This is a genomic window from Pseudomonas sp. LBUM1660 (genome assembly GCF_059695935.1).
In genome coordinates this window covers 2,409,094-2,464,609 of sequence record NZ_CP166795.1, presented here as the reverse complement: position 1 = coordinate 2,464,609, position 55,516 = coordinate 2,409,094, and the positions used below count along the sequence as shown (strand labels likewise).

The window sequence follows — 55,516 nt, the reverse complement described above, 5'->3', positions numbered from 1 at the left end:
GGCCTTCGCCACGGCGGGCAGTGAGCAAAAGTGCGCGGCGATTCGCAAACTGGGCGCCGAGGCGATCAACTACCGCGACCAGGATTTCGTCCAGGTCATCCAGGAAAAAACCGCCGGCAAAGGCGTCAACGTGATCCTCGACATCATGGGCGGCTCGTACCTGAATCAGAACATCGCGGCCCTGGGCATGGAAGGTCGCCTGGTGATGCTCGGCTTCCTCGGCGGTGCCCGTGCCAACGATGTAGACCTGATGGCGATCATGGGCAAACGCGCGACGATCACCGGCTCGCTGATGCGCTCGCGCACCCGTGAAGAAAAAGCCTCGATCGCCGAACAGCTGCGCGAGTACGTGTGGCCGGTACTGGCTGCCGGGCGTTGCCTGCCGATGATCGACAAGGTTTACCCGTACACCGACGCGGCGCAGGCCCACGCACGAATGGAAGCCGGCGATCACATCGGCAAGATTGTGCTGCGCATGGACTGATCCCCTGTGGGAGCGAGCAAGCTGGCTCCCACAGGTCGAAAAGATTCCTGTCCGCACCACGCGTCTGTTAAAAACCGAGCTTAAGTTTTTTTCGGCGAACGACGCAAATGCCCGCTCCCCTTCTCACTCGCCTGCGCCGTCGCTGGCTGCCGCTGCTGTGCATGGCCGCGCTGGTCGTCGGCTTGCCCGTGGGTTGCGGCGTCCTCAAATACAAAGAGCGCGAATTGTTGTTCCGCATCGAGCCGGGCACCGCCGGCTGGTATCGCGGTTTGCCGCAGGACGTTCAGGAGTTCGATATCAAGCCTGCCAGCTTCAAGGCCGGGCAAAACCTGCATGCCTGGTGGTGGCCGGCCGCCCGTCGCGATGCGCCGTCGATCCTGTATTTGCACGGTGTGCGCTGGAACCTGACCGGCCAGGCGTTCCGCATCGAGCAGTTGCGGGCCATGGGTTATTCGGTGCTGGCCATCGACTACCGTGGCTTCGGCCAGAGCAAGGGTGATCTGCCGTCGGAAGCCAGTGTCTACGAAGACGCCCGCGTCGCCTGGGAGCGCTTCAAGGCGATGCAACCGGACGCCAACAAGCGCCTGATCTATGGCCATTCCCTCGGCGGCGCGGTGGCCATCGACCTCGCCGCAGACCTGGCGGCGCAGGCGAAAAAGGACCACAGCGCGATACCGGTGCGCGGTCTGGTGATCGAGTCCACCTTCACCTCGCTGGGCGATGCCGTGGCGCAAGTGGCCGACAGCAACCTGCCGGTGAAATGGTTACCGGTGCGCTGGCTGCTGTCGCAGAAATTCGACTCCATCGACAAGATCGTCGACATCGACATGCCGCTGCTGGTGGTCCATGGCCTGGCCGATCCGCTCATGCCCTCGCGGTTCAGCCAGCAACTATTCAATGCCGCCAACGAACCCAAGCGCCTGCTGTTGATACCCGGCGGTACGCACAACAACAGCATGAGCTTGGGCCGCAGCCAATATCGCCAGGCCCTCGAAAGCTTGATGAAGGCCAAACCAGCGCAAATCGCCGGGCCTAGCGGTAACCCCGGGCTTGCAGGTTGAACAGCTGCGCATAACGCCCGCCCGCCGCCACCAGACTGTCGTGATCGCCGCGCTCGAGGATCGCTCCCTGATCCAGCACGATGATGTGGTCGGCATTGCGCACGCTGGAAAACCGGTGCGAAATCAGCAACGTCATGCGGCCTTCGGTGTGCTCGCTGAAATGCTCGAACACCGCCGCTTCCGCCGCCGGGTCGAGTGCCGAGGTCGGCTCGTCCAGAATCAGGATGTCGGCGTTACGGCGCATGTAAGCGCGAGACAGGGCGATCTTCTGCCACTGCCCGCCGGACAACTCCTGGCCACCGGCAAACCAGCGCCCCAATTGCGTGGCGTAACCTCGATCCAGCCCCTCGATGAACGGCGCGGCCATGCCTTCGGTGGCCGCTTCCTTCCAGCGTTGTTCATCGTTGAACGCCAGCGTATCGCCGACGCCGATGTTCTCGCCGACGGAGAACTGGTAGCGGATGTAATCCTGAAAGATCACGCCGATGCGCCGGCGCAGCGCGTCTTCTTCCCAGGCCTGCAAATCGCTGCCGTCGAGCAGGATACGACCCTGATCGGGCCGATACAGACGGGTCAGCAACTTGATCAGCGTGGTCTTGCCCGATCCGTTCTCCCCCACCAGCGCCATACTGCGCCCTGGCACCAGGTGCAAGTCGATGCCTTCAAGAGCCGCTCGGCTTGCCCCCGGATAACGGAAGCCAACGTTCTCGAATCGTAAACCGTCACCCGGCACCGCCCCCACCGTGAGATGCCCGGCATCGGCCACCACCGGTTCGGCCAGATATTCGTAAAGGCTCGACAGGTACAACCCATCCTCGTAGAGACCGCTGATGGCGCTCAAACTGCTGCTCACCGCCGTCTGCCCCTGCTTGAACAGCACCAGGTACATGGTCATCTGCCCGAGGCTGATTTGGCCGTGGACGGTATCGACCACCACCCACGCATAGGCCAGGTAAAACGCGGCAGTACCGAGCAACCCAAGGACAAATCCCCAGCCATCGCGGCGCAAGGTCAGGCGCCGGTCCTCGGCATAGAGACGGGCAAACGTCTCGCGATAACGCTTCAACAGCAGCGGCGCGAAGCCGAACAGCTTGACCTCTTTGATGTAGCCCTCGTGGGAGAGCAGCGTCTCGATGTAATTCTGCTGCCGACTCTCCGGCGCCCGCCTCGTGAACAGCCTGAACGCATCCCCGGAAAAATGCGCCTCGGCGAAAAACACCGGCAGCGCCCCCACCACCAGCAGCACTAGGGCCCACGGCGAAAAATGCACCAGCAACACGCCGAAGCTGATTAAAACGATCAGGTTCTGGATCAACCCCAACGACTTCATCACCAACGCCAAAGGCCGCGTCGACGCCTCGCGCCGCACCCGCACCAACTTGTCGTAGAACTCGGAATTCTCGAACTGCACCAGCGACAACGTCTGGGCCTTCTCCAGAATCATCGTGTTGACCTTCTGCCCCAACTGCACCCGCAACAAAGACTGCTGAACCGACAACGCCCGCTGCGTCCCGGACAGCAACGCCAGCACGCCAGCCTCGAACAGCACGTAACGCACCACCGGCCACAACGGCGCACTGCCCTGCTGCGCGTGCAATTGCATGGCCAAAACCACTGCGTCGACGATGCGTTGGCCCAACCACGCGGCCAGGGCCGGGAGGACACCGGCGATCAGGGTGGCCAGGACCAGGCCGAGGAACAGCCCGCGAGACGTGCCCCAGACCAGGAGCAAGGCGCGTCGGGCCTGGTCGAGTAGTGAGGTGAAACGGGATAGTGCCGCAGGCATGGATTGGTGAACTCGGCAAAAGAAGGTCGCTGAACACGACAATGTCGTCATGGTACTTCAGCCAGAAACTCCACAGACGAGAAACAACTGTGGCGAGGGAGCTTGCTCCCGCTGGGTCGCGCAGCGGCCCCAAAAAAGGCACTGCTGCACACCCAACATCGGTTACCCACTCACCCCAGCAATCCGCCCCTACTCGGGCAAATCAATCTTATCCAACACCCGGTTCGCCGTGATCTCCGCCATCATGATGCTGTTGGAAATACCCAACAGCGCATAACGCGACTCACCTTCCAAATGATCCACCAACTGGTGAACCATCACATCGACCGAGGCCAGGGTCTCGACCAGATAAACTGCCAGGGTTTCGGCCGTGGCCTCGGGGTCTACGGAAAACAGCGTGCTGCGTGTTCGCGGAGTGGCTTTGATGTCGGCATTCGACGGAAAGTGGAAGTCGAGCGCGCGCTCGGCGGCTTCGTTGAGCTTCTTTGAATCGAGTTCGTAGGGGGAGACCGGATCGGTGTCCGGTGGGTTGGGCGTTACCTTGAACATTGGCTCTAACCTCATCTATGAGTGAGGCTGCAACCTGTTCGCGACTAAACGAAATGGAGGCAGCTGTGCACAGGTTAGTCGACCGATGAGCCAAGAAATCGGCGCGCCCGAAGGCGCCCTGCGCACAGCCACCATCAGGAGCAGGATGGGATACCCGACTGATAGAGACATCGTGCGACTTGACTACAACGGGCGACTAAACCCGACCACTGATGAGCAGTGGCAGGGAAACGATAGAGTCCGGGGTCAAACCGCACAAGCCGGCGGATTCTGGCGCAGCCGTAGGCAACGGCGCAAGGTTTTGTAGCTTTCAGGACGTAACGTTGATGGGTTTTAAACAAGCACCCTTTCATGGTTAAACAGCCGAGTCAGGTCGCTCACAAAATGCCCGCTCAAAACCCTCACTGAGAATCCTGAAACCGTGCCCGATATCGCCCCGGACTCTCCCCCGTCCACTTCTTGAACGCCCGATGAAACGCACTCGGCTCCTGAAACCCCAGCTGTTCAGCAATGTCACTGATACTCGCCCGACTCTCACGCAGCTGCTCAAACGCCACCCCGCGCCGCACTTCGTCCTTGATCTCCTGATACGAGCACCCTTCCCGCTCCAGTTTGCGGCGAAAGGTGCTGGGGCTCAGGTGTTGTTCCAGGGCGAACGCCTGCAAGGTTGGCCATTGGCTGTAATGGCTGTTGCGCAGGCGCTGATGGACTTGCGACGCCAGGCCGTGCTGGTTGCGAAAGCGGATCACCAGCCATTGTGGTGCCGTGCGCAGGAATACTTTCAGTGAGGCCAGGTCCTGGACCACCGGCAGGCGCAGGTAGTGGCTGGCGAATTCGATTTCAGTGCGTTCGGCGCCGAAGGTCAGGTTGGGGCCCCAGAGCAATCGGTCGTCGCTGAGGGAAACACGCTCATGGCGAAAGTCCGCGCGGTCGATGGGAATGCGCCGCCCGCCGAGCCAGCACAGCAGGCTGATCATCAACACCAGGAACGTCTCTTCACCGAAACGGCTTGCGTCTTCGTTTTGCGCGTGGGTGTCCAGGCTGATGATCGCGCGTTTGCCGCGCACGGTCAGCGTGCCGCGAAAGTCGCGCAGGAACAGGGCGAAGTTGGCCAGGCACTGGCGCATGGCTTTGTGCAGGTCGGGTTCCTGGATCAAGCCGCGACAGATCAGCGCGAAGCTACCGGGCGGCATGCCGTGGGAGTCGAGGCGGAAAAATTCATCGTTCATTTCGCGGATCTGAATCAGCCATAGCGCAGCAAACGCGCTGGCCGGCACGCGTGCGGTCGGCTGCTCGATCAATGCCGGGGCGATGCCCGCTTCTTCCAGCGCAGCTCGCGAACGCTGCGGATTGTGCCCTTGCCCATGGATCATTGCCTGCACGAAGTAGGCCGCCACCGAGTCCTTTTCCCGCATTTGAACGCTTCTCTCCCCATCGCCCGAATGGCAAAAAACACCAGCACCGTTGAACAGTTGCGGCATAGAACAACCGCACTGCCGGTTCTAGACTCGCGGCCAATAGTACGCCTTCGGCCGTTGCGGCGGCCAAGGTATCGCGGGGTTTGATCGGAAGGACGGAACATGAATCTGCAAAACATCGGCGTGATCGGCGCGGGCACCATGGGCAACGGCATTGCGCAAGTCTGCGCCTTGTCCGGCTTCAACGTGACCTTGATCGACATCTCCGAGAGCGCGCTGCAAAAGGCCCTGGCCACCGTTGGCAAAAACCTCGACCGGCAGATTGCCAAGGAAACCCTGACCGAATCGCAAAAGCTCGACGCCCTCGCCAGGATCCGCACCAGCACCGACTACAGCAGCCTGCACAACGTGCAGCTGGTGATCGAAGCCGCCACCGAAAACCTCGACTTGAAACTGCGCGTGCTGCAACAGATTGCCGCGCAGGTCAGCGCCGAGTGTGTGATTGCCTCCAACACTTCGTCGCTGTCGATTACGCAACTGGCCGCCAGCGTCAGCCAGCCTGAGCGTTTCATCGGCCTGCACTTCTTCAACCCGGTGCCGGTGATGGGCCTGATCGAAGTGATTCGCGGCCTGCAAACCAGCGACGCGACCCACGCCCTGGCGCTGGCCATGGCCACCACCCTCGGCAAAACCGCGATCACCGCCGGCAACCGCCCGGGCTTCGTGGTTAACCGGATTCTGGTGCCAATGATCAATGAAGCGATTCTGGTATTCCAGGAAGGCCTGGCCAGCGCCGATGACATCGACGCCGGCATGCGCCTGGGCTGCAACCAGCCGATCGGCCCGCTGGCGTTGGCCGACCTGATCGGTCTGGACACCGTGCTGGCGATTCTCGAAGCCTTCTACGACGGCTTCAACGACAGCAAATACCGCCCCGCTCCGCTGCTCAAGGAGATGGTCGCCGCCGGCTACCTGGGACGCAAGACAGGACGTGGCTTCCATGCCTATGCCTGAGCGTTGCTCGCGCTTCGCCGAGTACCGGGACATCGTGCTGGAGTTGTTTGCCAGCAAGGGGTTCGGGCAGGTCGGCATGCGTGAGCTGGCAACGTGCCTGGGGCTGTCCCCGGGCTCGTTGTATCACCATTACCCGAGCAAGCAGCACTTGCTGCTCGACCTGATCGAGGAGTTCTACGAAGAACTGCTGTCGACCCTGGGGCGCATCGATCAAAAGGCCTCGGCGAAACGCGACAAACTGCCCAACCTGATCCGCGCTCACCTGAATCTGCACCGGGAAATGCCTTGGCATTTTCGCCTGGCGGAGCGCGACAGCGGCTGCCTGAACGACGAGCAACAAGCGCGTGTTCAACAATTGCGCGAGCAATACGAGCGCACGCTGCTGAAGATGCTCGGCGCCCCATCCCGCCTCGGCGAACAGGGTTTGATGGCCGCCGGACACGCCATCGCCAACTTGCTCAACAGCGCACCCGGCTGGCTGGCGCAACATCCACTGGATGAAGCGCAGCGCGATGAGCTGCTGGAAAACCTGGTGACCGGCGCCGTCGAGCGCTTGCTGCGCCCGTCGCCTGCCATGCGTGCGGTGGCCTGAGCTTTCAAGCAATAAGCCCCGCCCCTCCCATAAAAAAAACGTCTAAACAAACCCGGCACGAGCCCACGTCTAACGCTTTGCTACTTGGAGTCCATTCATAGACCAATGTGGGCCTCCAGTCCCACGGTTACCGGGAGCAAAAAATGAAAATCAATCCCTACCTCATCTTCAACGGTGACTGCAAAGCCGCCTTCACTTTCTATGAGCAAGCCCTGCAAGGCCAGATCGAAATGATGATGACCTTCGGCGAAAGCCCGGCGCGCGAGCACTTTCCCTCGGACTACCACAACTTGATCATCCATACCCGTCTGGCCGTGGGCGATCAGGCGATCATGGGCTCGGACACCACACCGGATCGCCCCACGGATGACATGAGCGGTTGTTCGGTCTCGCTGAACGTCGACAGCATTGCCGAAGCCGAGCGCGTCTTCGGCGCGTTATCAGAAGACGGCAACGTGCAAATGCCACTGGAAAAAACCTTCTGGGCGGCGCGTTTCGGAATGCTGGTGGATCGGTTCGGTGTGTCGTGGATGGTGAACTGCGAAAAGGATCAGTGACCTTTCAGGTGTAAAAAGCCCGGCCTGAAAGGGATGGGCTTTGTGGAAACTCCCGGACCGTCTGCTACCGTCAACAAGCAACCCCGCCTAGCAGCGACCCTTTGGAGGAAACCACCATGCCTGCTCATGACGCGCTCTGGTCCACCCGTTTGAAACTGTCACTGCTGGCGGCAGGGCTGACCGCCACCCTGTTGGCGCTGAGCGGTTGCGCCACTGTCGATGCGCAGACCACCGCGTATGTGGGCGTCGAGCATCCTGCGCCGACGCTGGCCAGCGAAGTCGTGGTGTTGCGTACTGAACCGCTGCGTCCGCACATTCGATTGGGGGAAGTGCTTATTGATGCGAGCGTCGACCCCGCCCCGCCAATTACCGACGTAGAGCAAAAACTCCGGGAGGAATCTGCCAAACTCGGTGGCGACGCGGTGGTGGTGGTTTATGACCATATTCAGCCGGTGGCCGCCTATGTCAGCGGACCGTTGTGGAGTCGTGACATAGAAACCATTCAGGGCCGAAAACTCAAAGGAATTGTCATCAAATACCAGTAATAACCGCCTCCCAGATGACAATGGAGACTGAACTTGACTGACTTGGTCGTTGCCCTGATCGTGTTCGCTTGCCTGTTCGGCGCCGCCTTACTTGGCTCTTACGTGCGGGAGCGATTGCCCAGTCAACACCTGAGCGATGACTCCATCGCCGTCGTAAAGCTCGCCACCGGCCTGATCGCAACCATGTCGGCGCTAGTTCTGGGTCTGCTCGTCTCGTCCGCCAAAAGTACTTTCGACACGGCCAACGCCGAACTGGAGGGCGCAGCGGCCGAGGTAGTTCAGTTCGATCGGGTGCTGGCCCGCTATGGACCGGACACTCAAGAGATCCGCACTCGTCTTAAGCACAATTACGCTGAAGTCGTGCAAATGCTTGCCTCGCGCAACCGAACTCAATTGGAAAAACTCGACGCCCCCGAAGCGATAGCCCGCTCTGAGGCGCTGCAACGCCAGGTGGAAGCACTCTCTCCCACGACCGACAGCCAGCGTACACTCAAGGCGTCCGCCTTGCAGATCATGGATACTGTGTTCGCTGCACGCTGGCTGACCCTGCTTCAGTCCAATCAATCGATCCCGCCTGTCATGCTGGTTATTCTGACGTCATGGCTGGCGATAATCTTCGGATCATTCGGGTTGTTCTCTCCGCGCAATGGCACGATTGTCGTGGTGTTGCTGTTATGTGCGCTGTCGACCGCTGCGACGATTCTGCTGGTTGAAGAGCTGAATCGACCATTGGATGGGTTTATCAGTGTGTCGCTTGATCCGATGGGGCATACGCTGAATCGACTTGGACAATAAGCAGGTGCGGCGCTGGAAGAGAACCTTCGCACTCGAATCTCGGCCCATAGCCTTGCGCTTTGTCATCGAGGGTCACCTGACGTTCAGTTCAATCGCTGGCTGTTTCATCTTCATTCTTACGCGCAAAACCTAACCCTTCACGCAAACCACCTGGCGCAAGGTGTGCACCACCTCAACCAGTTCGCGCTGGGCGTACATGACGTGGTCGATGTCTTTGTAGGCCATCGGGATTTCATCGATGACGGACGCATCCTTGCGGCACTCGACGTGGGCGGTAGCGCGGATCTGGTCTTCGACGGTAAACAGGTTTTTCGCTTTGGTGCGGCTCATGACGCGACCGGCGCCGTGGCTGCAGGAGCAGAACGATTGCTCGTTGCCGAGCCCGCGAACGATGAAACTTTTCGCCCCTATCGATCCCGGAATGATCCCCAACTCGCCCTTCTGCGCCGACACCGCGCCCTTGCGGGTGACCAGAATCTCCTGACCGAAATGCCGCTCTTTCTGCACATAGTTGTGGTGACAGTTGACCGCTTCCAGTGCGACGTCGAACGGTTTGCTGATCACTTTGCGTGTCGCCTGAATCACCGCGTGCATCATCAGCGCGCGGTTCTGTCTGGCGAAATCCTGGGCCCAACCGACGGCTTCGACGTAATCATCAAAATGCCGGCTACCTTCCTCGAAGTAGGCCAGGTCGCGGTCCGGCAGATTGGCGATGTGCTGGCGCATGTCGGCCTGAGCCAGTTGGATAAACAGGTTGCCAATGGCATTGCCGACCCCGCGTGAACCGCTGTGCAGCATGAACCAGACCCGGTTGGTTTCATCCAGGCACACCTCAATGAAGTGGTTACCACTGCCCAGCGTACCCAGGTGCCCGCGATTGTTGGTGCTGGCGAGTTTCGGGTATTTGTCGGTGATCGCCTTGAACCGTGGGTCCAGCCCAGCCCAGGCCTGATCGGCCTGCTTGGGGACGCTGTCCCAGGCACCTTTGTCCCGCACTCCACGACCAACGGTGCGGCCATGGGGCACCGCTTTTTCGATTGCGCAGCGCAATCCATGCAGATTGTCCGGCAAATCAGCGGCGGTCAGAGACGTGCGCGTGGCGATCATGCCGCAGCCAATGTCCACGCCGACAGCGGCGGGAATGATCGCGCCCACCGTCGGAATCACACTGCCGATGGTCGAGCCCTTGCCCAGGTGCACGTCGGGCATCACCGCCAGGTGTTTGAAGATGAACGGCATCTTCGCGGTGTTGATCAATTGCTGCCTGGCTTCGTTTTCTACCGGGACGCCTTCGGTCCAGAGTTTGATCGGTTTGCCGTGGGCGACTTCCAGCAGTTGGTAGCTCTGCTTTTGCATGATGTCCGGTCTTTTCTCAACTGCCTGCACCGCCATGTGCTTCCTCAAAAAATTAATCTTTCCAGCTGTCTGCCTTGTTTTTCAGCACGCCCAGTTGCTGGAGTTTCTCGGCGCAGATAAAGGTGCGTTGTGGTACTACGGTAAAGTCGATTTCGGGGTCTGCGACAATTTTCTCTACCCACGGCAAGGATAGTTTCGATTGCTCCACGCGGATATAGGTCTGCGCAGCGGCGGGCTTGTCGGCCTTGATGATTTGCTCGGCCTCGGCCAGCGCCGCGTAAAACGCTTTGTAGGTTTTCGGGTTCTCGTCGTGGAATTTCTCGCTGATGTACAGCACGTTGAACGTGGCCTGACCACCCAATACGTCGTAGGAACTCAGCACCTTGTGTACGTTGGGGCTTTGCAATTCCTGGTACTGAAACGGCGGGCTGGAAAAATGTGAGTTGATCTCCGAGCCGCCGGCAATCAGCGCTGACGTCGCATCCGGGCGGGCGAGGCTGATCGAGATGTCGTCAAACTTTTTGTAGTGTTCAGCGCCGAACTGCTTGGCCGTCTCGATCTGCAACGTGCGTGACTGGAAACCTACCCCCGCCGCCGGCACCGCGATGCGATCTTTTTCAGTGAAGTCTTTGAGGCTCTTCACGTTTGGATTATTGGTCAGCAGGTAATTGGGCATCGACCCGAGCGATGCGATGGCCTTGACGTTCTGCTTGCCCTTGGTCCGGTCCCAGATGGTCAGCATGGGCGGCACGCCGGCCGACACCACATCCAGCGCGCCGGCCAGCAGCGCCTCGTTCAGAAGTCAAAACACAGAACCTGTAGGCGCGAGGCTTGCCCGCGAAGAACGATGACGCGTAACACCTGAAAAACCTCGGTGCATTCTTCGCGGGCAAGCCTCGCTCCTACAGGATTTTCGTCGTTACCGGCATTAGCCGAGGCCACAGATGTTGGATTTCGAACGGGTTCTTCAGAGCTTGGCGATCGACACCTCGGTGGATTTGACGAAGGCAATCACTTCGCTGCCCACTTTCAATTCAAGGTCGCGCACCGAGCGGGTGGTAATCACCGAGGTAACAATGCCGGACGCAGTTTGCACGTCGATTTCGGACACCACTTCGCCCTGTACGATTTCCTTGATGACGCCTTTGAACTGGTTGCGGACGTTGATCGCTTTGATGGTCATGTTGAGGCTTCCTGTCTGGTATCGGACACATCCGCATGGATGCGCAGGCCTTCAAAGTGCACCAGCCAAACAAACTACAAAAGGAATATATAATTATCTATTTATATCCATATGGAATATATAGCGCGTGGCGTCGTGTATTTGCGCGTCTATGTCTGGAGCAACCAATAACTCCGTGACAACCATTCGTCGCCTATGAAATCCGGCGCACAAAAGGCGGCCCTGTCTGGCTTAGCGATTGCACAAGCCGGTCTTGTAGCCCCAGAACGACGTAATTCTGACGCGGCAGCAATCTAATCAACGCTTGGTCAGTCCCCCCGGAGATGTAACGTGTCAACTCTCAATGAAATCGCAGCGAACCACGCGAGAAAAATGGCTATGGCAAAGGCAGAAGAGTCGACTGGACTGAGTGAGCGACACCTTCAAATCGTCGGTAGTGTCGAAATTCGCACCCCTGATGAACAACCACACCTTCCACTGCACTTCATCACCGTGGCGCAGGACAACCACCTCGCCCAAGTGGCCGGCTACTAACACTGCCCCTGACGATAAAAACCCGGCGCAATGCCGGGTTTCCTTTAATTCCTTGTCATCAACCCGAAGTCCTATCGCTAAAGCCTTGCCCGCGATTTGCGCCGACGCGGCCTAAACTCAACTGAACACGAACTCGCCGGCGATTGGCGGATGAGGCACTGCCATGTTCGAAATCTCAGAGGTGACGCGGGTGAAGCACTTCGCCGCAAACACGGTTGGCCGAGATTACGCAGTCGGCGACGTACACGGTCACTTCACTCGGTTGCAGGCTGCTCTGGATGCAGCCAGATTCAACTCCAAGGTCGATCGCCTGTTCAGCGTTGGCGATCTGATTGACCGCGGCCCCGAATGCCGCGCCGCGCTCGATTGGCTGGACAAGCCGTGGTTCCACGCAGTGTGCGGCAACCATGACGACTACGTGGTTCACTTCGATAGCTGTGACGTTGATAGCTGGATCTTCAACGGCGGCTTATGGTTTACGGGCCTGTCGCTGTCTGAGCAGAAACAGTTCGCCACGAAGTTTGCCGAGTTGCCTATCGCAATTGAAGTCGAAACAGCACAAGGCCTTATTGGGATCGTGCATGCCGACTGTCCGTTTCCATCATGGGGGCAGTTGGTCGGTGAATTGAAATCGCCAGAGAGCAGCCCGCGCCTGATGCAGGTGCGGAACCGTTGCATGTGGTCACGAAGCCGGCTCGAGCAGAGGGAGATGCAGGGCGTTGAGGGATTGCGTGCGCTGATTGTCGGGCATACGCCCATTCGTAAGCCCGTCAGGCTTGGCAATGTGATGCATATCGACACGGCTGGCTGGAGGCCGGATACGGGCTATTTCACACTTTTGGATCTCGATACGCTGGAAGCCGCGGCTTGACGTTTTTTTGTCAATTCAAGTGTCCCTCCCTTGTACCGCTCGTCTTGGCATCAGCACCTTCATCCTCCGCGCTCTTCAAATGCATACATCCACTCGCACGGTAGGCGCAAACCATGAATAGCAAAATTGCCGCTCTTACACTCGCAAGCCTCCTGTCGGTCTGCTCGCTTTACACGCTCGCGGCCGAGAAGGTCACGGAGGACGCCACTATTCCACCAAGTGCTCTTCCGGGGCTTAACCAGGGGGGTGAGTCCAACAAGGAAAAGGCCGACAAAAAGGGTGAGGAAGCTGCGGGGTCCAATTCTGGTGCGGAGTCGGAGGAGATCGAAAAAGATGCGGCTAGCTCGAGTGGCTCGGGCGATGAGAAAACAAAGCCGGAGCAGTAAGCGGTGAGCCCCTAGTCCGTATTAGTGGAGCGTCGCAACCCTGCGACTTTCGCCAATCCTGATTCGGTCCAGTGCCCGGTTTAGCGAATCCAAGGCATCGAGGAGGGCTTTCGCCTCAACTTCCCGGCCTTCACCCCAAAGGCGTTCTGCCATTTTGTTCAGGGCCTGGATGGAGCGCTCGATTTCAGCAGCAGTCGCTGCTTTGTTTTCCGGCTGTTTCTTCAACATTGAGTAACCCTTCTGCAGGGCAGTGCTTGCTTCAATTGCCAGCTCAAGCGAATCGGTCACGGGAATACATTGATCTGATCCGTTGAGCCTATAACGCCAGCCACGGTTGTCTTTCCGCTCTGGTGCAGCTTATCGCGATCATACGCTGGTAGAGGGCTATGGCCCGCGAAGGCTCCCGAGACTGGAACAGTGACGAAACCCCCATCGTATCGCCAGAGCCCAGCAACTCGAAAAGATACATGTTGCTGAGGTTCTTGCATTGCTCCAGGCGGTCAGCTTCGGTCGTGGGCATTGGCACCGCATCGACCTGCTTCTCAAATTCAGTCTTTTCCTTTGGGGCACTGCTACAACCAAAGAGAAACGTCGCCAGCAAGAGACTCGCAATGTGAGGTATGCATATCTTCAATTCCATTTGAGTCCGGCGCCGATGCATTAATCTTTATTTGGACCGAATAACGATCGTCGATGCGAGCATGTCACCCAATCGTTTCCGCGAGCCAAAAAAAATGAATATCCAGTCAAAAATACTCAGGAAAGGCGTCGTGATGTTTCGCATGAAAGATTGATAGAGATTACAACTGAGGTAGCTGCGCTCATCAATCACTGACATGCCCAACAACTTTTTGCCAAGGCTTTGGCCGTTCGGCATTGCATCGGAAAACAGGTAATACGCCACGCCCGAGCCGAGAGCGAGCGCGCCGACCACAGTAGACGGCAAGCCAACAAAATCGGCGGATCGCCCTATGACGAAAAAGAGAAATACAGTGATTATCGAGTCAATCATTTGCCCACCCCATCGACGCCCCAGACCGGCGAGGTTTTTCGGCTTCTGATACTCGCCTTGGGTATTGCTTACTTCCATGCGCTGGCACTCCGTGGGTATGTGAATCAGAGAATATCGGCGCCGCCCAAAAATTATTTAGCGCACCCGACCGAAGCACTGAACCCTTGGGCCAAAGTTGGGTATCAGCAACCGATTCGCGTGGACCGGTGCTGACAATTTTGAAGAGGAAGCAGTGTGAGTTAGCAGCGGATTTGGCACCGACCAGGACCTTGCAAGAGATTCCGAGCTGACCGCTAGAAGCCGCGGCCGACGGATCTTTCGAGGGTTCAGCGGCACTCAATCGGTGCCAACTACCTGCAAAATGGTTTGTCACCAAAACAGCAAGAAGTCGGGTGAATTTGCGGTCTGTTTGGCACTGCGGTTTGGGCCCAAAAACGTCGAATTTGGAGGTATAGGTCAGGCTCTCGGACGCGATGGTTTGATTCCAAATCGGCCCCTGGGCCTTGTGATCAAAGGGTCGTCAGAAGGCCCACAGCCCGTCAGCAATCAATTCGAATAGGATGCGCCCTCCCCGCGCTCTGTTCCGTTTCCCTAGCGCACAATCGGAAGTCCGGCTTTCGCTGCTTCCGTTTGTCTTCAAAGGCACGGCCCGCGTGACGTACAGCCGGTTTCGCTGATTTAGGATGGTGACCTTTAAGAACGAAGAATCGGAACTGAGCTTCCAGGGTTTAGCGCCGCGGAGCCCTGAGGAAAAACGGCCTAATCGCCCGGAAACAGTGCGCTTTCCAAGGCTATCTGACATGCGAAAAAGCTGAGAAAGGAAGAGAATTATCAAACAGGATTGGTGCCAAAGGCAGCGCGAAAAAGGGCCAAAAACGGCGTGAACTCACATGAGAGCCAGTCGTTTTGTAGGGGTAAAAACGACAAAAAATAAAAAAGGGTCGCGAGATAAAATCTCGCAACCCTTTGAATTATATGGTCGGGACGGAGTGATTCGAACACTCGACCCCTAGCACCCCATGCTAGTGCGCTACCGGACTGCGCTACGCCCCGACTAGGCGTGAAACTCGTTCCTCATCTCGAAGAACGCTCAAGAATATATCGCAAGCTTTTGAAAACTGGAAGTATTCAAATGCAGGAAATTATTTCTTGAGAACAACCAACACATCTTCCAACTCAGCAATCATCTGCCGAATCATCTGTTTGTATTGAGTGGTGTCGTCTTTGGCTTCATCACCGGACAAACGCAAGCGTGCGCCACCGATGGTGAACCCTTGATCGTAAAGAAGCGCACGGATCTGCCGGATCATCAGCACGTCTTGTCGCTGATAATACCGGCGGTTTCCGCGGCGTTTGACGGGGTTGAGTTGAGGAAACTCCTGCTCCCAATAGCGCAGCACGTGCGGTTTTACGGCACACAGCTCGCTGACTTCACCAATGGTGAAGTAGCGTTTGCCTGGGATGACGGGTAGCTCGTCGTTATGACTTGGTTCCAGCATAAGCCTCAACTCGGGCCTTCAACTTCTGCCCTGGACGAAAGGTGACCACACGGCGAGCAGTGATCGGGATTTCTTCACCCGTTTTCGGATTGCGGCCAGGCCGCTGGCGTTTGTCCCGAAGGTCGAAATTGCCGAAACCGGACAATTTGACTTGTTCGTTGTCTTCAAGAGCGTGCCTGATTTCTTCAAAAAACAGTTCGACCAATTCCTTGGCCTCCCGTTTGTTCAGGCCCAGCTCTTCATACAGACGTTCCGCCATCTCAGCTTTCGTCAGAGCCCCCATACGTCACTTCCTTAACGTGGCGTTCAACCTTTGTTCGAGCGAGGTGAGGATGTTTTGCGTCGTCGTATTCACCTCATCGTCATTAAGAGTGCGCGATGGATGCTGCCAGGTCAAGCCGACTGCAAGGCTTTTTCTATCAGGATCAATACCTTTACCCTGATACACGTCAAATAGCCTGAGGTCTGTGAGCCATTCGCCTGCATTTTCACGGATTACGTCCAGTACGGCACTGGCCGCAACGTCCGTGGCCGCAATCAGTGCCAGGTCACGACGCACTTCAGGAAAGCGCGATAACTCCTGGAATTTAGGCATTTTTCCCAATGCCACTTCGGCCAGAACCAGCTCGAAGACAAAAACCGGGCGGTCGAGACCGAGGGTTTTCGACAATTCAGGGTGGATAGCGCCGACGAAGCCGACCAGGCGACCTTCACGCTCGATGCGCGCGGTTTGACCCGGGTGCAACGCAGGGTGTTTGCCCGGCACGAAATTGAACGAACCCAGTGCACCGGCAAAGCCCAGCACCGCTTCCACGTCGGCTTTGACGTCGAAGAAATCCACGACATCGCGACCCTGAGCCCAGCCTTCCGGCAGACGGCTACCGCAAACAACACCCGCAATCATCGGCTCTTGCTTGAGGCCTTCCAGCTGACCAACGAAACGCAGGCCGCTTTCGAACAGACGGACGCGATCCTGTTGACGGTTCAGGTTGTGCTGAAGCGCCTTGACCAGACCGGGCCACAAGGACGAGCGCATGGCCGCCATGTCGTTCGAGATCGGGTTGGCCAGCAGCAGCGGCTCTACACCCGGATTAAACAACTCGAATTGTTTCGGATCGATGAAGCTGTAGGTGATCGCTTCCTGGTAACCACGCGCCACCAGCAGGCGACGCAGTTCAGGCAGATCGCTACGCGCTTCGGCTTTGGCTTGCGGTGCCAGGCGAGCTTGCGGGTAGCGAACCGGCAGACGGTTGTAGCCGTACAGACGGGCCAGCTCTTCGATCAGATCGACTTCCAGGCTGATGTCGAAGCGGTGGCTTGGCACTTCAACGCGCCACTGCCCTGCCCCATCGGCAGCAATCTTCAGGCCCAGGCCGCTGAGCAGACGCTCGACTTCGGCCGACTCCATTTCCATGCCCAGCATCTGAGTGATGCGCTGCGCACGCAGGGTGACCGGAGCAATCTTCGGCAGGTGCTGTTCGCTGACGGTTTCGATGATCGGGCCAGCTTCGCCGCCAGTGATTTCCAGCAGCAGGCCAGTGGCGCGCTCCATGGCTTCACGGGCCAATTGCCAATCCACGCCACGCTCGTAGCGGTGCGAGGCATCGGTGTGCAGGCCGTAGGAGCGGGCCTTGCCAGCGACGGCAATCTGATCGAAAAACGCGCTTTCGAGGAATACATCGCGAGTGGTCGCGGTGTTGACGCCGCTGTGCTCGCCCCCCATAACGCCGGCGATCGCCAAGGCGCGGGTGTGGTCGGCAATCACCAGCGTATCGCTACGCAGATTGACTTCCTGACCATCAAGCAGCACCAGCTTCTCGCCTTCTTCGGCCATGCGCACACGGATGCCGCCATTGATTTCGGCGAGATCGAACGCGTGCAGCGGTTGACCCAGTTCCAGCATCACGTAGTTGGTAATGTCGACGGCCGCGTCGATGCTGCGCACGTCGCCACGACGCAAGCGTTCGACCATCCACAGTGGCGTAGGCTTGGACAGATCAACGTTACGGATCACACGACCCAGGTAACGCGGGCAAGCGGCTGGCGCCAGCACTTCGATCGAACGCACTTCGTCATGCACGGCTGGCACGACAGCAACCACCGGGCGGGTGACTTCAGCGGCATACAGCGCGCCGACTTCACGAGCCAGACCGGCCAGGGACAGGCAGTCGCCGCGGTTCGGGGTCAGGTCGACCTCGATACTGGCGTCGTCCAGGCTCAGGTACTCACGAATGTCCAGACCGACCGGAGCATCCGCCGGCAACTCCATCAGACCATCGTTGCCTTCGCCGACTTGCAGCTCGGCTTGTGAGCACAACATGCCGTTGGACTCAACGCCACGCAGCTTGGCTTTCTTGATTTTGAAGTCGCCCGGCAGTTCGGCACCGATCATGGCGAACGGGATCTTCAGGCCTGGGCGCACGTTTGGCGCACCGCACACAACCTGGAAAGTCTCCGAGCCATTGCTGACCTGGCAAACGCGCAACTTGTCGGCATCCGGGTGCTGCTCGGTGCTCAGCACCTCGCCCACTACCACGCCGCTGAATTCACCGGCGGCCGGCGTAACGCTATCGACCTCAAGACCGGCCATCGACAGACGAGCAACCAGCTCGTCGCGACTTACCTGCGGGCTTACCCAGCCACGCAGCCATTGTTCACTGAATTTCATCCTGCTCTCCTAAGAATTCGTTACGACTAGCGAAATTGCGCGAGGAACCGCAAGTCGTTGTCGAAGAACAGACGCAAGTCGTTCACGCCGTAACGCAGCATGGCCAGACGCTCAACGCCCATGCCGAAGGCAAAGCCCGAAAACTCTTCCGGGTCGATCCCGGACATGCGCAGCACGTTCGGGTGAACCATCCCGCAGCCCATCACTTCCAGCCAGCCAGTCTGTTTGCAGACGCGGCAGCCTTTACCGCTGCACATCACGCATTCCATGTCGACTTCAGCGGACGGCTCGGTGAACGGGAAGTACGAAGGGCGGAAACGCACCGCCAGTTCTTTTTCGAAGAACACGCGCAGGAACTCTTCGATGGTCCCTTTGAGGTCGGCGAAGTTGATGTCGCGATCGACCAGCAGGCCTTCGACCTGATGGAACATCGGCGAGTGGGTGATATCGGAGTCGCTACGGTACACACGGCCCGGGCAGACAATGCGGATCGGCGGTTGTTTCGATTCCATGGTGCGGACCTGTACCGGCGAGGTATGAGTGCGCAGCAACATGTTGGCATTGAAATAGAAGGTGTCATGCATCGACCGGGCCGGGTGATGGCCTGGGATGTTGAGCGCTTCAAAGTTGTGGTAGTCGTCTTCGACCTCAGGGCCTTCGGCGATGCCGTAGCCAATGTGGGTGAAGAACTGTTCGATACGTTCCAGAGTACGAGTAACCGGATGCAGACCACCCGAGGTCTGGCCGCGGCCAGGCAGGGTCACGTCAATGGACTCGGCAGACAGTTTGGCGGCCAGATCGGCCTCTTCAAACAGTGCCTTGCGGGCATTGAGAACCTCTGTGACACGCTCCTTGGCGACGTTGATCAGGGCGCCGACTTGCGGACGCTCTTCTGCCGGCAAATTCCCCAGGGTCTTCATCACCTGAGTCAATTCACCCTTCTTGCCAAGGTAGTGAACCCGGATTTGCTCCAGGGCATTGATATCTTCAGCGCTTTGCACAGCCTCTAGTGCTTGAGAGACGAGCGCGTCCAGGTTTTCCATGTACAGACTCCAGATACAAAATAGGGGAAGAGCTTGAAGGCTCTTCCCCTATTTATGACGTTTAACACCTGGCCTCACAGAGGTGAGGCCGGGTGACTGTCGGGGGTACTTAAGCCAAGGTGGCTTTAGCTTTCTCGACAATCGCAGCAAACGCCGCTTTTTCGTTCACTGCCAGATCAGCCAGAACCTTACGGTCGATCTCGATGGACGCTTTTTTCAGGCCGGCGATGAAACGGCTGTAGGACAGACCGTTGATACGTGCACCAGCGTTGATACGAGCGATCCACAGAGCGCGGAACTGACGTTTTTTCTGACGACGGTCACGGTAGGCGTATTGGCCTGCCTTGATTACCGCTTGCTTGGCAACACGGAATACGCGCGAGCGAGCGCCGTAGTAGCCTTTAGCAAGTTTCAGAATTTTTTTGTGACGTTTACGGGCAATGACGCCACGCTTTACACGAGCCATGAGTTACTTCCTCTATTCTTGACTAAATTAACGAAGGCGCAGCATGCGCTCGACTTTTGCCACGTCACACGGTGCCAGCAAGCTGCTACCGCGCAGTTGACGCTTACGCTTGGTCGACATTTTAGTCAGGATGTGGCTCTTGAAAGCGTGCTTGTGCTTGATACCGTTAGCAGTTTTCAGAAACCGCTTAGCAGCACCACTTTTAGTTTTCATTTTTGGCATGTTCGGATACTCCGCATTCAGTTGATAAACATAATCAGAAGGCCTGCCGTGCCCTATTGATTACTTCTTCTTTTTCGGGGCGATGACCATGATCAGTTGGCGTCCTTCCATCTTAGGATGCTGTTCGACCGAACCGTACTCGAGCAAGTCACCTTCAACTCGCTTGAGGAGTTCCATCCCCAGCTCCTGGTGGGCCATCTCACGGCCGCGGAATCGCAAGGATACCTTGGCCCTGTCCCCATCACTCAGGAAACGTACCAGGTTGCGCAGTTTTACCTGGTAATCCCCTTCCTCCGTCCCTGGACGAAACTTGATTTCTTTAACCTGAATCTGCTTCTGGTTTTTCTTGGCTGCGGCAACCTGCTTCTTCTTCTCGAAGATCGATTTGCCGTAGTCCATCAGTTTGCAAACAGGGGGTACTGCATCGGCGGAAATTTCCACCAGATCCAGTTTGGCCTCTTCAGCCTTAAGAAGCGCGTCTTCAATTGACACAATCCCAAGCTGTTCACCTTCAGCCCCAATTAACCGAACCTCGCGTGCCGAGATATTCTCGTTGATCGGGGCTTTCGGTGCAGCTCGTTTATCTTGTCTCATTTCACGCTTAATAGTAATTACTCCGAATCTGGGCGACCACGCCGGGAAACCGCTTGCGCGAGAAACTCAGCGAACTGGGCGACGGGCATCGAGCCCAGGTCAGCACCTTCACGAGTACGCACAGCGACAGTCTGCATCTCGACTTCCCGATCTCCGATAACCAAGAGATAAGGAACCTTGAGCAAAGTATGCTCGCGGATTTTAAAGCCGATCTTTTCATTTCTCAAGTCAGACTTGGCACGAAATCCGCTTTCGTTGAGGGTTTTTTCGACCTCGGCGGCAAAATCGGCCTGTTTGTCAGTGATATTCATGATCACTGCCTGGGTCGGAGCCAGCCACGCAGGGAATGCACCCTCGTAGTGCTCGATCAGGATTCCGACGAAACGTTCGAAGGATCCGAGGATCGCCCGGTGCAACATTACCGGGTGCTTGCGACTGTTGTCTTCGGAGACGTATTCGGCTCCCAGACGGACAGGCAGGTTAAAATCGAGCTGAAGGGTACCACACTGCCAGACACGGCCGAGGCAATCTTTCAGCGAGAACTCGATCTTCGGACCGTAGAACGCACCTTCGCCCGGCTGCAAATCATACGGCAAGCCAGCGCTATCAAGGGCTGCAGCCAATGCAGCTTCGGCGCGATCCCACAGTTCGTCGGAACCAACACGTTTTTCCGGACGAGTGGACAGCTTCATTTCGACGTCTTTAAAGCCGAAGTCGGCATAAACGTCCATGGTCAGCTTGATGAAAGCGGCGGATTCGGCCTGCATCTGCTCTTCAGTGCAGAAGATGTGGGCGTCGTCCTGAGTGAATGCACGCACACGCATGATGCCGTGCAGCGCACCCGATGGCTCGTTACGGTGGCAAGCACCGAATTCGGCCAGACGCATCGGCAACTCGCGGTAGCTCTTCAGGCCCTGATTGAACACTTGCACATGGCAAGGGCAGTTCATCGGCTTGATCGCGTAGTCGCGGTTTTCCGACTGCGTGGTGAACATGTTGTCGGCGTAGTTGGCCCAGTGCCCGGATTTCTCCCACAGACTGCGGTCAACGACCTGCGGAGTCTTGATCTCCAGATAGCCGTTGTCGCGCTGAACCTTGCGCATGTACTGCTCGAGCACTTGATACAGAGTCCAGCCGTTCGGGTGCCAGAACACCATGCCCGGCGACTCTTCCTGAGTGTGGAACAAGCCCAGGCGCTTGCCGATCTTGCGGTGATCGCGCTTTTCAGCTTCTTCGATGCGCTGAATGTAAGCCGCCAGCTGCTTCTTGTCCGCCCACGCGGTGCCGTAAACGCGCTGCAACTGCTCGTTCTTGGCATCGCCACGCCAGTAGGCGCCAGACAACTTGGTCAGCTTGAAGGATTTCAGGAAACGCGTATTCGGCACGTGCGGACCGCGGCACATGTCGACGTATTCTTCGTGATAGTACAGGCCCATGGCCTGCTCGTTCGGCATGTCCTCGACCAGGCGCAGCTTGTAGTCTTCGCCACGGGCCTTGAACACTTCGATCACTTCGGCTCGCGGAGTGACTTTCTTGATTACGTCGTAATCTTTTTCGATCAGCTGCTGCATGCGCTGTTCGATGGCGGCCAGGTCGTCCGGGGTGAAAGGACGTTCAAAGGCGATGTCGTAATAGAAGCCTTCGTCGATGACCGGACCGATGACCATCTTGGCTGTCGGGTACAGCTGCTTGACCGCGTGGCCAACCAGGTGGGCGCAAGAGTGGCGAATGATCTCCAGCCCCTCTTCATCCTTTGGCGTAATGATTTGCAGCGTGGAATCGCTGTCGATGATGTCGCTGGCGTCGACCAGCTTGCCATTGACCTTGCCGGCCACGGTGGCCTTGGCCAGACCTGCACCAATGGATGCGGCGACCTCGGCTACGGAAACCGGGTGATCGAATGAACGTTGACTGCCGTCGGGAAGAGTAATAGTTGGCATGGCGCCTCCTCTCCTAGTGGTGACCCCTACCAAAGGTCACGTGGGTTGGGATGAGCCAGTACAAGATCCGATCCAGGCCATTCAATGACGAACGCCTGCCTTACAGCGGCAGGAGCCTTGCGGCCAACCGGAAAACCGAATCAGAGTGACTGGGATTCAAATCAGGGTTATTCGCGCCGTTGCCGCCACCGGGACTGAAGGTCATCCGGAGCCTGCAAAAGCCCGAGCGAGGCATGCTAGCACAGATGAACGGTCGTCGATGCAACGAGGCTTTGTGTCGGGGCAAATCATGCAATTTATGCCAGAGTGCTGAACTTGAACCCTGCTTTCCCTCTCAGATAACAAGACATTGACCCACAAGGAGCATCCCAGCATGCGTCTGAATCGTTTGTTCGCAGTAGTCGCCCCCATCGTTTTGCTGCTGCCACTGGCCGCCCATGCCGATTGGCCCAAGGGCGAACGCGAGAAATACATGGCTCAGTGCACAGAAGCGGCCACTCCGCAGATCGGCGCTGCAGCAGCGAAGTCTCACTGCGCTTGCGGCGCTGATTCGATCAAGTCTTATCCGGCGGGTGACATCCAGGCATTGATGGACAATAAGGCCAGCCCGGAATTGCAGCAGAAAGCTCTGGGGCAGATAGCCAAATGCAAGGCTAATGTACCGGCGAAAAAGTGACAAAAAAGTCCTTTTGACTCGGCTTATCGCTGATAAAAAGCGCTGCATTTGAGCTTTTTCGTACAATTTATGCAGGTTTTACAGGTTTTTTTATCGTCTTTACTTTCGGCTGAAAGCCTTGTAAAACGGGGCCTTCAGCTACATCAAGCAGCAAACGGAACGCGACTGCAGGGCAAACAGCACGTCCGGGGGGCTCCCAAAGCGAACATTTCGACTATGATACCCCGGTGTGCCCAGTTGGCCTGAGCAGCACAGCACTACTGAAAATATATGTTTCTTGGAGATACACCATGTCTAATCGCCAAACCGGCACCGTTAAATGGTTCAACGATGAAAAAGGCTTCGGCTTCATCACTCCTCAAGGTGGCGGTGACGACCTGTTCGTACACTTCAAAGCTATCGAAAGCGACGGTTTCAAAAGCCTGAAAGAAGGCCAAACCGTTTCCTTCGTGGCTGAGAAAGGCCAAAAGGGTATGCAAGCTGCACAAGTCCGCGCTGAGTAATTTTCAGCCGCACTAAAAAAACCCCGTCCATGTGACGGGGTTTTTTATGGGCGAAGCAAAAGCCTGAAGCGATCAGCCGCAGTTGACGCGGGTAACCATCCGGCTGGCATCGGTGTTCAGGTTCAGGCGATCGGAGCGGTATTCCAGCGTCACCATATCGTTAGGCGACAGGAACCGTGCGTTCTGTGCGCCTGCACGGGTACGCGCCTGCTCCAGCAGTGCGGGCGAAGCCGCTTTGCCGATGGCGAATTCGGCTGCCTTAGCCTCACAACGGCTGTGACCTGTGTCAGTCGTCGCTTCAGGGTCTGCTGCCGACTCAGAGGACGTGCTGCTGCAACCAGCCAACAGAGTGACGGCGAACAAAGTACCCAATGATGCGAACTTCCAAGGCATGAAGCCTCCTTTTTTCCAATAGTTAAGCTGAGATCTTGCGACCGCCAATCCGGCATTTGGTTTCAAGGTGAGTGCCATCACCCTGCCCTCGAACCGCACGAGCGGCGAGTTTGCCTGAGCAGCGCCTTGTCGTTCATCACTCAATCGTGACTGAATATGAACGGCCTTCAATAGACATCGATGTAATCGTAGAGCGGGTTCGGCCAGTTCTCTTTCAGCGCATTGAAGATCTGCATGACCCAGACCTCGTCGCTGGCCGCGACCAATCCTACATAACCGGAACCCTTGGCCCACGTCTCCAGACGAAACAGTAGCCCGCTGATATCGGTGCCGCCTACAACGCCAGATGAAATGTAGGCAATTCCGCCCTTGGTCACCCGCAGCTGCGTGTGTTCATCGTCACTGGCAGAGGCCAGCAGCTGGCGCACCGCCTCAAGGGTCAAGCCGTCGGGTGTGTTCAAATCGATCTGCACAGCGCGGTCCTTGAAAATTCATCAAAGACCAAGTGTCGCATAGCGTTCTTCTCATGCCTAAGTCGGAGTGTCAAAAGCCGCGCAAAATGGTTAACTCGATACCCAGACTTTCCCGACTTCACGAGCGCCATCATGTCAACCATAAGCATCGACGCCAACATCACCGTCAAGTGGCCGCAGGGTCACAGCTCTTACAGCCCGGGCAGCCCGGAAGAGTTCGCAATCATCGGCATCGATCTATTGGTCAAGGAACTGGGAACCGAAGCAGCCAGGAAATTTATCGCGCAGATATTCGAGAAATACCCCGCCGACTATATGGGCCTGACAGAGAACGAGCGGGCGTAAAACCCGCAGGCTGGCACCTGCGGGTGTGCAGCTTACTTCAGACGAGCCAGACGCTGGGTCAGCAGATCAAAGAAACCCTGGGCATCGCCGTTTTCAACCCAGAACGCGTTCTTCGGCGCTTTCAGGCCGTCATACCAGTCGACGATGGTTTGACCGAAGGTCGGGCCTTCGCGGCTATCAACGACCACATTGACCGAACGACCGGTGAACAATTCAGGCTTGAGCAGGTAGGCGATGACGGTTGCGTCGTGCACCGGGCCACCCGGAATACCATAGTGCTCCATGTCGCCTTTGACGTATTCATTGAGAATGTCGCCCACCAGTTTGCTGGCATTGTTGTTAAGCGCGGCAATCTGCTTCAGGCGCGCGTCGCTGGTGAGAATCTTGTGGGTCACGTCCAGCGGCAGATAGGTCAGCTTCACGCCGCTTTTGAGCACCACTTCCGCAGCCTGCGGGTCGGCGAACAGGTTGAACTCGGCCACTGGGGTGATGTTGCCGCCGTTGAAATGCGCGCCCCCCATGATCACCACTTCCTTGATGCCCTGAACGATTTCAGGTTCCTGGATCAGCGCCAGGGCCAGGTTGGTCTGTGGACCGAGCATCGCGATGGTGATGCTGTGGGGTTTGGCGGCCTTCAAGGTGTCGATCAGGTAATTGACCGCATTACCTTCGGCCAGGCCTTTCTTCGGCTCGTGCACGGTGACGCCCGACAGGCCCTCCTTGCCATGGATGTTCTCGGCATAGATCGGCGTACGCATCAGCGGCTTCGGCGCGCCCGCGTAGACCGGCACCTCCTCGCGCCCTGCCCACTCACGGGCCAGTCGCGCATTGCGCGAAGTCTTGTCCAGACGCACGTTGCCCGCGACGGTGGTCAGCGCACGGATACTCAATTCTTCCGGCGATGCCAACGCAAACAGCAAGGCGACGACGTCGTCGGCACCGGGATCAGTGTCGATGATCAAATCGATCTTTTCCGCCGCCTGGGCGCTCGTTGCAGTAATCAGGGACAAAAGCAGCAGACTCCGGAGCAGGTGGTGCAGTTTCTGAGCATAGCGGTGCATATCGCACTCCTTGTGCGTGGGGGAACAAATCTGTGTACAGCGGGTTAGAACGTCACCCCCGAGACCAGCACGATGTTGCAGTACGGCGCACATTCGCCGGTACGAACAATCGCTCGCGCCTGTCGGCTGAGGACTTTGAATTGCTCATGGCTGAGCAGCTCACGCTGGCCCAGCGCGCCTTTGGCATTCAGCTCATCCAGCGAGCTCAAGGCGGGGGGTTGTTTGTCCAGAATTTCCTGGGCCAGCACATGGTGCTCAACCTGCATTTCGCTGAGCACGACCTTCAAAGTGCTGACGAAATCCGGAATACCCTGGGTCAAGGCCAGATCGATCAGTTCAACGCCCGGCGGTACGGGCAGGCCGGCATCGCCGATCACAACCATGTCGCCGTGGCCTAGGGAGGCGATCAATCGAGACAGCGCGACGTTGAGCAAAGGTGTCTTTTTCATGGTGCTTTGAACGCCTGTACATCGGACAAGGTGGGAATCGAGGGTTGCGCGCCGGCACGAGTGACTGAAAGCGCCGCAGCGACCTGACCGAAACGGATTGCTTCAGCTTCAGTTTTACCGGATGCCAGCGCAGCGGCGAATCCACCGACGAAGGTGTCGCCAGCCGCAGTGGTATCGACAGCCTTCACCTTCGGTGCCGGGAAATGTTCGAAACCTGTGCCGTTGGCGAACATTGACCCTTGAGCACCCAGGGTGATGATGACCTTACTGGCGCCCAGCGCGATCAAACGGGTTGCGGCGGTTTCGGCGGACGCAAGGGAGTCAACCGGCAAACCGCTCAGAGCCGAGGCCTCGCTTTCATTGGGAATCAGGTAATCGATGGACGCATACCAATCCGCCGGCAGCGGACGACTGGCCGGCGCCGGGTTGAGGATCACGATTTTGCCCAGCTCATGGCCGCGCTTGAGGGCATGACCCACCGTGGCATCCGGCACTTCCAGCTGACAAATAATCACATCCGCCGCCTGCAGCACTGCATCGAACCGGTCGATCACCTGTGGTGTCAGCGCACCGTTGGCACCGGCAACGATCACAATTGCGTTCTGGCTGTTGTCATCGACCACAATCAAGGCCACGCCGCTGGAGCCCTCGACAGTGCTGACGGCCTGGCAGTCGATCTGCTCGGCCAATAGGGCCCCGCGCAGTTCCTCACCGTAAGCATCGCTGCCGACACAACCGACCATCGACACCTGCGCCCCCAGCCGCGCCGCGGCGACCGCCTGGTTAGCGCCCTTGCCGCCGGAAACCGTGGCGAACGACTGCCCGATCAGCGTCTCACCGCCACGGGGCAACCGTGGAGCCCGGGTCACCAGGTCCATGTTCAGGCTGCCTATCACCACTACTTTTGCTGGCATACATCACTACTCGTCAATTCGGTTTCAGCGGTATTCATCGAACACACCGGCAAGCGGCGCAGTCGATTCTCGCAGGACAATACTGGGCGTCACGATCCGTTGATCGGTGGCCATGGCGGGTGACGCGATCCGACGCAACAGAACCTCGGCCGCCATCTCACCGAGCTGCAGGATCGATTGGCCCACGGTGGTCAGCGCCGGGTAGACATAACGGCTCATCTGGATATCGTCGAAGCCGATCACGGACAGTTCGGTCGGCACACGCACATTGCGCTCGGCAGCCGCTCGCAGCACGCCGATACCGATCATGTCGTTACCGGCGAAGATCGCGCTAGGCGGGTTCTTTTCCAGCAGAATCGCGGCGGCGTTGTAACCGCCCGTGCTGGTGAAGTCACTTTCCAGCATGCGTTCGGGATGCACTTCCACCCCCGCCTCTTTCAAGGCTCGGCAAAAACCGGCCAGACGCATCTGCGCCACGCTGGTACCCGCCGGGCCGCCAATGGTGGCGATGTCCCGATGACCCAGCTCAAGCAGATGACGGGTGGCCAGGTAGGCGCCGTATTCGTGATCGATTCGCACCAGGTCGGCATTTACACCTTCCAGCCCACGGTCGACGATGACCATTGGCGTGCGCACGCCGGCGAGACCTTCTGCCAGCCCCGCGTCACCACCGGCCGAGGCTACGATCAACCCGTCGATGCGCTTTTCCAGCAGCACGCGCAGGTAACTGCGCTGTTTGTCCGGATTGTCGTCGGAGTTGCATAGGATCACGCAGTAGCCGTTACGCTCGCAGTAATCCTCGATGCCGCGCGCCAGTTCGGCGAAGTACGGGTTGAGGCTGTTAGGCACCAGCAAACCGATGGTCGCCGTGGTCTTGGCTTTCAATGAACGGGCCACTGCGCTCGGCACGTAGTCCAAGGTCTTGATCGCAGCCTCGACTTTGATCCGCACCTCTTCGCTGACCGGCCGGGTCTTGTTCACCACATGGGACACCGTGGTGTAGGAAATCCCCGCGAGCGCCGCTACATCCTTGATCGTTGCCATGACTCAGGTCCGCCGGCTTGCGCGCTGACTGCGATAAGTATCAAGCACCACCGCCACCACGATCACCGCGCCGGTGATGATGCGTTTGGTCGGCTCGGTCGCGCCGATCTGCGCCAGGCCCGCCGCCAGTACGGAAATGATCAGGACCCCAAAAAATGTGCTGATCACCGAACCACGGCCGCCCATCAGACTGGTGCCGCCGATCACCACCGCGGCGATCACTTGCAGCTCCAATCCGGAGCCGGCATTCGGGTCCGCCGCTTCCAGACGTGAAATCTGGAACAGCGCAGCAATACCGGCCAGCAGCCCCATGAGGCTGAATACCAGGATCTTGTAGGGTTTTGGATTGATCCCGGCCAGACGCACCGCTTCTTCGTTGGTGCCGATGCCGATCAGGTAGCGACCGAACACAGTACGGGTCAGCACAGCCTGAGCAATGATGATGATCAGCAAGGCAATGATGAACGACGGCGAGATGCCGAAGGCAATCGGGTTGGACAGCCAGGCGAAGGCGTCACCGATGTAAGCCGTGCGCGAACCGGTCATCTGATACGCCACGCCACGGGCCATTTCCAGCACGCCGAGGGACACGATGAACGATGGAATTCGCCACGCCACGGTGATCGATCCGGTAATCGTCCCGGCCAATGCCGCGATCGCCATCCCGAGCAGCGCTGCAGGCAGGACACTCCAGCCCCAGCCGAGAATCGCCACACTGACGGCCGACGCCGCGAGCGCCAATACCGAGCCGACCGACAGGTCGATACCGCCGATGATCAGCACGAACGTCATGCCGACCGCCAGCACCATCAAATCGGGAATCTGGTTGGCCAGGGTGCTGAAAGTGTCGTAGGACAGGAAATGGCTGCTCAATACCGAGAACAGCGCAACCATCGCCAGCAAGGCACCGGCCAGGCCCAGATAGGTACCCAGGCCGTAGAAATTGCCATTACGTTTGCCGGCAGAAGATGCAGTTTTCATGGAAGATCCCTAGGCGCTGCTTCGTTGAGCAACGCATCACGTTTTTGGTAGCCGGCGAACGCGGCGGCAAGCAAATCATCCTGGGTCCAGCTGTCGCGCTCGAAGGTGTCGATCAGACGCCCCGCCGACAACACGCCGATCCGGTCACAGATCAGCATCAGTTCACGCAGATCGCTGGACACCACCACCAGCGCTTTGCCCTGTCGGGTCAGCTCACCGAGCAGCGCATAGATGTCGAACTTGGCGCCCACGTCGATGCCACGGGTCGGCTCATCGAACAGCATTACCGAGCAGTCACGCTCCAGCCAACGTCCGATCACGACCTTCTGCTGGTTGCCACCTGACAGCTCGGAGACCAGTTGCGTCGGGCTCGAACTGCGGATGCGCATGGCGTCGATCTGACGTTGGGCCAGGGACATTTCGTCAGCGTTGTTGACGATGCCGCCACTGGAAATCACCGGCATGTTGCCCAGCGCGATGTTGGCGCTGATCGATTGAGTCAGCAGCAGGCCTTCGCCCTTGCGGTCCTCGGTGATCAGGGCGATGCCATGACCGACTGCATCGGCCGGCGAACGGATGCTCACCACCCTGGCCGGCGAACCCAGCGCGACGGTGCCGCTGTCCGCCGTGTCGGCACCGAAGATCAGGCGCAGCAACTCGGTGCGCCCAGCCCCGATCAATCCGGAAATCCCGTAGATCTCGCCGGCGCGGACTTCAAAGGACACATCGCGAACTTTGTCCGAGCGGGTCAGCCCTTTGACCGTCAAGGCGGGAGCGCCAATCTTGCGTGGCCCCAGGTCGATGTGTTCGCCGAGTTCACGGCCGACCATCAACGTGACCAGTTGCTCGCTGTTGTAATCGGCCATCGGCTCGACGCAGACCAGGTTGCCGTCACGCAACACCGCAATGCGCTGAGCCACTCGCGCCAGTTCTTCGAGGCGGTGGGAGATGTAGATGATCGACACGCCCCGAGCTTGCAGGCGGGTGATCTGTTCGAACAGCATCTCGACTTCACGGGCGGTCAGCATCGCCGTCGGTTCGTCGAGGATCAGCACATGGCAATCGCCGATCAGGTTGCGCGCGATCTCGACCATTTGTTGGTGGCCGATGCCGAGTTCGCCGACCAGCGTGTCCGGGTCGATCGCGTCAAGCCCGACCTGAGCCATGGCCTCGATCGCGGCTTTGCGCAGTTGCTTGCGGCTGATCCAGCCGCCATTGCTGGGCAGATTGTCGAGAAACAGGTTTTCCGCCACCGACAGGGTCGGCAACAGATTGAGTTCTTGCATGACCATGCGGATGCCCAGGTCTTCGGCCTGGGTGCGGCTGCCGGGGCGGTATTCCTGCCCCTGAAATTGCATCTGGCCGGTGGTCGGTGTGACCAGCCCGCCGATGATTTTCGACAGCGTGCTTTTGCCAGCGCCGTTCTCGCCGGTCAGCGCCAGCACTTCACCGCGCATCAGCGTCAGATCAATGCCGGTCAGGACGGGTTGGGCGTAGGTCTTGCCGATGCCGCTGACCGAGAGGACAGCGTTCGGGGCGCAAACTGACATAAAACTCTCCATGCGCTCGCCCGGACGGGCGAGCACCGTTGTGTCGGCAGAAGGGTTACTTGGTGACCAGCTCTACCGGAGTTTCGATTACGCCATTGGCGCCGCTGTCGACCTTCTCACCTTTGATGATTTTCAGCGCAGTCTCGATACCGAACACGGCTTGCCTGGCGGCAAACTGGTCAGCGGTAGCCAGGACCCGGCCGTCTTTCAACATCGGCTTGATGGCGTTGATGTTGTCGTAACCGACCACTTGCACCTTGCCGGCCTTGCCTGCCGCACGCACGGCGGAAACGGCACCGACGGCCATGCTGTCGTTACCGGCCAGCAGGGCTTTGACTTCCGGGTATTCGCTGAGGATCGAGGCGGCAACCTTGTTGCCCTTGTCGATCTCCCAGTCACCGGACTGCAACGAGACAACCTTGATCTGCGCCGCTTCCATCGCGTCCTTGAAGCCTGCGGTGCGGGCCTGAGCGTTGGTGGTGGTGGACACGCCTTCGATGATGCCGACTTCGTCACCGGCCTTCAGCTGCTTGGCCAGGTACTCGCCAACCAGACGCGCACCTTTGCGGTTATCCGGGCCTACGAACGGGACGGTGATGTTCTTGCTTTTGACCACGGCCGGGTCGAGCTGGTTATCGATGTTGATCACGGTGATACCGGCATCGATGGCTTTCTTGATCACGGGAACCATGGCCTTGGAGTCAGCCGGCGCGATGACCAGCGCATTGACCTTGGCCAGAATCATTTGCTCGACGATGCGTGTCTGGCCCGCAGTATCGGTTTCGTCCTTGATGCCGTTGGAGATCAGTTCGAAATCGCCGGAATGGTCTTTCTGATACGCCTTGGCACCGTCTTCCATGGTCAGGAAGAACTCGTTGGCCAGGGACTTCATGACCAGCGCGACTTTGGGTTTTTCAGGGGTCTCGGCGAATGCCGAAGAGACAGGCAGCGCGGCGGATGCGGCGGCCAGCATAGCGACAGCAAGAAGACGTCCAGCGAATGGCAGCTTCATGGGTTCACTCCGATCTTATGATTATTGTGAGCAACGCTTGCGCTGGCGTAAGCTTCATTGCGTCCGTCAATGGACCGAGCCATCAAGAACGGCGCGCAAACGTTTGCGTAGACCGAACTATGCGAACCCTGCCGGGATTTGTCAACGACCTGTTTTGTGTCTCTGTTGGCAAAAACCAACCCTGCCCATCACGCGGTCGTGCTGACCAGCGCGCCAGTGCTGGAGTCCTTGGCCAGTTCTTTCACCAGATTGCCCGTCACCTGGGCCAACGCGCCATTGGTATCGGCGATCTGCCCCTGGATCGACATGACAGCGGTGGCTTTGGCTTCCTCGGTTGGATAAGTCGCTGCCTGAGCGGCCGCCAATTGCTGCTGTTGTTCGCGCAATTGCTGTTGCAGTTCCTGCATGCGCTTGAGCAGCACCTGCACCGCAATACTTTGGCTGCTTTTGGTCTCGGATTTGCTTTCGCTCTGAGCAGCACCACCGGTTCTGACCTGATTCTCTTCTTTTCCCGTCAGTTGAGTCGACGCTTCTTCAGTCGCTTCGCTCAAGGCATTGATCGTTGACGGAGTCTTGCCACCGATGGTGATTGCGCTCGCATTTGGAAAACCGACAGAAAAAGACATGTGAACTCCCGAAAAAAATCCTTGAAGGGGCATCGACCTGTGCGCGAGTTTCTTTAGCACTGATTTTCTTTCTGGCAAGGCGATGTGCTCACCAGAGGTCGTAGGCCTTTTCGGAGAGCCGAACGCGAAACCTAAACTTATTCGGAAACCCGGACACAGGGCTGTTTAACGCCGGTAATCTACTGGGTAAATATTGATATAAATCATCATGTTAAAAGTTTTTATAATTCAACGTATGGGTGGTACAGATCCTGCTCTTCACCTAGACCCCAAGCGTTCAGATCTGCCTGGGGCGTATCTAGATGAACTTGCATCAGCACCGTCTCACTACTAGAGAGAAAATAATGAAATCTGCCTTCAACACCTTTATTCCGGGCGCTTTGGCCCTCCTGCTGCTCCTGCCTACCGCTCTTCAGGCAAAAGAAGTCGAAACCCAACAGAAACTGGCCAACGTGGTGATCCTCGCCACCGGCGGCACCATTGCCGGCGCCGGCGCGAGCGCTGCTAACAGCGCGACCTACCAGGCGGCGAAAGTCGGTATCGAGCAGCTGATCGCCGGGGTTCCAGAGCTCAGCAAGTTGGCCAACGTTCGCGGCGAACAGGTCATGCAGATCGCCTCGGAAAGCATCACCAACGACAACCTGCTGCAACTGGGTCGTCGCGTCGCCGAACTGGCCGACAGCAAAGACGTCGACGGCATCGTGATTACCCATGGCACCGACACCCTGGAAGAAACCGCGTACTTCCTGAACCTGGTGGAAAAAACCGACAAGCCAATCATCGTCGTCGGCTCCATGCGCCCGGGCACCGCGATGTCGGCTGACGGCATGCTGAACCTGTACAACGCCGTTGCCGTCGCCAGCAGCAAAGAGGCACGCGGCAAAGGCGTCCTGGTGACCATGAACGACGAGATCCAGTCGGGTCGCGATGTCAGCAAAATGATCAACATCAAAACCGAGGCGTTTAAAAGTGCCTGGGGCCCACTTGGTATGGTGGTTGAAGGCAAATCTTACTGGTTCCGCCTGCCGGCCAAGCGTCACACCATGGACTCGGAATTCGACATCAAAACCATCAAGAGCCTGCCTGACGTCGAAATCGCCTACTCCTACGGCAACGTCAGCGACACGGCCTACAAGGCGCTGGCTCAATCCGGCGCCAAAGCGATCATCCATGCCGGCACCGGCAACGGTTCGGTCTCCTCGCGCGTGGTCCCTACCCTGCAAGCCCTGCGCAAGGACGGCGTGCAGATCATTCGTTCGTCCCATGTCAATGCCGGCGGTTTTGTCCTGCGTAATGCCGAACAGCCTGACGACAAGTACGACTGGGTCGTGGCACATGACCTGAACCCGCAAAAAGCCCGCATCCTGGCCATGGTCGCGCTGACCAAGACCAACGACAGCAAAGAGCTGCAACGGATGTTCTGGGAATACTGATTCGCCCTCGCCCGACCGATTCCGGTCGGGCACTGCATTCACCACTCGCCAGCCTGGGCGAGTGGTTCATACCCTGTCCGATACTCCGATAAAAATTTTCCCCTCTTCCTACACCAAACGGAAAAAACTGCTGTCAGAGGATTTTCTTGAATTTTAAGCAGTTGCGAAAATGCCTACAGTTAAATACTGTATGCACGTACAGCTTAATAAGGATAATCCCGTGGCCACCACCCCTGCTTCTCCTGATGCCTATCAACGCATGGGCATTCGCGTTCAAAAAATCATCAACTCCCCCACCGCTCAGAAAGCCAAAGCCGCACTGATCTTCCGTCTACCGGACGAACCTGTGGATGAGTGGGAGCAATTGCTCGAAGAAATCGATGAGAACGACAACGTCACCCTCGCCTATCGCGACGATGGCGGTGTGCAGATTTTCTGGGTTGTGCCGAAGGAAGATTGAGTCAATGAGTGTCCGCTGGTTTGCTTTGCTGTTTCTGTTCATCACCCTCGGCGCCCAGGCTGGCGCCCCTCGCACCTTCAACGAAGCCAAGAAAGTCGCCTGGAAGCTTTATGCGCCGCAATCCACCGAGTTCTATTGCGGCTGCAAATACACCGGCAACAAGGTGAACCTCGCAGCCTGTGGGTATGTGCCGCGCAAGAACGCCAAGCGCGCTGCCCGCATTGAGTGGGAGCACATAGTTCCCGCCTGGCAGATCGGCCATCAGCGCCAATGCTGGCAAGAGGGCGGACGTAAGAACTGCACGCGGTACGATCAGGCCTATCAAAAGGCCGAGGCTGATCTGCACAACCTGGTGCCGAGCATCGGCGAGGTGAACGGTGATCGCAGTAATTTCAGTTTCGGTTGGCTGCCGGTGCAATCGGGACAATATGGCTCGTGCCTGACTCAGGTCGACTTCAAGGCGAAGAAGGTCATGCCCCGCCCTTCCATTCGCGGCATGATCGCCCGGACGTATTTCTACATGAGCAAACAGTACGGTTTGCGCCTGTCGAAACAGGACCGGCAACTGTACGACGCGTGGAACAAGACCTATCCGGTTGAAGCCTGGGAACGTCAGCGCAACCAGAGCGTCGCGTGCGTGATGGGTCGCGGCAACGAGTTTGTCGGGCCCGTGGACATGAAAGCCTGCGGCTGATCGACCGCGGAAAACCAAAAAGGCCTCGGGTATTTATGCCCGAGGCCTTTTTACGTTTCTATCCGCCGCTTTTGTTGTAGCGCCAGTAGCCCATCAGATTGAGTGACTCCCGAGCGATGCCGCGCTCCTTGATCAAGAACTTGCGCAGGCTCATCACGGCCACCGTTTCCCCGGCGATCCAGCCGTAGAAACCGTTACCGGTAGAGCCGGAGGTTTCCCAGAGAATCTCTTCGTCGACATCGACCTCGGCCAGTTCCACTGTTTCGTGAGTCTGCGAAGAAGTAACCGGCAGCTCCGCACGACGGACCGCTTCGACCATCAGCGCACCAGCCGCCTTACCGCTGGAATGATCCCGGACCAGCCACCGCACTGACAGCCCTGGCCATTCAGGAACCGGCAATGCGTCTTCTGCACTGTCCACCTCGAAAAATGCCTGAGTCGTCGGCGGCTCCGCCAAGGCAGCCATCTGGTCCAGAATGCCAAGAGCAGCGGGCAATGCCGTGGCATCGGCCACCAGCAACAGATGCTTGAGCGTGTGAGGCGGCTTCCATTCGAAACCTCCCGCGTCTTGCGCTGAAAACTGACGATCAGGTGCAACAATCTGGATGGGCTCGCCCGCTACCGACCGGATTGCCCAACGGGAGGCCGGACCGGTTTCACCGTGCAACACGAAGTCGATGTCCACTTCGCCTTGCTCGGCCCGCAAATGCCGGATGGTGTAAGTGCGCATTGCCGGACGCTGGTTGGCCGGCATAGAACGGTAGCGCGCATACCAATGCTGGTCATGAGCCAGTCTGGCAGGCGACCCGTCTTCGGCTGGAAAGAACAGTTTTACCCGCTGATCCGGCGCCCAGGTGGCCATTTCGGTGACCATCGGACCGGCCAGGGTCACGCGCATTAAATGCGGACTGAGGGTCGTTTTGTGCGCCAGGACCGCGTCGAAGATTTTGTAAGGGGTGGCGGAGGCCATGGAGAGCTCCTTCTGGGAATCGACAGTGACTACGCTCAGAGACGAGTCAATGTGGATCCCCTTTAAGGTGCTTCGACAAACGGCTCCCACGAAAAGAACTGTTACTGGGCTACGGGACGCTCAAGCACCAGCACTTCGATGTTCTGTTTCTTGGCCCGGGTAAGCGCCGCGTCCACCTCAGCCTGCTTGGCTTCGGCCTCGGCTTTCGAATTGAATGGTCCGACCAGAATCCGGGTCTTGCCGTTTTCCTTGACGATGCTGGACACAAAGCTGTGTTCGATCAGCCAGCCGCTCAGGTCGCTGACAGCTTGGGGCGTTTCGCCTCGCACTTCGACATCCCATTGCGGCCCGGTGACTGCCGCCGGAGCGGAAACGACTGCCGGCTTCGGTTTTTGAGCGTCAACGCCCTTACCTTGATCGCATCCAACCAGTGCCAGTACTGCGATTACCAAGACCATTTTGCGCACAACGTGTCCCTCTGAATGCTGAAAGCGGCGATTTTAGCATTCATGAATACTTCCCGAGTGCCGCAAAATGGGCGCAAAACAACGAGAATGATGGTTGCGGCCTCTGTATAGTTACGCCTTGGGAATTAATGCAGCATCTGCGCGTCAGAAAGAGGCACCCAAACCGTGAGACTTCGCACTAATCTATACATACCACCGACCTCTGCACTGTTCGAATCAGGTGCCCTACAAAGCAATCAAGGAGAAGACCATGCTGATACTCACCCGCAAAGTCGGTGAAAGCATAAATATCGGTGACGACATTACGATCACCATACTGGGCGTGAGCGGCCAGCAAGTCCGGATCGGGATCAACGCGCCGAAAGATGTCGCAGTGCATCGCGAAGAAATCTATCAACGCATTCAGGCTGGCCTGACCGCTCCAGACAAGCCCCAAACTCCCTGAATCCTGTTGCAGTCAGTAGCCAGCCCGTTCAGTCCCGGACAACGGCTGGCTAAAGATTCAAGCGCCGTGTCGCCATCCGTTCGCCCCTTCCTGCCAAAAACGTAAAGCCGATATTAACGGCATGTCCCCCGCCCTGACTGTCAGACGTTTCGGATTAACCCCGAGGAAGAAGTGATCAGACTCGGCTAACCAAACGTCACGCCGCGCGCCATCCCTGTGGCAGCCACGACCATCAGCAACACCAGCAGCCCTTCGACATGACTGATCCGAGCAAACAGCTTCGCGCCCCCGATATCGATCGCCGCGCCACGGCTCAGCGCGATCCGCCATTTGATCAGCGTGATCATCGGCGCCACTTCAAGCAGCAGGATCAGCACGAAGAGCGTCATCTTGAGATGGAACAATGGCTGGTGAAGGTAGTAGTCAGTACCTTTTTCATACCCGCCGAAGGCTCGCATCCCACCAGTGACCAAGAGCAGGACGGCAGAAATGCCCCACAGATTATCGGCCATCAACACCCGGCGAGCCTCCCCCGACCCGGCCGCCAGACGGCTGAATGCGGTTCCCCGCGTCAGTACAGCCCAGAACCCCAAGGCGAAAGCCAGCAAGTGAATTGCCGCAAGTGACCAATGAACCAGCATCGATTGACTCCTATCAGACTGAGTTTGAGTTTGGCCAGTCAGTAGTAGTCCAAAAAACCGTGATTCGCCCGTGTTTGCACAGGAGGCGTTCCGCGCTTCTCCAGAGAAGCGGCACGGGCATACAGACGACTTTTTCAGAGCGAAGGCAAGCAGCGGAGGTGTCCTTGTGATGTTCGAGCGAACCAGGACAAATCTCGGGCAAAAAAAAATCCCAAGCAGCTGATGGACGCTTGGGACTTAAAAATGCATAAACCGTGGTGGTGAACGCGGGGCGATCTTACCTAAAACCGACACTTGTAACAATATATTTTGAGGACCGTTCGGTTAATAAATTTCATAAGTGCTTAAATATCCACACTATTTTTGTGGACCATGATCAAGCCTGCAAAAGCCAGTGTCGTAACTGGCGCTTTTTCAGAGCGAAACAGAGAGCCCGACACTAGGGCTGGGCTCTGGTTATTTTCGGTTTTCCATCATCTTGTCGGCAAGAGCCTTGGCTCTTTCGATCAACAAGTTCTGCCTGTCTTCATGAGTAGCCCCTCCTACAACCGGTGCCGTCAGATTGCTTTCCGCAATCAACGCAGCGCAGAAGTATTGAGCCCAAACAGCCTTGTCCTCGGACGTCTGCTTATTCGTTTGGTCGGCGATCATATGCGGCTCCTTTTGGTGAGATAGCACCGTTATCTTACGCCCGAATCGCAAACAACCTCAGCCGCTGAAGGCAAAAGCAAATGCCGCCATCCATAAACTTTCCGACGCACGACAGGTTCATTTCGAAGGACTCGTTAACCTTTTTAAAATTCTTGCCGATGTCTCTGGCTTAGGGCATAGGAGCAACACAGATGAGAAATAATCAACCCGTTACACAACGCGAGGTTGCCCTTGGACCTCAACAGAAACTCATCTCGACAACGGACTCACGAGGGGTCATCACTTACTGTAACGACGCCTTCGTAGAAATCAGCGGTTTCAACAAGTCAGATCTGATAGGCGCCCCTCAAAACATCGTTCGTCATCCTGACGTGCCATCCGCCATATTTGCCCATATGTGGAGTGCCCTCAAACAAGGCAACCCTTGGATGGGCATCGTCAAGAACCGCTCCAGGAATGGAGACCACTACTGGGTCAACGCCTACGTCACACCAATCTTTGAAGGGAGTCAGGTCGTTGGTTATGAGTCGGTTCGGGTGAAACCGAGTATCGAACAGATCCGCCGTGCCGAGGCCCTCTACAAACGAATCAGTCTGGGCAAGTCTGCAGTTCCCGGCAGCGACAAATGGCAACCCGCCTTAATGGACTGGCTGCCGTTCCTGACCATGGGTTTAGTGGGTACTTTGGGCGGTGTTTTCCTCAGCCCTCCGTTGGCAGCATTGGTAGCTGTAGGAGTATCGGCTCCAATGGGCCTGATTGCTTCGCGCCGGCAAAAGCGCGGTGCGCTGCATCTGCTGGGAATGGCAGAGGCTTCCACTTCCGACCAACTGATTGCGCAAATGTACAGCGACGAACGAGGTCATCAGGCGCGTCTTGAAACAGCCTTCGTCAGCCAGGCATCACGCCTCAAGACTTGCCTGACACGGTTACAAGACACCGCAGAGCAACTCACCGGACTGGCCGGGAGATCTGATGCTCTCGCCTCCGACAGTTCACGTGGACTTGATCGCCAGAGAATCGAAACCGAGCAGGTGTCGGCCGCCGTCAATCAGATGGCAGCGACCACCCAAGAAGTCGCAAGCCACGTCCAGCGCACCGCCGACGCCACCCAGGAAGCCAACGTGCTGACAGGCCGTGGACGCGACGTAGCCCGGGACACCCGCGACGCCATTCAGCGCCTCTCCAATGTGGTAGGCGAGACAGGCCAGACCGTCGCGCAATTGGCTAAAGACAGCAACGAAATCGGGACGGTCGTCGATGTGATCAAAGGCATTGCCGATCAAACAAACCTGCTGGCACTCAATGCCGCAATCGAAGCTGCACGCGCGGGAGAAATGGGTCGAGGTTTCGCGGTCGTCGCGGACGAAGTGCGCCAATTGGCACAGCGCACAACTGAGTCGACTACCCAGATTCACGGCTTGATTTCCAAGCTACAGGTCTCTTCAAACAATGCCGTGAAGACTATGGAAAGCGGCCAGCGCCAGGCCGAAGAAGGAGTTGCGTGGGTGCTGGAGGCCGATAAAGCCCTGATCGGCATCAGCGAAGCCGTCGCCAACATCACCGATATGACAACCCAGATAGCGGCCGCGACTGAAGAGCAATCAGCCGTCGCAGAGGAAATCAGTCGCAACATCACCACCATCGCAACCCTCGCCGATCAGACGTCTGAGCAGGCCAGGCATTCCGCCGAGGTGACTAAGGAGTTAACACAGACGGCCAAAACTCAGTATTCGCTGGTTGAGCGCTTTAACCGATAACCCCTGCTCTGACTGATCGGAGATCGGTATAGAAAAAAGCAGGATGATCAATCCAGTTTTTTTCAGACAGTAATCAGCTCGATGCTCAGGATCGGCTGTGGCGTCAGCGCATGGGCCCGTGCGCTACGGCCGAAAAGCTCACTTATCTCTCTGCATCCAGCCGATCAACATAAAAGCGAGCCCTGGAATGAGTAGCCCGGGCGCCATGTAACTGAACGTCGCCTCGCTCAGCAAGCCGGTCAAGCCAAAGCTGAATCCGCAGATTGCCAGCGGGATGCCGGTTAGAAACATCGGATTTCGAAATGCCTTATCCATAGCAATATCTCCTTAAGAATTTCGCTTACTAAACTATACCGACTGCCGGTGAGCGGCGGGATTTGCTAAACGCAAGACAACAAAAAAGGGCCCACCTTTCGGTGAGCCCTTCTAGACCGCCCAGCAGAGCGGATTTTGTTTGGTAGGCGCGATTGGACTCGAACCAACGACCCCCACCATGTCAAGAGCCACCATGCTAGGCGCTAAGCCGCGAAGCTTATGGCCCTAAGAGAACGCCCATTCACATTATGAGGCGTCAACAATGGCTAATATCCGCTCCCTACCGTCAGGAAACTGGAACGCTCAGGTGCGTCTGAAAGGGAAACCTGCTCAGTCCAAAACCTTCCCTACTCAAGCACTGGCCCAAGCATGGGCTGACCAGCTTGAAGCTGTCACCAAGGAACACCAGACCCATACGCTTTACACCTTGGGCATGACCTACTGTGAAACCCTACTCAAAGGTAAGGGCAGCTATGACCATGCAATCAAGATCGTTGACCAGCTCTTTGCTGCGTTCCCTCAGTCAATCCATGACATCACCCCTCAGCTAGTCAATGACTTCAAGCTGAAGCGTCTACAGACGGTCAAGCCTGCTACCTGTCGTATTCAGTTAGCGTTCATGTCCCGTTTCTTCAGGTTCGCTAAGCGCGGCCTGCTAATCGACATACACAACCCCGTAAGTGACATAGCCCTACCTAAGCCAGATAAATCTAGCGACAAGGTAATTGGACTGGCCCCTGCTAAACCGGACACCAATACCCCGTTAAATTGATGCCGCTGCCAAACGCCTAAACTCCCGCGGTGAACGGTATTTTAGAGCGCTGTGCGGATGCTCCTCGTTGTAATGCTCAAAGGCAACCGTCAGGTTGCGCAAGGCGGTTTCCCGGTCAGGTTTGGGCATGTGCGCGACGTAGTCGCGCTTCATCGTTTTAACGAAGCTCTCGGCCATGCCGTTGCTCTGCGGGCTGCGCACCGGTGTCGTCACCGGCTGTAAACCGATCTGTCGGGCAAACTGGCGTGTCTGTTCAGCGATGTAGGCCGAGCCGTTATCGCTCAGCCATTGCACCGGGGTGGCAGGCGGTTCTTCACCGAAGCGTGTTTCCACCGCTTCCAGCATCAGATCGCGGATATCGTCGCCGCTGTACCCCGTCGGGCTGGCCACCCAGCCGATGGCTTCGCGGTCGCAGCAGTCCAGGGCGAAGGTCACGCTCAGCTTGTCGCCGTCTTCACAGCGAAACTCAAACCCGTCAGAGCACCAGCGGGTATCGCTGGTGGCCACTGCGATGCGGCCTTCATGGCGGCGCGCCACTCCGGGCTGTTTAATTCGACGCTCCAGCAGTAACTGATGATCGCGCATCACGCGATAGACCCGTTTGACGTTGATTGGCGCCTGACTTTGTTGTTCGCGCCGACGACGGAGCAAACCCCACACACGGCGGTAGCCATAGCTGGGCAACTCACTGACTTCAGACTGAATCTCTTTGACCAAAGCGGCATCGTCCATTCTTGGACGACGCCTTGCGGGCCGTGCAGCTGGCTTGAGTCGAACCGTTAATTGCGAGCGCGCTACACCGAGACTTTCACTGATCAGCTTCACAGGTCGTCCCCCGGCAACAAGGGTGAGTGCGCAATCCATTTTCGCGACCGAGCAATCTCCACGGCTTCCTGAAGGATCTCGACTTGCATGGTTTTCTTGCCCAGCATCCGTTGTAACTCACGGATCTGTTTGAGTGCGTCGGCCAATTCAGAAGCCGGCACTACGGTCTCTCCGGCACTGACCGCCGAGAGGCTGCCATTCTGATAAAGCTTGCGCCATTGGAAGAGTTGGTTGGCATTCACGCCATGGCGCCGGGCCACGACCGAAACACTTTGTCCTGGTTGCAGACTCTCGCGAACCATCGCCAGCTTTTGCTCTGGGCTCCAACGGCGACGACGCTCCTGGCCCAGCAGCTCCCCACCCTTATCACTACTATTAGTCATATACATAACCGTTTGCCTATCTCTTATCTTAAGGGGGAAACGGTGTCCTGTCTTTCATGGGGCTCGTCCAGTAATCAGTGCTGGCGAGCTTAGACAGTTACTCAACAAGCTATCCCCCACCATGGCTCTCATCGTAGAGCTTGCCTATGAAACCGCTATGAGACGCTCAGAAATACTCAAGCTCACGACTCACTGTCTTCACCTGGAGGATCGAATTGCGGATGTGATTGATGGTAAGAACGGCACTAGGTCTGTGCCCCTAACCATCAGAGCCATAGAGTTGTTGAAAGAAGCTCAGCGACTGGCACTAGCAGACAGAGCACACAAGGGAAGACTGTTCACTGTGACGCCTCATAGCGTCTCACAGGCTGTCAGACTGGCAAGGAACAAAGCAGGCTTAGACAATAGCGTTAGGCTTCATCAGCTCAGACATACCCGCATAACCAATGTAGCCAAGAAAGGATTTAACAACGCTCAGATAATGATTGTGTCGGGACACAGGGACACTAGGTCTGTAGCTAGGTACTCTCACTTGAATGCTAAGGATGTACTTCACTTAATTGATTGAAGCCCCTGCAAGCTCACAGGAGCGACGACAAGCAGCCAATCCCACCGACATATCCATGTAGCCTAACAGCCCCTTCACAGGGGCTTATAGGAGTAGTGAGTAATGGGATGATGAAGACTCAGGGTTACCCGTAGAAAATAATTTGGGGGACCGTTGTAGTCTTTCCTCTCAAATATAAGTATATATTATATAAATATAAAGATTGCTTCCTCACACTGCTTTCACAGAGTAAGTAGGTTGCGGTCTTTTTTATTGCCTAAATGGTGACCACCCATATCTTGGGCATTGGAGAGTAACAATAAAAAGAGAATGCGATGGACATAGATAAAATTATAGAAAGCAAGATCATGCGCCTAAACACTACTGAACGTAAGCTAGTGTGGTTGATGATCAGGAACAAGAGTAACGATGGCTTACGCTGGTGTGAAATCCCCATTGATGAGTTCTGCTCAGCGACAGGCAAATCATCTAGCTCTTGTAGCAGAACCATTCAATACCTAGTAGAACACGAACTCATTGCCTTACGAAAGGTAAGGCTCGGCTCCTCATATCGTAACCAATTTAAGTTAATTCCCTTGGAGTAAGACAAATGAAAACAATTACTATGACAGATGTTAACGAGCTTGCTCGACGTACAGGCAATAGCCCTATGGGCGTGCTCACTGATTTAATCGAACAAGGCTACCAGCTTACTGAGGAAGCTCCCCAATCAAAAGGCAAACCTCTTAGCTCTGCCAAGGACGCTCTCTCACTATGGAAAGAATCTAAGCAGCGTGTAGCTGATGAAATGTATAAAGGTGACCCACTTGTTCGGCAACTGATGGACGCTGACAACGCATCTAAAAGCTTCGCGCCTCAATCTCAGAAGAGCATCCTTCAGCGTGATGAACAAGGCAACGTGACAGGCACATCTAAGAGCATGCTAACTGGTGCAACTATGAGAGAGCAAGCTGAGCTTATGGCCGCTATCCGTGCCACTTACAATCAAGGAGATAACTAATGGGCAATACATATCTAACTGAAGCAGAACAACAAGCCCTACAGGAACGACGCTCTGAGCTAGGCGCAATGGATTGCAGCATTGAGCAAAAGAACCGAATCATCTCAGGCATACGTGACTACAAATTCGTAGAATATGGGATGAGTCAGTATGGCTACTATCAAGTTCTGAATATCAAGGGGAATAAAGTACCTCACGAGCTAACAGGTAACTTCACGCATCCAAGCTACATTATCAAGCTGGTAGACAACCTACTTAAAGAAGGGAAACTGATTGAGCCCAAGTGAGTCAAGGGTTATACACGTAGCAGAAGCTACACCGGGCACAGGCAAGACAGAGCAATTCATCAGAGAGCTAGATTCCGACCCTTACAAACGCTACCTCTATGCTGTACCTACCAAGGTACTGTCAAAGGATGTCGTCAGACGCATTCAAGCAATCGGCATTAATCACATTTGCGTAATCAATAGTGACACTCACAAACATGTCACGGACACTGTGGAATGTACGTTGCTTGAAGATGAACCAAAGGTTCTTATCATCACTCACAAGACCTTACTAGACCTTGATCCTTGCTACCTACAAGACTGGATTGTGGTCATTGATGAAGTCCCTTCGGTCGCTAACAATCTTACAAGAGATATTGGTGACCACGCTTACACTAACTTCCTAGAGAAATTCATTGAGATTGATAACGACTCGACCAAAGCGTCTATCAAACGAGGAATGACCAAGGAAGCTCGGGCTATCTACTCAGATGTAATCGATGACAAGGGGATGTCAACCATCACTACTTGCCTAGGGGCACTACTCAGGGGCAGGGCTGATGTATTCATCAAGGAGTATCTCAGCAAGAAAGAAAGTAAATGGAAGTGGCAAGTCAGGGTGATTGATTACTTTGACTTAAGCGGAATTTATGAGCACGCCTCTGAGACACACATCCTTGGAGCCAACGTCACAGGCACCCTCGCCTATCAACATGCCCTCACCAAGGGTTACACCATTGCAGCGTCTAAATTCACACCGGAGTACAGACGCTATAAATTTGATAGTTACATCTACCCATTAATTGGGGGCAGTAAGGTTAGCAAGACCATGCTTCTTACGCTCCCTGATGGTGCTGTAGCTGAAGAATGGAATGATAGGGTCTATGGGCATACGCTGTTACGTGACGCAATAGAATTCGTGCAAGGCGAACCCCTGCTTGTCCAGGTTCACGAGTGGTGCAAGTACCCTTTCGACGATCACCCTAATGTAATACGCATTCCTTTTGATGCGAGGGGATTGAATGGATACTCAGACGTACACAATACGCTGTCACTAATCCACGGCAACCCTAATCCTATTGACGACCAGAACAACTCTGAGATGCTAGATAAGATGGATATCTCTTCAGTAATAGGTAAGCAAGCCCTGCGTAACGAACGCTACAGAGAGTTGATATTTCAAGCCGCTACCCGTAGTAGCATCAGGACATTCAACAACGATAGACCTACAGTTCACTTTGTACCTACAGAGGAATCAGGATTGCATTTAGCATTTGATCTTAGAGGGTGTCACCACATCTTAAAGGATCTTACTAGACCAGCACCTTGCACGCACTCTAGAAGCAAGCTAGAAGATAATATTCTGACTGCCAAGGCACTATCCTCTGAAGGCCTATCAATCAGAAAGATAGCATCAATCATGGATGCCAGCAAAAGCATTGTATCCAGATGGATTAAGACTGCTAACTGACAGTTCAAACTGTCCACTTTCTCTTAGAGTATCTTTAAGGGATTGTGGACACTTACTACTTAACAACCAAAATCAAAAGCAACGTCGGCACAGCCGACAAAGAGCACGCATTAAAGAGAGAATCAAAAGCAGAACACCCACTAGCAATCCGCTATTGATCTTTCTTATTTGCGTATGCCACTACGTAGCGTGCTCTTGATCTTGCTTCTGTCACGCAGTGACGTTAAGCCATACCTATCAATGGATAATTACAATGTCAGATTCAGACATAATCAGAATACCTAGCTTCACCTCATTCGCAATCAAAAATATAGTTATCTCAAGGGGTTTAGCCAAAGAGATTATTAACAAGCGTAACGATCATCAAGCGTTATACGCTATTTCTCTTAATAATCGTATTTCTCTGCAAGCTGTAGGTTATATCTCCAGATGCAGACTGCAAGAAATTGAGGAAGCGTCAGCTATCTAGACTGTGACTTACCTACTAACTCTCCTGCTATGCATTCAGTACACTCAGCTATTAATCTTACAGATAATGCAGAACTATAGCGTTCTAGCCATAGCCTTAAACATCATCTGTTATTCAATCACTTTGATAATCACAATTCAACATACAAGATAGAGAGCACCATGAAACTTACAGATAAAGACAAGACCGAATACATTGAGACCAATTCACACTGTGACTTGGCTAAACGCCTAGGCGTAACCATGCTTACCCTAGATATTTATGCAGAGGAACAAGGATGGAAGGAGGAACACCGTATCTACTGGCATGATAAGTCCATTGAGATATTGAAACAGGAGCTAGTCAACGGAAACATAGCAGCGGTTAAGGAAATGCTTAAGGTAACTGGTAGCGTAAGACCAGTAGGACGCCCAAGGAAAGCAGATGTAGAGCGTGAAGTGGCGATTAGCAAGCGCATTGCTGACGAATATGAAGCTGACGTACAGAGACTCAGCCTTGTAGGCGGCAAATAGAATAATTATTTATTAAAACAGAGGGGGTGCATTGGCGTAGAGGTAGAGCGACCAGATTTACTTCTAATAGATAAAATAAAAGAGAAAGCCGATTACGCCTACGATCAAAGCTAATGCTCCGAGATTCCAAACCAATCGAATCAGTATGACCTTGAGCGTTTCCACGTATTCATCCTTCTGATGGACATAGCAATCCTACGATGCGTTCGCTCTGCCAGGTGCTTACCTAGTGCCCCTCAGGGGTGCTCAATGCGTTACCACACTGGCCGTTCTTCACAGAGGCTTGCGCCTCCTGTGCCTGATAGTTCAGCTACCAGTAACCTGCCCTCCTAACAACGCCAGAAGGGGTAAGCGCTCCACCTCTGAGGGTGGCATCTCGGCCTGTCTACAAACCACCGGCTCGGTCTTCTGAGCGTTCACACCATCACTACACCATCGAAGGTTCGCTATGACGCTACTGACGTTGAAGCGCCTCACTCTCTGAGACGTACAGTTCAGCATCTACTAGGCCCGTTTGCCTAATAGACTTATAGCGTGAAGGCACTACAATATCAAGGTAGGAAAATCGAATTCATACGGAGCACCTCAGTGGACAACCCGACACCTCAAGATTTAGCTCAATACATACAGATGTTAAAACAGCTAAAGGAAATTACACCGATTAGTAATCCGTGGATTCCTCTATGGGCAGCTATAGCTGGCGGATTAATCGCGTCGATACCGAACGGTTTAGGAGCCATCTGGAGAGCACGCTTAACTCGCAAATCAGTCGAAGTCGCACTGCTTGCCGAGATTGCCAACATAGCACTAATAATAAGAAAACGAAATTACGTAAATCAACTAAAAGAAAGACGTGATTCACTCATTGAAATCAACAATCAAATTGCAAGCACTCATTATGATAGTGAGACACAGCCTAACCGCGCCACTCAAACTTTCGAAGTAACAGTATCTAATGACTACTACAAAATATACAAATCAAATCTAGACAAGATAGGCATCATTAACAGTAAAAAATTATCCAAAATCATTAGTTTTTACAGCCTCGTAGAATCAGTAATGTTAGATGCGAAACCGACAGGAAACCTTGGAACAACAGGCTCCGTCGAGGACTACACCGAAGTCATTATCTTTCTTGAGGATGCTTTAAAGCTAGCTGACGAACTTAGCGCGCAACCTTAAATTTCCGCTAGAAATTCACGAGCAGTAATGCATATATATAGCCCCCTCCCCCAACCCCCTTCCCCACCCCTGTTAAACAAACCCTCACAGGAATTCCTACAGCATCACCCATGGGCGTCCACGATTTAACACACAGCGTTGGGTATAGAGCGTGGCCGATAGGCGTCTATCGCCTCACAGCAGGCACGTAGCTCAGTTGGTTAGAAGCCTGCCCTTGTGAGGGACGAACAACGGGCAAGGGAGTGAGCTTGCGAACGTACCACCACCTAGACAAGATAGTGCTCTAGCCATACGTATCAATAGGTTAGGGAGAGTCGTTCACAATTCTGAGTGTGAACAGAGGCAGGCATGAATGTACGTTCACATTGCCTTGTGTGAACGAAGCCTATAATTTGTGAACGTTTTCTTAGGCAAAGAAAAAGGGGAACCCTTTCGGATTCCCCTTCACACCGCCCAGCAGAGCGGATTTTGTTTGGTAGGCGCGATTGGACTCGAACCAACGACCCCCACCATGTCAAGGTGGTGCTCTAACCAACTGAGCTACGTGCCTGCTGTGAGGCGGCATTCTACGGAATTCCGGAGGGGTGTCAACACCTTTTTCGAGCTAACCCTATGAATATGCAAAATATTTAATTTCGGGGCGGTTAAGAAGATTTTCCGGTGGCTGGCGGTCGATTTTTAACTCGGGTAGGATCGATGCACTCGTAAAATATATTAAACAGAGGCAGCCGGATGTCGAACACCCCCTACCCCGAATCCTATTACGCCGCGTCGGCCAATGCGGCTCCGCCGCGTCCGGCCCTGCAGGATGACGTAGAGACTGATGTCTGTGTGATCGGTGCCGGTTACACCGGTCTGTCCTCTGCGCTGTTTTTGCTGGAGAACGGTTTCAAGGTCACGGTACTGGAAGCCGCCAAGGTGGGTTTTGGCGCGTCGGGCCGTAATGGTGGCCAGATCGTCAACAGTTATAGCCGTGACATTGATGTGATCGAGCGCAGCGTCGGTCCCAAGCAGGCTCAGTTGTTGGGGCAAATGGCGTTTGAAGGCGGGCGGATCATTCGTGAGCGGGTCGCCAAATATAATATCCAGTGCGACTTGAAGGACGGTGGCGTGTTCGCTGCCATTACCCCCAAGCAGATGGGGCATCTGGAAGCGCAGAAACGTCTTTGGGAACGGTTTGGTCATACGCAGCTTGAGTTGCTGGATCAAAAGCGTATCCGTGAAGTGGTGGCCTGCGATCAATACGTGGGCGGCATGCTCGACATGAGCGGCGGGCACATTCATCCGCTGAACCTGGCGTTGGGCGAAGCGGCGGCGGTCGAGTCGCTGGGCGGTACTATTTATGAGCAGTCGCCAGCGGTCCGCATTGAGCGCGGCGCGAATCCGGTGGTGCATACGCCACAGGGCAAGGTCAGGGCCAAGTTCATTATCGTGGCCGGCAATGCTTATCTCGGCAATCTGGTGCCGGAGTTGGCGGCCAAGTCGATGCCTTGCGGGACTCAGGTCATCACCACCGAGCCTTTGGGCGATGAATTGGCCAAGCACCTGCTGCCGCAGGATTACTGCGTCGAGGACTGCAATTACCTGCTCGATTACTACCGCCTGACCGGCGACAAGCGTCTGGTCTTCGGCGGCGGTGTTGTCTATGGCGCGCGGGATCCGGCGAACATCGAAGCGATTATCCGGCCGAAGATGCTCAAGGCATTCCCTCAGCTCAAGGACGTGAAGATCGATTACGCCTGGACCGGCAATTTCCTGCTGACCCTGTCGCGCCTTCCTCAGGTCGGACGAATCGGCGACAACATCTACTATTCCCAGGGTTGCAGCGGTCATGGCGTAACGTACACGCACCTGGCGGGCAAGGTGCTGTCCGAAGCGCTGCGTGGCCAGGCAGAGCGTTTCGACGCGTTTGCCGATCTGCCGCACTACCCGTTCCCCGGCGGACAATTGCTGCGCACACCGTTTGCGGCGTTGGGCGCCTGGTATTACGGGTTGCGGGACAAGTTCGGGTACTAAGCAACACCACAATCCCATGTGGGAGCGGGCTTGCTCGCGAAGGCTGTGTACCAGGGGCACTGATGTGGACTGACACACCGCCTTCGCGAGCAAGCCCGCTCCCACAATGGGGATGGGTTAGAGCCTATTCCGCGCGATACCGCTACGGATTCGCAGGATGTCGGCGAGTACTGCCAAAGCAATTTCCGCCGGTGTCTTGCTGCCCAGGTTCAGCCCGATGGGCGCATGAATCCGCGCCAATTCCGTGTCCCCCAACCCACCAATCCTGCGCAACCGCTCGAAGCGCTTTTGCGAGGTCTGCATGGAACCCATCACACCGATGTAAAACGCCTCGGTGCGCACCGCCTCCATCATCGCAAGATCGTCGATCCGCGGATCGTGAGTCAAAGCCACCACCGCGGTGTCGCGGTGGCAGCCGCCCTCAGCGATAAACACCGACGGCAATTGACGGCGAACCTCGACGTTTTCCAGCACGACCCCTTCCAGCACGTCGTCCCGTGGATCACAGAGAATCACCTCGAAACCGAGGCCAACCGCAAACTCCGCACACGCCTGGGCGACGCTGGAATACCCCGCCAACAGCAAACGCTGAGCCGCGCCGATCCGCACGCGCACCCGGTCAATCTCACGTTCGATACGCACGCCCTGTTCACGGTCAGTGAACAAACTGCGTGCACCGCTGGCCAGATCAACCTCGCGGATCAGCCGGCGCTGGCCCAGCAACGCCGACTCCAGTTCCCGTAGATGAGCCTGAACCTCGCACTCGGGTTCAAGCGTCTCCACCAGCACATCAAGCACGCCGCCGCAGGGCAGACTCACGCGCGAACGCGGATCGTCGCCTTCGCCATAACGGACCACGCTGACCGCATCAACAAACGCGCCCTCGGCGACGCGTTCGAGAAAGTCCTCCTCGACGCAGCCGCCGGACAGCGAGCCGATCCAATGCCCGTCGTCGTTCACCGCCAGCAACGAGCCCGGCGCGCGCGGCGCCGAGCCATACGTAGCGAGCACCGTGCACAGCCAGATGCGCTGCCCGGCCAGCGACCATTCCAGCGCCCGACGCACGACTTGCAGATCGAGATGCTGCATGTCAGTGCGCCTTGTGCTCGAGCGGCGGCGTATCGGCGCGCAACGTCTGCACGTCGTTCACCGCCAGATCACCCGTCTGACCACCCCACCCTTGACGCAGGTAGTTCAGCAGATCGGTGAGTTGCTCGTGGCTGAGCTTCTCGGCGAACCCCGGCATCGGTTGCATGTGTTCGAACCCGGCGAATTTCTGCTCACCAATGCCGTCGTCGATCACTCGCACCAGGTTGCGTGGATCTTCCAGGCGCAGCGTGGTGTTGCCGCGCATGGCCACGGCGATGTGCGGCTTGCCCTCGCCGCCGACCGCGTGGCAACCGGCGCAGACGTTCAGGTAATCCTGGCGACCCCGTTGGGCGCTGGCACTGAGCTTGTCCAGCGGCACGTCGGTCAGTACCTTCGCAGCCGGTGGTTGATCGCCGAGCAGGAAGGTCGACATCGCCGCCAGGTCCGGGTCATTGAGGCCTTGGGTGCTGTTGTGGAACACCGGGAACATCTCGTTGAACATCGTGCCCTGGGCGCTCATGCCGTGTTTGAGGAACGAGCTCAGGTCCTGATGATTCCAGCCGCGAGCCGCCAGGTCATTGGCCAGCAGGCTTGGCGCCAGGTAGCCGTTGAGCAGGCCGCCGGTCATGCGTTTGTCCTGCTGCATCGCGCCCGGCAAACCGCGCGGGGTGTGGCATTCGCCGCAGTGACCGAGCACATCGACCATGTACTGACCGCGCTTCCAGGCGTCGCTTTTACCGTCGGCCGGTTCCAGCTTCACGTCCTTGCCGTAGAGCATGTTCCAGCCCGTCAAGCCCAGGCGCACGTTGAACGGAAAGCTCAGGCTCGTGACCGGCGCTGCACGTTCGATGGGCTCGACGGTTTTCAGGTAGGCGTGAATTGCGTCGGAATCTGCGCGCGGCATCAAGTGATACGAGGTGTACGGCATCGCCGGATACAGGTTCGCGCCATCACGACGCTTGCCCTCGGTGAGCGCGGCGAAGAATTCGTCATCGTTGTACAAACCGATGCCGTGCTCTTTGCTCGGCGTGATGTTGGTGCCGTAGATCGTGCCAAACGGCGAGACGATCGGCAGGCCACCCGCATACGGCGCGCCACCCGGCGCGGTGTGGCAGGCCATGCAATCCGCCGCACGGGCAAGATAGGCACCACGGACGACTTGATCATCCGCATGAGCCAGCAACACAGGCGCAGCCAGACCAACCGCCAACGCCAGGCGGGACAGTAAATGCTTCATGCTCAACCCTCCTTGACCAGGCCGAGATCAGTCAGCACGTTGCGCGTCGCGCTGTAATAACGCACGTAACCAGTGCAGCGGCAGATGTGGTGACCAAGGCTGTCCTCGATGACTTTTTCCAGCTGGCTTTTGACGATGGGCTGACGCTGCAGCTTCTCTACCAACACCGTCGCGGCGTTCACGAAACCCGGTGCGCAGTAGCTGCACTGGAAAGCGAATTCATCGACGAAGCGCTGTTGAATTGGATTGAGTTCGGTGACCTGGCCCTGCTCATCGCGGGTCGCATGGCCCTCGATGGTCCGAACTTTTTTGCCTTCGAAATAGTGCGCACCGGTGATGCAGGTGCGCACTTCTTCGCTGGTGCCGTCCGGGTTGTCGACGATCACTACGCAGGCGTGACAGATACCCTGGCCGCAGCCCAGACGCGAGCCGGTGAGGTTTTTATATTCGTGCAGGTAGTCGATCATCGGCAGGTCATCAGGGATGTCCACCGGGCCGACGGATTGACCGTTGAGGGTCAGTTGAAGCGGGCGGTTAGCCATTGAGGGCCTCCTTGATGCGTGCAGAAGTGATAGGCAGGTCGCGGACCCGTTTGCCGATGGCGTGGGCCACGGCGTTACCGATGGCGCCGACCACCGGGATCATCACCACTTCGGCGATGCCCTTGGATGGATCGCTCGGCGACAGCGGCGGCAGGATCTCGGCCGTCTGTTTCCACACCGCCACGTGGCGCGCCATCGGCAAGCGATAGCGGTTGAAGTTCCAGTCACCCTCCCCCGGCCCGCCTTCGTACAGGGGCATCTCTTCCATCAACGCATGGCCGATGCCCATGGCGATTCCGCCTTCGAGCTGGCCCTTGACCAGTTCTTCCACCAGCACCCGACCGCACTCGACCCACGAGTGGTGGTTGAGCACTTGCACTTCGGCGGAGCCCTTGTTCACTTTCAATTCCACCAGCGTCGCGACCGGGCTGTAGTAAGTCACGGCTGCGTTGTTCAACTGGGTGTCCGGGTAATGCACGTTCTGGCGATCCAGCAAATGGAAACCGGCGCTGTTCATCTGCGCCTTTTTCACGCTCGGCGCTCCGTCGCCGTACTTCACCGCCAGGCCATCCAGCGGCAGACGTTCGCGCACGCCGTCGATGCTGAACTCGGCTTCGGCCCAGCTCCAGCGGTTGAAACCGTGCACGGTCGCGCCGGTCACCAGGCCTTTTTCGTGGGCGTGTCTGGCCAGCTGTTCGAAGCTCAGCGGCTGCATGCCGTTGGCGGTGAGTCGGCCGTCGACCCAATGCGCATCTTCACGGCGCACCACATACGGGTTGGCCTGGCCGCCGTAAGGGCCCTGGCCCCAAATCTGCAACGCCGCCGGCCACAAACCGTGATTGAAAAGCACGCGCGCCGCTTCGCGGGTGGCGTGGCTGAAGTAGTAGGCGGAGTTGGTCGCCGATGAGGCCGACGCGAGCTTGCCGACCCAGCGCGGATTGCGCAGCACGTTGTCCTGCTCGGCCTGGCTCATGAGGTAAGGGTTGCCGCCGGTGATCAGCTGCAACTCTTTCCACTCGGTCTCGCCGGTCTTGACTTCAGTCGCCGGGACGCCAAGGAAATCCGCCACGACCAAGGCTTGCGAGGTGGACATGCCGGTACCGATTTCGATACCGATGTGGCGCAGGGTGATGTGCCCATCAACGGTAAACTCGATGCTGGCCATCGGTGCTTCGGAACCGGTGCCGAAGTCTTTCTGGCAGATGGCAAAACCGACGCCGTACCAGTTGTCCGGGTCCTGGGCTTCGCGCTGCTTTTTGATCGCGTCGCGGTTTTTCCAGACTTCGTGCACGGCCGCTTTGTCGAGTATCTCGTGCAGGCGCAACGCACCGGCCGGGACCGCGCCCTGGGTGTTTTTCATGCCCGAGACCATGGCGTTTTTCTTGCGCAGATCAATGGCGTCGATGCCGAGGCGATCGGCAATTTCATCGACCATCATCTCGGTCGAAGCCATGCTTTGCAGCGTGCCGTAACCGCGCATCGACCCGGCTTCAACGGCGCGGGAATGGTAGGCGGTGACCTGCAAGTCGTTCTGCGGCATGTAGTAGATTGACTGCGCCGCCGTGGCGCCAACTGCCGCTACTGAAGGGCTGTAGTTGATCCGTCCGCCGCCGTCGACGTTCATCTCGGCGCGAAAAATCTTGAAGCTGTGATCGGTCTTGTCCACCGCCAGTTGATAGCGGATATCGAACGGGTGACGCTTGATGCCGCTCTGGAACTGCTCGTAACGATCGTTGGCCAGACGCACCGGCACACCGGCGCCGTACAACGCCGCAAGCGCCGCGTAGTACACGAAAATGTTGTGATCTTTGGAGCCGTAACCGACGGTGTAGCCTGGGTGCATGTTCAGGTTGGCCAGGCCGAAACGCGACGGCGCGATCATCTTCGCGGTCTCGGTCGCGGTTTCCAGCGGGCATTGGGTGGCGACGACAAAATGCAGGGTCTTGGTCGCGGGGTCGTACCAGCCGTTGCCGTTGTCCGGCTCCATCGCGGCCGGTTCGATCGACGGGGTTTTGTAACGCTCGTCGAACACCAGCCAGTTATCTGGCGGCGTGTCGATTTGTTGCTTCATGCGCTCGGCGTAGAACAGGCCGCGCTCGGTCAGGTTGCCGTGCAGGTTCGGTTGGGAATTCCACACCGGGCGACGGTTTTTCAGCATCGGGAACAGGATCGAATCCTTGAGGCTGGCGAATTCGTCTTCGTCCGCCGAGGTCGCCCCGCCGACGCGCACGTAGCGGAAACTGCCGTAGGGATCGCCTTCGTAGAACGGCACTTTGTCGCCGTAACGAATCGCTTTGTCATTGTATTTGAGTTTGGCCTTGGCCTGGCGGAAACGTTCGAAGTCGTTCCAGATCAGGATCGCCACAGGATGGCCTATGAACATCGGCACCTTGCCTTCCGGCAGCAGCGGATCGGGTGCGTGTTCTTCCGGGAAGGCGATGCCGTCCTTGTCCAGGTCGGCGGCGGTGACGATGCGGTCCGGCTGCAATTCGGCGCCGAGCCACGTCAGGTCGTGGCCGGCATAAATGCGATCGGCCTTGGTGGTTTTCAGCAGCATGGCGTGGCCTTGCTGCTGCGGCCAGCCCGGCATGTCCTTGGCGCGGATGTCGCGGGCAAACACTTTGCTGCCGCAGACCTTGGACAAGGCATCGTTACGCGAGCGCGCCTTGCCGTTGTTGCCGAGCCATTGCTCGGACGGCACGGTCACGCTGTTTTCCATCAAGGCCGCCAGCGCTTGGGTGCTGAGCGG

59 protein-coding genes, 2 tRNA genes and 3 pseudogenes (2 of these 64 running past the window's edge) are annotated in these 55,516 nt (G+C 56.8%); 26 read left to right on the top strand and 38 right to left on the bottom strand.

Translation table 11 applies throughout. The annotated features are described in order from the left end of the window. Together ACA068_RS11650 and ACA068_RS11645 are read left to right on the top strand one after the other, a co-directional pair. Nucleotides 1-484 carry the end of an NAD(P)H-quinone oxidoreductase gene (locus ACA068_RS11650; protein WP_497309895.1) on the top strand. The gene continues 515 nt to the left of window position 1, outside the view, so 484 of the gene's 999 nt are visible here — the last part of the coding sequence; its start codon lies beyond the left edge, outside the window; its stop codon occupies nt 482-484. A 107-nt stretch (nt 485-591) separates the two neighbouring features. After that, entirely contained in the window at nt 592-1,545 is a 954-nt protein-coding gene (locus ACA068_RS11645; protein ID WP_497309893.1) for an alpha/beta hydrolase, read from the top strand. On the opposite strand, the gene ACA068_RS11640 is transcribed toward ACA068_RS11645, so the two are convergent. The 3 genes from ACA068_RS11640 to ACA068_RS11630 form a co-directional block, all read right to left on the bottom strand. Continuing rightward, the gene (locus ACA068_RS11640) at nt 1,517-3,331 is read right to left on the bottom strand and encodes an ABC transporter ATP-binding protein (protein WP_497309891.1); all 1,815 of its coding nucleotides are present in this window, start codon (nt 3,329-3,331) and stop codon (nt 1,517-1,519) included. The two genes, ACA068_RS11645 and ACA068_RS11640, sit on opposite strands and share 29 nt — an antisense overlap. Before the next feature lie 189 nt (nt 3,332-3,520). Then, nucleotides 3,521-3,880 carry a DUF6124 family protein gene (locus tag ACA068_RS11635; protein WP_497309889.1) on the bottom strand — a complete coding sequence of 120 codons (360 nt, stop codon included), beginning with the start codon at nt 3,878-3,880 and terminating at the stop codon, nt 3,521-3,523. A 401-nt stretch (nt 3,881-4,281) separates the two neighbouring features. Beyond that, entirely contained in the window at nt 4,282-5,295 is a 1,014-nt protein-coding gene (locus ACA068_RS11630; protein ID WP_497309887.1) for an AraC family transcriptional regulator, read from the bottom strand. A 165-nt stretch (nt 5,296-5,460) separates the two neighbouring features. Between ACA068_RS11630 and ACA068_RS11625 the strand changes: the two genes are divergently transcribed. The 5 genes from ACA068_RS11625 (at nt 5,461) to ACA068_RS11605 (ending at nt 8,801) form a co-directional block, all read left to right on the top strand. After that, nucleotides 5,461-6,312 (top strand): 3-hydroxybutyryl-CoA dehydrogenase, encoded by an 852-nt coding sequence (locus ACA068_RS11625; protein ID WP_497309885.1) that lies wholly within the window; start codon nt 5,461-5,463, stop codon nt 6,310-6,312. Further along, nucleotides 6,299-6,904 (top strand): TetR/AcrR family transcriptional regulator, encoded by a 606-nt coding sequence (locus ACA068_RS11620; RefSeq protein WP_497309883.1) that lies wholly within the window; start codon nt 6,299-6,301, stop codon nt 6,902-6,904. Before ACA068_RS11625 ends, ACA068_RS11620 begins: the two co-directional genes overlap by 14 nt. 143 nt (nt 6,905-7,047) lie before the next feature. Next, the gene (locus tag ACA068_RS11615) at nt 7,048-7,461 is read left to right on the top strand and encodes a VOC family protein (RefSeq protein ID WP_497309881.1); all 414 of its coding nucleotides are present in this window, start codon (nt 7,048-7,050) and stop codon (nt 7,459-7,461) included. A 116-nt stretch (nt 7,462-7,577) separates the two neighbouring features. Next, nucleotides 7,578-8,006: a YajG family lipoprotein gene (locus ACA068_RS11610; RefSeq protein WP_497309879.1), complete on the top strand. Its 429-nt coding sequence runs from the start codon at nt 7,578-7,580 to the stop codon at nt 8,004-8,006. Nucleotides 8,007-8,039: 33 nt separating this feature from the next. Then, nucleotides 8,040-8,801, top strand: coding sequence for a bestrophin-like domain (locus ACA068_RS11605; protein ID WP_497309877.1), 762 nt, complete (start codon nt 8,040-8,042; stop codon nt 8,799-8,801). Nucleotides 8,802-8,930: 129 nt separating this feature from the next. On the opposite strand, the gene ACA068_RS11600 is transcribed toward ACA068_RS11605, so the two are convergent. The 3 genes and pseudogenes from ACA068_RS11600 to ACA068_RS11590 form a co-directional block, all read right to left on the bottom strand. Then, nucleotides 8,931-10,157, bottom strand: coding sequence for an RtcB family protein (locus tag ACA068_RS11600; RefSeq protein ID WP_497309875.1), 1,227 nt, complete (start codon nt 10,155-10,157; stop codon nt 8,931-8,933). 52 nt (nt 10,158-10,209) lie between these two features. Continuing rightward, nucleotides 10,210-10,956: pseudogene (locus ACA068_RS11595) on the bottom strand (ABC transporter substrate-binding protein); the annotation flags it as partial. A 168-nt stretch (nt 10,957-11,124) separates the two neighbouring features. Beyond that, complete coding sequence (locus tag ACA068_RS11590) at nt 11,125-11,340, bottom strand: TOBE domain-containing protein (protein ID WP_027921432.1); 216 nt, start codon at nt 11,338-11,340, stop codon at nt 11,125-11,127. Nucleotides 11,341-11,670: 330 nt separating this feature from the next. Between ACA068_RS11590 and ACA068_RS11585 the strand changes: the two genes are divergently transcribed. The 3 genes from ACA068_RS11585 (at nt 11,671) to ACA068_RS11575 (ending at nt 13,131) form a co-directional block, all read left to right on the top strand. Further along, a complete protein-coding gene (locus ACA068_RS11585; RefSeq protein WP_497309873.1) occupies nt 11,671-11,874 on the top strand; it encodes a hypothetical protein in 204 nt (67 codons plus the stop codon). A gap of 163 nt (nt 11,875-12,037) precedes the next feature. Beyond that, entirely contained in the window at nt 12,038-12,745 is a 708-nt protein-coding gene (locus ACA068_RS11580) for a metallophosphoesterase (protein ID WP_497309872.1), read from the top strand. A 113-nt stretch (nt 12,746-12,858) separates the two neighbouring features. Then, a complete protein-coding gene (locus ACA068_RS11575) occupies nt 12,859-13,131 on the top strand; it encodes a hypothetical protein (RefSeq protein WP_497309871.1) in 273 nt (90 codons plus the stop codon). A 21-nt stretch (nt 13,132-13,152) separates the two neighbouring features. Here the strand turns inward: ACA068_RS11575 and ACA068_RS11570 are convergent, their stop codons facing one another. The 11 genes from ACA068_RS11570 to thrS form a co-directional block, all read right to left on the bottom strand. After that, nucleotides 13,153-13,359 carry a hypothetical protein gene (locus tag ACA068_RS11570; protein ID WP_497310575.1) on the bottom strand — a complete coding sequence of 69 codons (207 nt, stop codon included), beginning with the start codon at nt 13,357-13,359 and terminating at the stop codon, nt 13,153-13,155. A gap of 439 nt (nt 13,360-13,798) precedes the next feature. Further along, nucleotides 13,799-14,221 carry an RDD family protein gene (locus ACA068_RS11565; protein WP_497309870.1) on the bottom strand — a complete coding sequence of 141 codons (423 nt, stop codon included), beginning with the start codon at nt 14,219-14,221 and terminating at the stop codon, nt 13,799-13,801. Between the two features lie 898 nt (nt 14,222-15,119). Continuing rightward, nucleotides 15,120-15,196, bottom strand: a tRNA-Pro gene (locus ACA068_RS11560). An 89-nt stretch (nt 15,197-15,285) separates the two neighbouring features. Continuing rightward, on the bottom strand, nt 15,286-15,642 hold the full coding sequence (locus ACA068_RS11555; RefSeq protein WP_003179985.1) for a MerR family transcriptional regulator: 357 nt from the start codon (nt 15,640-15,642) through the stop codon (nt 15,286-15,288). Further along, on the bottom strand, nt 15,623-15,925 hold the full coding sequence (gene ihfA, locus ACA068_RS11550) for an integration host factor subunit alpha (RefSeq protein WP_002553164.1): 303 nt from the start codon (nt 15,923-15,925) through the stop codon (nt 15,623-15,625). The genes ACA068_RS11555 and ihfA overlap by 20 nt, the downstream gene beginning before the upstream one ends. A 3-nt stretch (nt 15,926-15,928) precedes the next feature. Next, nucleotides 15,929-18,310: a phenylalanine--tRNA ligase subunit beta gene (gene pheT, locus ACA068_RS11545; RefSeq protein WP_497309868.1), complete on the bottom strand. Its 2,382-nt coding sequence runs from the start codon at nt 18,308-18,310 to the stop codon at nt 15,929-15,931. Between the two features lie 26 nt (nt 18,311-18,336). Further along, the gene (gene pheS, locus ACA068_RS11540; protein WP_007905876.1) at nt 18,337-19,353 is read right to left on the bottom strand and encodes a phenylalanine--tRNA ligase subunit alpha; all 1,017 of its coding nucleotides are present in this window, start codon (nt 19,351-19,353) and stop codon (nt 18,337-18,339) included. A gap of 109 nt (nt 19,354-19,462) precedes the next feature. Beyond that, a complete protein-coding gene (rplT, locus tag ACA068_RS11535) occupies nt 19,463-19,819 on the bottom strand; it encodes a 50S ribosomal protein L20 (RefSeq protein WP_007905879.1) in 357 nt (118 codons plus the stop codon). 27 nt (nt 19,820-19,846) lie between these two features. Continuing rightward, entirely contained in the window at nt 19,847-20,041 is a 195-nt protein-coding gene (gene rpmI / locus ACA068_RS11530; protein ID WP_008145659.1) for a 50S ribosomal protein L35, read from the bottom strand. A gap of 60 nt (nt 20,042-20,101) precedes the next feature. Continuing rightward, nucleotides 20,102-20,653 carry a translation initiation factor IF-3 gene (gene infC, locus ACA068_RS11525; protein ID WP_176469887.1) on the bottom strand — a complete coding sequence of 184 codons (552 nt, stop codon included), beginning with the start codon at nt 20,651-20,653 and terminating at the stop codon, nt 20,102-20,104. Beyond that, the gene (thrS, locus tag ACA068_RS11520) at nt 20,653-22,575 is read right to left on the bottom strand and encodes a threonine--tRNA ligase (RefSeq protein ID WP_010455934.1); all 1,923 of its coding nucleotides are present in this window, start codon (nt 22,573-22,575) and stop codon (nt 20,653-20,655) included. Before thrS ends, infC begins: the two co-directional genes overlap by 1 nt. 373 nt (nt 22,576-22,948) lie before the next feature. Here thrS and ACA068_RS11515 point away from each other — a divergent pair, with 373 nt between their 5' ends. Continuing rightward, nucleotides 22,949-23,251 carry a hypothetical protein gene (locus tag ACA068_RS11515; RefSeq protein ID WP_497309866.1) on the top strand — a complete coding sequence of 101 codons (303 nt, stop codon included), beginning with the start codon at nt 22,949-22,951 and terminating at the stop codon, nt 23,249-23,251. Between the two features lie 290 nt (nt 23,252-23,541). Beyond that, nucleotides 23,542-23,754 carry a cold-shock protein gene (locus ACA068_RS11510; protein WP_007905882.1) on the top strand — a complete coding sequence of 71 codons (213 nt, stop codon included), beginning with the start codon at nt 23,542-23,544 and terminating at the stop codon, nt 23,752-23,754. 72 nt (nt 23,755-23,826) lie between these two features. On the opposite strand, the gene ACA068_RS11505 is transcribed toward ACA068_RS11510, so the two are convergent. Both ACA068_RS11505 and ACA068_RS11500 read right to left on the bottom strand, forming a co-directional pair. Then, the gene (locus tag ACA068_RS11505; protein WP_497309864.1) at nt 23,827-24,147 is read right to left on the bottom strand and encodes an I78 family peptidase inhibitor; all 321 of its coding nucleotides are present in this window, start codon (nt 24,145-24,147) and stop codon (nt 23,827-23,829) included. A gap of 167 nt (nt 24,148-24,314) precedes the next feature. Further along, nucleotides 24,315-24,620 carry a hypothetical protein gene (locus ACA068_RS11500; protein ID WP_497309862.1) on the bottom strand — a complete coding sequence of 102 codons (306 nt, stop codon included), beginning with the start codon at nt 24,618-24,620 and terminating at the stop codon, nt 24,315-24,317. A 132-nt stretch (nt 24,621-24,752) separates the two neighbouring features. Here ACA068_RS11500 and ACA068_RS11495 point away from each other — a divergent pair, with 132 nt between their 5' ends. Beyond that, the gene (locus tag ACA068_RS11495) at nt 24,753-24,965 is read left to right on the top strand and encodes a hypothetical protein (protein WP_094471650.1); all 213 of its coding nucleotides are present in this window, start codon (nt 24,753-24,755) and stop codon (nt 24,963-24,965) included. A 32-nt stretch (nt 24,966-24,997) separates the two neighbouring features. On the opposite strand, the gene ACA068_RS11490 is transcribed toward ACA068_RS11495, so the two are convergent. From ACA068_RS11490 to ACA068_RS11455, 8 genes are all read right to left on the bottom strand, one after another. Further along, nucleotides 24,998-26,026 (bottom strand): nucleoside hydrolase, encoded by a 1,029-nt coding sequence (locus tag ACA068_RS11490; RefSeq protein WP_497309860.1) that lies wholly within the window; start codon nt 26,024-26,026, stop codon nt 24,998-25,000. 44 nt (nt 26,027-26,070) lie between these two features. Continuing rightward, a complete protein-coding gene (gene rbsD, locus ACA068_RS11485; protein ID WP_497309858.1) occupies nt 26,071-26,475 on the bottom strand; it encodes a D-ribose pyranase in 405 nt (134 codons plus the stop codon). Next, nucleotides 26,472-27,389, bottom strand: a complete 918-nt coding sequence (gene rbsK / locus ACA068_RS11480; protein ID WP_497309856.1) for a ribokinase — start codon at nt 27,387-27,389, stop codon at nt 26,472-26,474. Before rbsK ends, rbsD begins: the two co-directional genes overlap by 4 nt. Nucleotides 27,390-27,413: 24 nt before the next feature. After that, complete coding sequence (locus ACA068_RS11475) at nt 27,414-28,433, bottom strand: LacI family DNA-binding transcriptional regulator (RefSeq protein WP_497309854.1); 1,020 nt, start codon at nt 28,431-28,433, stop codon at nt 27,414-27,416. A 3-nt stretch (nt 28,434-28,436) separates the two neighbouring features. After that, nucleotides 28,437-29,414, bottom strand: a complete 978-nt coding sequence (locus tag ACA068_RS11470; RefSeq protein WP_497309853.1) for an ABC transporter permease — start codon at nt 29,412-29,414, stop codon at nt 28,437-28,439. After that, nucleotides 29,411-30,964, bottom strand: a complete 1,554-nt coding sequence (locus ACA068_RS11465; RefSeq protein WP_497309852.1) for a sugar ABC transporter ATP-binding protein — start codon at nt 30,962-30,964, stop codon at nt 29,411-29,413. Before ACA068_RS11465 ends, ACA068_RS11470 begins: the two co-directional genes overlap by 4 nt. Before the next feature lie 55 nt (nt 30,965-31,019). Then, nucleotides 31,020-31,976, bottom strand: coding sequence for a sugar ABC transporter substrate-binding protein (locus ACA068_RS11460; RefSeq protein WP_497309850.1), 957 nt, complete (start codon nt 31,974-31,976; stop codon nt 31,020-31,022). 188 nt (nt 31,977-32,164) lie between these two features. Then, nucleotides 32,165-32,602: a hypothetical protein gene (locus ACA068_RS11455; RefSeq protein ID WP_497309848.1), complete on the bottom strand. Its 438-nt coding sequence runs from the start codon at nt 32,600-32,602 to the stop codon at nt 32,165-32,167. A 344-nt stretch (nt 32,603-32,946) separates the two neighbouring features. Between ACA068_RS11455 and ACA068_RS11450 the strand changes: the two genes are divergently transcribed. The 3 genes from ACA068_RS11450 (at nt 32,947) to ACA068_RS11440 (ending at nt 35,189) form a co-directional block, all read left to right on the top strand. Further along, on the top strand, nt 32,947-34,035 hold the full coding sequence (locus tag ACA068_RS11450) for an asparaginase (protein ID WP_497309847.1): 1,089 nt from the start codon (nt 32,947-32,949) through the stop codon (nt 34,033-34,035). 169 nt (nt 34,036-34,204) lie between these two features. Further along, a complete protein-coding gene (locus ACA068_RS11445; protein ID WP_497309845.1) occupies nt 34,205-34,495 on the top strand; it encodes a DUF1654 domain-containing protein in 291 nt (96 codons plus the stop codon). Between the two features lie 4 nt (nt 34,496-34,499). Beyond that, nucleotides 34,500-35,189, top strand: coding sequence for an endonuclease (locus tag ACA068_RS11440; protein WP_497309843.1), 690 nt, complete (start codon nt 34,500-34,502; stop codon nt 35,187-35,189). Between the two features lie 58 nt (nt 35,190-35,247). Here ACA068_RS11440 and ACA068_RS11435 read toward each other — a convergent pair whose 3' ends face one another. Then, entirely contained in the window at nt 35,248-36,159 is a 912-nt protein-coding gene (locus ACA068_RS11435; RefSeq protein WP_497309841.1) for a siderophore-interacting protein, read from the bottom strand. A gap of 101 nt (nt 36,160-36,260) precedes the next feature. Continuing rightward, entirely contained in the window at nt 36,261-36,626 is a 366-nt protein-coding gene (locus ACA068_RS11430) for an SPOR domain-containing protein (RefSeq protein WP_497309839.1), read from the bottom strand. A gap of 250 nt (nt 36,627-36,876) precedes the next feature. Here ACA068_RS11430 and csrA point away from each other — a divergent pair, with 250 nt between their 5' ends. Continuing rightward, nucleotides 36,877-37,071 (top strand): carbon storage regulator CsrA, encoded by a 195-nt coding sequence (csrA, locus tag ACA068_RS11425; protein ID WP_007938114.1) that lies wholly within the window; start codon nt 36,877-36,879, stop codon nt 37,069-37,071. 185 nt (nt 37,072-37,256) lie between these two features. Here the strand turns inward: csrA and ACA068_RS11420 are convergent, their stop codons facing one another. Together ACA068_RS11420 and ACA068_RS11415 are read right to left on the bottom strand one after the other, a co-directional pair. Then, the gene (locus ACA068_RS11420) at nt 37,257-37,712 is read right to left on the bottom strand and encodes a DUF2214 family protein (protein ID WP_497309837.1); all 456 of its coding nucleotides are present in this window, start codon (nt 37,710-37,712) and stop codon (nt 37,257-37,259) included. Between the two features lie 456 nt (nt 37,713-38,168). After that, the gene (locus ACA068_RS11415) at nt 38,169-38,363 is read right to left on the bottom strand and encodes a hypothetical protein (RefSeq protein ID WP_497309835.1); all 195 of its coding nucleotides are present in this window, start codon (nt 38,361-38,363) and stop codon (nt 38,169-38,171) included. A 191-nt stretch (nt 38,364-38,554) separates the two neighbouring features. Here ACA068_RS11415 and ACA068_RS11410 point away from each other — a divergent pair, with 191 nt between their 5' ends. Beyond that, on the top strand, nt 38,555-40,120 hold the full coding sequence (locus ACA068_RS11410) for a methyl-accepting chemotaxis protein (protein WP_497309833.1): 1,566 nt from the start codon (nt 38,555-38,557) through the stop codon (nt 40,118-40,120). A gap of 138 nt (nt 40,121-40,258) precedes the next feature. Here the strand turns inward: ACA068_RS11410 and ACA068_RS11405 are convergent, their stop codons facing one another. Continuing rightward, entirely contained in the window at nt 40,259-40,435 is a 177-nt protein-coding gene (locus ACA068_RS11405) for a hypothetical protein (protein ID WP_497309831.1), read from the bottom strand. A gap of 262 nt (nt 40,436-40,697) precedes the next feature. Here ACA068_RS11405 and ACA068_RS11400 point away from each other — a divergent pair. Then, nucleotides 40,698-41,162: pseudogene (locus ACA068_RS11400) on the top strand (tyrosine-type recombinase/integrase); the annotation flags it as partial. A 36-nt stretch (nt 41,163-41,198) separates the two neighbouring features. On the opposite strand, the gene ACA068_RS11395 reads toward ACA068_RS11400, so the two are convergent. After that, nucleotides 41,199-42,415, bottom strand: a protein-coding gene (locus ACA068_RS11395) for an IS3 family transposase (protein WP_497304932.1) whose coding sequence is annotated in 2 segments (ribosomal slippage) — nt 41,199-42,070 and nt 42,070-42,415 — 1,218 coding nt in all. Because the reading frame shifts where the segments join, the coding sequence is not laid out codon by codon here. Nucleotides 42,416-42,485: 70 nt separating this feature from the next. Between ACA068_RS11395 and ACA068_RS11390 the strand changes: the two are divergent. The 6 genes and pseudogenes from ACA068_RS11390 to ACA068_RS11365 form a co-directional block, all read left to right on the top strand. Then, nucleotides 42,486-42,983 (top strand): annotated as a pseudogene (locus ACA068_RS11390) (tyrosine-type recombinase/integrase); the annotation flags it as partial. Between the two features lie 589 nt (nt 42,984-43,572). Continuing rightward, a complete protein-coding gene (locus ACA068_RS11385) occupies nt 43,573-43,983 on the top strand; it encodes a hypothetical protein (RefSeq protein WP_339494598.1) in 411 nt (136 codons plus the stop codon). Beyond that, nucleotides 43,983-44,270: a hypothetical protein gene (locus tag ACA068_RS11380; protein ID WP_339494597.1), complete on the top strand. Its 288-nt coding sequence runs from the start codon at nt 43,983-43,985 to the stop codon at nt 44,268-44,270. The genes ACA068_RS11385 and ACA068_RS11380 overlap by 1 nt, the downstream gene beginning before the upstream one ends. Next, nucleotides 44,257-45,720: a DEAD/DEAH box helicase family protein gene (locus ACA068_RS11375; RefSeq protein WP_497309829.1), complete on the top strand. Its 1,464-nt coding sequence runs from the start codon at nt 44,257-44,259 to the stop codon at nt 45,718-45,720. The genes ACA068_RS11380 and ACA068_RS11375 overlap by 14 nt, the downstream gene beginning before the upstream one ends. 630 nt (nt 45,721-46,350) lie before the next feature. After that, entirely contained in the window at nt 46,351-46,701 is a 351-nt protein-coding gene (locus ACA068_RS11370; RefSeq protein WP_497309828.1) for a hypothetical protein, read from the top strand. Between the two features lie 588 nt (nt 46,702-47,289). Next, on the top strand, nt 47,290-47,883 hold the full coding sequence (locus ACA068_RS11365) for a hypothetical protein (RefSeq protein WP_497309826.1): 594 nt from the start codon (nt 47,290-47,292) through the stop codon (nt 47,881-47,883). 473 nt (nt 47,884-48,356) lie between these two features. Here ACA068_RS11365 and ACA068_RS11360 read toward each other — a convergent pair. After that, nucleotides 48,357-48,433, bottom strand: a tRNA-Val gene (locus ACA068_RS11360). A 182-nt stretch (nt 48,434-48,615) separates the two neighbouring features. Here ACA068_RS11360 and ACA068_RS11355 point away from each other — a divergent pair. Beyond that, nucleotides 48,616-49,899, top strand: a complete 1,284-nt coding sequence (locus tag ACA068_RS11355) for an NAD(P)/FAD-dependent oxidoreductase (RefSeq protein WP_497309825.1) — start codon at nt 48,616-48,618, stop codon at nt 49,897-49,899. A gap of 117 nt (nt 49,900-50,016) precedes the next feature. Here ACA068_RS11355 and ACA068_RS11350 read toward each other — a convergent pair whose 3' ends face one another. The 4 genes in view from ACA068_RS11350 to ACA068_RS11335 are tightly spaced (at most 2 nt apart) and all read right to left on the bottom strand, a layout consistent with a single transcriptional unit that may run on beyond the window. Continuing rightward, a complete protein-coding gene (locus ACA068_RS11350) occupies nt 50,017-50,988 on the bottom strand; it encodes an XdhC family protein (RefSeq protein ID WP_497309823.1) in 972 nt (323 codons plus the stop codon). Between the two features lies 1 nt (nt 50,989). After that, the gene (locus ACA068_RS11345) at nt 50,990-52,225 is read right to left on the bottom strand and encodes a c-type cytochrome (RefSeq protein ID WP_497309821.1); all 1,236 of its coding nucleotides are present in this window, start codon (nt 52,223-52,225) and stop codon (nt 50,990-50,992) included. Between the two features lie 2 nt (nt 52,226-52,227). Beyond that, nucleotides 52,228-52,767, bottom strand: a complete 540-nt coding sequence (locus ACA068_RS11340; protein WP_010455997.1) for a (2Fe-2S)-binding protein — start codon at nt 52,765-52,767, stop codon at nt 52,228-52,230. Then, nucleotides 52,760-55,516, bottom strand: partial view of a xanthine dehydrogenase family protein molybdopterin-binding subunit gene (locus tag ACA068_RS11335; protein ID WP_497309819.1) — the 3' portion only. 75 nt of this gene lie beyond the right edge of the window; the window shows 2,757 of its 2,832 coding nt (coding positions 76-2,832); its start codon lies off the right edge, out of view — the gene reads right to left on this strand; its stop codon occupies nt 52,760-52,762. Before ACA068_RS11335 ends, ACA068_RS11340 begins: the two co-directional genes overlap by 8 nt.

Excerpts from the sequence above, each read along its gene's own strand:
- ACA068_RS11645 (WP_497309893.1), top strand. The coding sequence starts at position 592 with ATGCCCGCTCCCCTTCTCACTCGCCTGCGCCGTCGCTGGCTGCCGCTG.
- ACA068_RS11640 (WP_497309891.1), bottom strand. The coding sequence starts at position 3,331 with ATGCCTGCGGCACTATCCCGTTTCACCTCACTACTCGACCAGGCCCGA.
- ACA068_RS11635 (WP_497309889.1), bottom strand. The coding sequence starts at position 3,880 with ATGTTCAAGGTAACGCCCAACCCACCGGACACCGATCCGGTCTCCCCC.
- ACA068_RS11630 (WP_497309887.1), bottom strand. The coding sequence starts at position 5,295 with ATGCGGGAAAAGGACTCGGTGGCGGCCTACTTCGTGCAGGCAATGATC.
- ACA068_RS11625 (WP_497309885.1), top strand. The coding sequence starts at position 5,461 with ATGAATCTGCAAAACATCGGCGTGATCGGCGCGGGCACCATGGGCAAC.
- ACA068_RS11620 (WP_497309883.1), top strand. The coding sequence starts at position 6,299 with ATGCCTATGCCTGAGCGTTGCTCGCGCTTCGCCGAGTACCGGGACATC.
- ACA068_RS11615 (WP_497309881.1), top strand. The coding sequence starts at position 7,048 with ATGAAAATCAATCCCTACCTCATCTTCAACGGTGACTGCAAAGCCGCC.
- ACA068_RS11610 (WP_497309879.1), top strand. The coding sequence starts at position 7,578 with ATGCCTGCTCATGACGCGCTCTGGTCCACCCGTTTGAAACTGTCACTG.
- ACA068_RS11600 (WP_497309875.1), bottom strand. The coding sequence starts at position 10,157 with ATGCAAAAGCAGAGCTACCAACTGCTGGAAGTCGCCCACGGCAAACCG.
- ACA068_RS11590 (WP_027921432.1), bottom strand. The coding sequence starts at position 11,340 with ATGACCATCAAAGCGATCAACGTCCGCAACCAGTTCAAAGGCGTCATC.
- ACA068_RS11580 (WP_497309872.1), top strand. The coding sequence starts at position 12,038 with ATGTTCGAAATCTCAGAGGTGACGCGGGTGAAGCACTTCGCCGCAAAC.
- ACA068_RS11575 (WP_497309871.1), top strand. The coding sequence starts at position 12,859 with ATGAATAGCAAAATTGCCGCTCTTACACTCGCAAGCCTCCTGTCGGTC.
- ACA068_RS11570 (WP_497310575.1), bottom strand. The coding sequence starts at position 13,359 with ATGTTGAAGAAACAGCCGGAAAACAAAGCAGCGACTGCTGCTGAAATC.
- ACA068_RS11565 (WP_497309870.1), bottom strand. The coding sequence starts at position 14,221 with ATGGAAGTAAGCAATACCCAAGGCGAGTATCAGAAGCCGAAAAACCTC.
- ACA068_RS11555 (WP_003179985.1), bottom strand. The coding sequence starts at position 15,642 with ATGCTGGAACCAAGTCATAACGACGAGCTACCCGTCATCCCAGGCAAA.
- ihfA (WP_002553164.1), bottom strand. The coding sequence starts at position 15,925 with ATGGGGGCTCTGACGAAAGCTGAGATGGCGGAACGTCTGTATGAAGAG.
- pheT (WP_497309868.1), bottom strand. The coding sequence starts at position 18,310 with ATGAAATTCAGTGAACAATGGCTGCGTGGCTGGGTAAGCCCGCAGGTA.
- pheS (WP_007905876.1), bottom strand. The coding sequence starts at position 19,353 with ATGGAAAACCTGGACGCGCTCGTCTCTCAAGCACTAGAGGCTGTGCAA.
- rplT (WP_007905879.1), bottom strand. The coding sequence starts at position 19,819 with ATGGCTCGTGTAAAGCGTGGCGTCATTGCCCGTAAACGTCACAAAAAA.
- rpmI (WP_008145659.1), bottom strand. The coding sequence starts at position 20,041 with ATGCCAAAAATGAAAACTAAAAGTGGTGCTGCTAAGCGGTTTCTGAAA.
- thrS (WP_010455934.1), bottom strand. The coding sequence starts at position 22,575 with ATGCCAACTATTACTCTTCCCGACGGCAGTCAACGTTCATTCGATCAC.
- ACA068_RS11515 (WP_497309866.1), top strand. The coding sequence starts at position 22,949 with ATGCGTCTGAATCGTTTGTTCGCAGTAGTCGCCCCCATCGTTTTGCTG.
- ACA068_RS11510 (WP_007905882.1), top strand. The coding sequence starts at position 23,542 with ATGTCTAATCGCCAAACCGGCACCGTTAAATGGTTCAACGATGAAAAA.
- ACA068_RS11505 (WP_497309864.1), bottom strand. The coding sequence starts at position 24,147 with ATGCCTTGGAAGTTCGCATCATTGGGTACTTTGTTCGCCGTCACTCTG.
- ACA068_RS11495 (WP_094471650.1), top strand. The coding sequence starts at position 24,753 with ATGTCAACCATAAGCATCGACGCCAACATCACCGTCAAGTGGCCGCAG.
- ACA068_RS11490 (WP_497309860.1), bottom strand. The coding sequence starts at position 26,026 with ATGCACCGCTATGCTCAGAAACTGCACCACCTGCTCCGGAGTCTGCTG.
- rbsD (WP_497309858.1), bottom strand. The coding sequence starts at position 26,475 with ATGAAAAAGACACCTTTGCTCAACGTCGCGCTGTCTCGATTGATCGCC.
- rbsK (WP_497309856.1), bottom strand. The coding sequence starts at position 27,389 with ATGCCAGCAAAAGTAGTGGTGATAGGCAGCCTGAACATGGACCTGGTG.
- ACA068_RS11475 (WP_497309854.1), bottom strand. The coding sequence starts at position 28,433 with ATGGCAACGATCAAGGATGTAGCGGCGCTCGCGGGGATTTCCTACACC.
- ACA068_RS11470 (WP_497309853.1), bottom strand. The coding sequence starts at position 29,414 with ATGAAAACTGCATCTTCTGCCGGCAAACGTAATGGCAATTTCTACGGC.
- ACA068_RS11465 (WP_497309852.1), bottom strand. The coding sequence starts at position 30,964 with ATGTCAGTTTGCGCCCCGAACGCTGTCCTCTCGGTCAGCGGCATCGGC.
- ACA068_RS11460 (WP_497309850.1), bottom strand. The coding sequence starts at position 31,976 with ATGAAGCTGCCATTCGCTGGACGTCTTCTTGCTGTCGCTATGCTGGCC.
- ACA068_RS11455 (WP_497309848.1), bottom strand. The coding sequence starts at position 32,602 with ATGTCTTTTTCTGTCGGTTTTCCAAATGCGAGCGCAATCACCATCGGT.
- ACA068_RS11450 (WP_497309847.1), top strand. The coding sequence starts at position 32,947 with ATGAAATCTGCCTTCAACACCTTTATTCCGGGCGCTTTGGCCCTCCTG.
- ACA068_RS11445 (WP_497309845.1), top strand. The coding sequence starts at position 34,205 with ATGCCTACAGTTAAATACTGTATGCACGTACAGCTTAATAAGGATAAT.
- ACA068_RS11440 (WP_497309843.1), top strand. The coding sequence starts at position 34,500 with ATGAGTGTCCGCTGGTTTGCTTTGCTGTTTCTGTTCATCACCCTCGGC.
- ACA068_RS11435 (WP_497309841.1), bottom strand. The coding sequence starts at position 36,159 with ATGGCCTCCGCCACCCCTTACAAAATCTTCGACGCGGTCCTGGCGCAC.
- csrA (WP_007938114.1), top strand. The coding sequence starts at position 36,877 with ATGCTGATACTCACCCGCAAAGTCGGTGAAAGCATAAATATCGGTGAC.
- ACA068_RS11420 (WP_497309837.1), bottom strand. The coding sequence starts at position 37,712 with ATGCTGGTTCATTGGTCACTTGCGGCAATTCACTTGCTGGCTTTCGCC.
- ACA068_RS11415 (WP_497309835.1), bottom strand. The coding sequence starts at position 38,363 with ATGATCGCCGACCAAACGAATAAGCAGACGTCCGAGGACAAGGCTGTT.
- ACA068_RS11410 (WP_497309833.1), top strand. The coding sequence starts at position 38,555 with ATGAGAAATAATCAACCCGTTACACAACGCGAGGTTGCCCTTGGACCT.
- ACA068_RS11405 (WP_497309831.1), bottom strand. The coding sequence starts at position 40,435 with ATGGATAAGGCATTTCGAAATCCGATGTTTCTAACCGGCATCCCGCTG.
- ACA068_RS11385 (WP_339494598.1), top strand. The coding sequence starts at position 43,573 with ATGAAAACAATTACTATGACAGATGTTAACGAGCTTGCTCGACGTACA.
- ACA068_RS11380 (WP_339494597.1), top strand. The coding sequence starts at position 43,983 with ATGGGCAATACATATCTAACTGAAGCAGAACAACAAGCCCTACAGGAA.
- ACA068_RS11370 (WP_497309828.1), top strand. The coding sequence starts at position 46,351 with ATGAAACTTACAGATAAAGACAAGACCGAATACATTGAGACCAATTCA.
- ACA068_RS11355 (WP_497309825.1), top strand. The coding sequence starts at position 48,616 with ATGTCGAACACCCCCTACCCCGAATCCTATTACGCCGCGTCGGCCAAT.
- ACA068_RS11350 (WP_497309823.1), bottom strand. The coding sequence starts at position 50,988 with ATGCAGCATCTCGATCTGCAAGTCGTGCGTCGGGCGCTGGAATGGTCG.
- ACA068_RS11345 (WP_497309821.1), bottom strand. The coding sequence starts at position 52,225 with ATGAAGCATTTACTGTCCCGCCTGGCGTTGGCGGTTGGTCTGGCTGCG.
- ACA068_RS11340 (WP_010455997.1), bottom strand. The coding sequence starts at position 52,767 with ATGGCTAACCGCCCGCTTCAACTGACCCTCAACGGTCAATCCGTCGGC.